Origin of the sequence: Paraprevotella xylaniphila YIT 11841, assembly GCF_000205165.1 — a bacterium.
GTDB classification, from domain to species: Bacteria; Bacteroidota; Bacteroidia; order Bacteroidales; family Bacteroidaceae; genus Paraprevotella; species Paraprevotella xylaniphila.
The window spans coordinates 1-57,671 of sequence record NZ_GL883805.1 but is presented as its reverse complement, the minus strand read 5'-3'; the positions used below and the strand labels follow the sequence as shown (position 1 = coordinate 57,671).

Genomic DNA, 57,671 nt, shown 5'->3' with positions numbered 1-57,671 from the left:
TTTTGCATTCGGGTTGCCCCATGCTGTGGTGGATGGGAATGTATATCGTGTGCTTTCCCGTTATTATGGGATTGAAGAACCGATAGATACGGGGCATGGGAAAAAGTGTTTTGCAGCTTTGGCGCAGGAGTTGTTGCCCGAGGGCAAGGCGGCTGATTACAACCAGGCCGTGATGGATTTCGGTGCCCTGCAATGTGTGCCTAAGAATCCTAAATGTGGAGAGTGCCCTTTGGTTGGCGGTTGCATTGCTTTTCGGGACAAGAGGGTGCAGGGCTTTCCGGTGAAGTCACGGGCTTTGACCGTGACGGAACGCTATTTGCATTATATGTACATAGAGGTGGGGGAAGAAATTGCAGTGTTTCGGCGAGAGGCTAATGATATTTGGAAGGGTTTGTATGAACCTTTTTTGGTAGAAACCCCTACGGTATGTGCTCCGGAAGACTTGCTTGTGGATAAAAAAGTTCCATCGTTCATCCGGTCTGATAAGGCCGTGAAGACTTATTTGTGCGGGGGTGTTCGCCATCAGCTGACCCACCGTACGTTGATTTGTGATTTTTATAAGGTGGAACTGGAAGATAAACCCGATGATTTCGGACGTAGTGCTTGTTGGGTAAAAAAGGGGGAACTGCCAAACTATGCGTTTCCCCGCTTAGTTGTAATGCTGTTTGAGAAGTTTGGTTTGTGGTAAGAAAATGAAAGAGTTGCAGAAAAAGTGACGTTATAGTTGGTGGGATATGGTTTATTTATTAATTTTGGAGAAATTTTAAAATGAAAGGCGTATGTCTTTAAATAAAGTGATGTTGATTGGAAATGTCGGGAAAGAACCCGATGTTCGTTATTTGGATAACGGAGTGGCTGTGGCTTCGTTGACTTTAGCCACAACGGAAAGGGGGTATCGTCTGCAGAATGGTACGGACGTGCCGGAACGTACGGAATGGCATAATATAGTATTGTGGAGAGGCCTGGCTGAGACAGTAGAGAAATACGTTCACAAAGGTGACAAGCTGTTTGTCGAAGGAAAAATTCGTTCTCGCTCGTATGACGACCAGAATGGAGTGAAACGATACATTACGGAAATATTTGCAGACAATATGGAGATGCTGTCTTCCCGGAGTCAGGCTAACCAAGCTTCTTCTCTTTCTGCTTCTTCTTCTCCTTCTGCTTCCGCACAGGTACAGGGCGGAAAAGAAGACTTACCCTTTTGATGTGTAACTAAATTTGTGAATTTTGGACCCTGATACATATTTATCCCAGTTTATAGCGTTATTTGACCATATAGAGGTTTATCCTCCGGATTTGGGAGCTACGATTGCTCTTGTCTTGTCTGTGTTGTTGTTAGGTTGTTCTGGTTTTGTTTCAGCTTCAGAGATTGCTTTTTTTTCCTTGTCCCCTACGGATGTGGGTAAGATAGAAGAGAATAGGCACGCGGCAGACAGTAAGATTCTCGAGTTAAAGGAAGATTCGGAGCGTTTGCTTGCTACGATTTTGATATCCAACAATTTCGTGAATGTGGCTATCATCATGTTGCTGAATTTCTTTTTCAGTAAAACTTTGATTTTCGGAGATAGCCGTTTGTTGGAATTCCTTTTTATGACCGTCTTGCTCACCTTCTTGCTTTTGTTGTTTGGTGAGATTATGCCGAAAATTTACTCGTCCCAACATACGTTGAGCTTTTGCCGCATGGTGGCTCCTTCTTTTGTTTGGATGGAAAAGTTGTTTTGGCCCCTTTCGTCATTGCTCGTGCGGTCGAGGAAATTGGCTACGAAAGTAGTGCATAAGGAAAAACGGGCCATATCGGTCGACGAGTTGGAACAAGCCTTGGAACTGACGGATAAAAAGTATATTGCAGAAGAGCAGAATATGTTGGAGGGGATTATCCGTTTTGGAGGAGAGATGGCCAAAGAAATAATGACTCCTCGTATGGATATTGTGGACTTGGACATGAAAGCTCCTTATCCGGATGTGCTTCGATGTATCGTAGAGAGTAACTATTCCCGTATTCCGGTATATGCGGATTCGCGTGACAACATAAAAGGTGTGCTTTACATTAAGGACTTGTTGCCCCATCTGAACAAACCTGCAAATTTCCGTTGGCAGTCTTTAATCAGGCCGCCTTATTTCGTTCCGGAAACAAAGATGATTGATGATTTGTTGGGAGATTTTCAGAAGAACAAAGTGCATATCGCCATTGTGGTGGATGAGTTCGGAGGTACGTCGGGTATCGTGACGATGGAGGATATTATCGAAGAAATTGTAGGTGAAATAAACGATGAATACGATGAAGATGAACGCCAGTACGTGCGGTTGAACGCGAATACGTATGTTTTCGAGGCAAAAGTCCTGCTTACGGATTTCTTTAGAATCATGAAACTGGACGATGATTTTTTCGAGGAGGTAGAAGGAGAGGCCGATACTTTGGCCGGGCTTCTGTTGGAAATTAAAGGTGAGTTTCCGGAACTTCATGAGATAATCAAATATAAAAACTATTGTTTTGAAGTGTTGGAAATGGATGACCGGAGGATTTTGAAGATAAAAGTGACGGTGGAAAATCCGGAAACATCCGATGGGGTGTAAATCATATAGAGGAACGAATGCCGCTGTTTCGGGAAATAAATTGTGGGCAAGGTTGGGGAGGTATATGGAAAATTACCGAGACCTTCGACGAGTTGTGTGACATGTTGCCTCACAGCGCGTATTATCGGGAGCATGCTTCCCGTTTTGCGGCTGAGCGGAGGCGCTTGGAATATGTGGCAGTGCGTTTGCTTATTTTCACTCTGACAGGAGAAGAGCTACAGGTGGAATATTTGCCGTCCGGCCGTCCTTTTTTCCGTGGCAGAAAGCTTCAGCTTTCCATTTCCCATACATTCGGATATGCAGCCGTGTTGTTTTCGGAAGAATATGAAGCCGGACTTGACATAGAAGTATTTTCTGAAAGAATTGTAAAGTTGAAAGAACGTTTGATCGGTCCGGAAGAAGCTGCAGAAACAACATACGAGATTCTTTTGCATTGGTCTGCCAAAGAGGCTGTTTTTAAGATATTGGATGAAGAGGGTATTGACTTCAGGGAGAATCTGACGGTACAAAATTTAAGTTGTCCCGCGATGCCCGACCATACGGAAGCGAAAGGAGATTTTTCTTTATATTATCATTTGTCGGACGGGAAGACGGGAACCTTTCCGGTGCATTATGAAACTACGGCCGATTTCGTCCTGACTTATGCGTTTCGGGAACTGTAAAGTGAGGAAAGCAGTAGTTGCTTGCCGTTTGTGATATAAAGACGATTGCCGTGTCCGGATAGGCCGTGAACGACGCTAATTTCCTATCGAATGGTGATTTAACCGATATTTTTTTGTACTTTTGTTTCCGCAAAGCGAAGTTGAAAGCCCCCTGTTTAATTTTATTTATGTCCTTGCGAAATGATGAATACGATACTGATTATAGATGACGAACCCATCATACGGAAATTGTTGGCACGTATGATGGAATTGGAAGGTTATGAGGTGTTTCAGGCGGCCGACCGGGCCTCGGGCATGAAGCAACTCACGGCCAAAATGCCGCAACTGGTATTGTGCGATGTGTTTCTGCCCGATGGCAACGGGGTGGAGATGGTAAAGGAGATAAAAGAACTGCAACCCGAGGCCGAGGTCATCCTCCTGACGGCGCACGGGAATATCCCGGACGGGGTGCAGGCTATCAAAAACGGTGCATTCGACTACATTACCAAAGGGGATGACAACAATAAGATCATACCGATAATCAGCCGTGCCATGGAGAAAATCAACAGACGGCCGGTGCAGCCTTCGGGAAGTGCTGTCGTGCCGGTCCGTGAATCGGCCTTCGATACCGTCTTGGGACATTCGCGAGGTTTACAGCAAGTGATACGGTTGGCTCGTAAAGTGGCCGTGACGGATGTGCCGGTGTTGCTTACGGGCGAAACGGGGACGGGTAAAGAGGTGTTCGCGCAGGCCATTCATCACGGGAGCGCGCGTGCCAAGCAGCCGTTCGTGGCCATCAACTGTTCCGCTTTCAGCAAAGAATTGTTGGAAAGCGAGATATTCGGTCACAAGGCCGGGGCTTTCACCGGGGCTTTGAAGGACAAGAAAGGACTGTTTGAAGAGGCCAACCACGGCACGATATTTCTGGACGAGATTGGGGAGATGGCGTACGGTTTGCAAGCCAAACTCTTGCGCGTGCTCGAAACAGGGGAATATATAAAGGTGGGGGATACGAAACCCACGAAAATAGACGTGCGTATCGTGTCGGCCACCAACCGCAACCTGAAAGAAGAAATAGAAAATAGCAATTTCCGGGAAGATTTGTATTTCCGTTTGTCCGTTTTCCATCTCCATTTGCCGCCCTTGCGCGAGCGTAGGGAGGATATACCGGAGTTGGCCACAGCTTTCCTAAAACTATTTTCTGCCAAGATGGGGAAACAAGTCAAGGGCTTTGATGCAGCCTGTCAGGATTGGATGCAGTCGTATGCCTGGCCGGGAAACGTGCGTGAGTTGCGTAACGTGATAGAGCGTGCGTTGATTATCTGCGACGACTATATCACGTTGGATGACATGCCTCTTGATTTCCGGTCGTCCACTTTATCCGGATCGGCTGCCGACGGTGACGATTTTGAACTGGCAGAGGCGGAGCATCGCCATATCCAACGTGTATTGCAGTACACGAAAGGAAATAAGGCTGAGGCGGCCCGTCTCCTGAAAATAGGATTGACCACTCTCTATCGGAAGATAGAAGAGTACGGTATTAATATCTAAGAGGCTTCACGCCTCTTTTTTTGTCTTATTTCTTTATTGTTGATGTAACGGCACTTCGTACCTGTCGGAATATTCGTTTTCATGACATGCGGCATAGAACGTAAGGTGTTTTATATCAGTTTGTTAAATTCTTCTCTGCGAACGTAAGATTTCGGATGGAAATCTTGTGGAATCAATTACCGCAGAACTGAAAATCATTCTCAGGAGAACGAAAAATCAATCTCTTGAGAATGATTTTCAGTTCTGCGCAAGGTGATTTACGAATCAAAAGACGGTGCCAAACTATAAGAACTTTTTATCATTCCTTGGGTCTGGCAGCCGTCTTTGGGCTTAGTTCTACAGATTATATTGAGATGAGTCAGATGCTCATGGCACTATAAGCTTCGCGGAAGCGCGGAGCGACGTTTCTTTTCATGAAATCTTGTCCGGCGAAATTGTCCATCAAGATGGCCTGTGCTTTTTCGCCCATGTCTTTGCTCACGACAACAGACACGCTGTTGTTGTCGCTTCCGTATGAAATCATCAGGATGGGGATGTCTTTAAGCAGGTCGATGACTTTGACTTCCACGTTTTCCTTTTCCTGGTCGAACTGGCCGATGATATGGATGACGGAAATGTCTTTTTCCACACTGACGGAAGCGAATTGGGACAGTTGGTTTTCCATTTGGTGGAAAGTCTCGGAACTCAGTTCCACGGCCATGGAGATATTGACACTGGAAGAGGAAATGAGGTGTATAGGAGTCTTGAAGTCCCCACAGACGGCCATCACTTTGGTCAGGAATTGGAACGGCATGAGGTTTCCTGATGAATGGATCTGTAAATAATCTGCATTTTTCCGTGTAACAACTGCTTTAATCTGGTTCATGGTTGATGTTTTTGTAATAGTGATTGTTTGTTTATTGGGATTATAATAATTGGATATACGTAGGTTGATTCCGTGTTGTCCGGCTAAATCCAGACAAGCTTTCGGAACGAGGTTGAAACCGGCATTGATGATGCTTTTGGCTTCGTTATATGTGATGGTATAGTCTTTGAACTGACTGCATACGTCTTCGTCGGGTGAAGCCGAAGACATTTGTTTCGTGGTATAAAATGTAAGTTCCTCGGCATGGAACAAGGTCGCGATGTGGGTCGCATAAAGCGTACGGAGCTTTGCGGGCATCAATATCGTCTCTTCGAGGCCGTTCTTGCAGATACGAGCCGGGAGAATGCTGACGGTTGCGTCTTGGTCCTGTATGAGTGTCCGGAGGCATTCGGCACTTTTTTCGGTGTCTATCTTTGAATTGCTACCGATACAAACGAAAAGTGAAGGGTCTAAGAGGGACACATTCACTTTCAGGTGTTTAAAGTAAGAATAGATGATGAGACCTGAAAGACGTTCGGTGAAAGAGAGAAGCTCTTTGTCCTTAATTTGGTTTAACGGACGGTTGACGAACGAATGGAGGGTTTGGAAAAGGTTTTCTATGACTGAGCTTGTGGCAGGGCAGCCTTCGGGGGCATCTGCAAGCCGCGAAATAAACTCGGCTGTTTTTGTTTTCAGCCCGTCAATCAGGGACGGGATTTTTCCCAAGTCGAAATTATACAGGGAAATGGCGATGTCTTGCATCTGGTCTTTAATCCATGGGAAAGACGGAGGGATGAGAACCACTTGCTCCCCTAAAGGGACGTACGACGGTATTTGCCGGACATCTTCAATGGATGTGATAGTTTCAAAACTATAAATTTTCATATTTTTCTGTTTATTAAATTCCTCTTTAGTCTTTATTCTTCTTTTTCTTTCTCAAATTGGAAGTGGTTTTTCCAAAATGAAAGGGTGGGCGCATTCGCGGAATGTATTCAACCTTTTGTAAATCAGTTCTTTTTTATTTTTTCATGCTCTTTCGTTTGATAACCTTTATTTCATATACATATATGATACCACCGTGCCGGAACGGAGTGAGGTGGCAAGTGGGGGCGGACGATGGTATCGGGGGGGGAGCGGTAGGGGAGGGGAAAGCATGCTGTTTGGGGGCAACTCCATATATATAATAAGGTATAGGAAAATAAGGCTTTCACGTGTTTTTTTCAAATCGGGGGTGCTCTTTTTCAAAATGGAAGTCGTTTTACCTCTTGCGGAAAGCCTTGGCGGGATGCTATATGGTTGTAAAACAGTAGGGTAAAGCATAAAACATGTTTTTTGGCATGGTTTTGGTCTAATAGGAATGCGATAAGTTAAAGTATTAATTAAAAAACAAAAGGATTATGGAATTATTTTCATTTGGGTTTCTGGCCTGCTTGGTAAGCGGCTTCCTCTGTTTCTGGTTGTTCTGGAAATGTGTGGATTGGTTTGAGAAGATTTAATTTTTAAAAAGTAGGTATTATGTACACAGCGTTATTTATTGTCAGTGTAGTGATGTTCGGCTATTTGATGTATGTGCTCGTCAAGCCGGAAAAGTTCTAAAAAACATTTTTTTTGATTTAGCAGTATTATGAATACAGAAATTTTAGGTGTAGTTGCACAGATTGTATTGTTGGTGGTATTGAGCTATCCGCTCGGAAAGTATATCGCTAACGTATATAAAGGTAAAAAGACGTGCTTGGATTTCATGAAGCCGATTGAAACGGCTATTTATCGTTTCTCCGGTATCAATCCCGAAGAGGAAATGAATTGGAAACAATTCTTGCGTGCATTGTTAATCGTGAACCTGTTCTGGTTTATTTGGGGTATGCTTTTATTGGTACTTCAGGGGTATCTCCCGTTAAACCCGGATGGAAATGCCGGGCAGACAGCCCATCAGGCATTCAATACTTGTATTTCGTTCATGGTGAACTGTAACGAGCAGCATTATAGCGGTGAGACTGGTTTGACTTATTTGACTCAGTTGTTCGTCATCATGTTGTTCCAGTTCGTGACCGCAGGTACGGGTATGGCTGCCATGGCCGGTATCATGAAGGCATTGGGAGAAAAGACCACGAAGACTATCGGTAACTTCTGGAAATACTTGGTATTGAGCTGTACTCGTATCTTGTTCCCTCTTTCCTTGATCGTAGGTTTTATTCTGATTACCCAAGGTACCCCGATGGGCTTCGACGGAAAGATGGAAATTACCACAATGGAAGGTAATACACAGAATGTTTCACAAGGTCCTACGGCAGCTATCGTGCCTATCAAACAATTGGGTACGAACGGTGGTGGTTACTTCGGTTGTAACTCTTCTCATCCATTGGAAAACCCGACTTATTTGTCCAACATGACGGAATGTTGGTCCATCCTGATTCTTCCGATGGCTATGGCTTTTGCGTTCGGTTTCTATATCAAGCGTAAAAAACTGGGTTATTCCATTTATGGCGTAATGTTGTTCGCTTTCTTGGTAGGCGTATGTATCAACGTATATCAGGAGATGAACGGTAACCCGCGTATCGATGCCATGGGTATCGCTCAGGACAATGGTGCCATGGAAGGTAAGGAAGTGCGTCTGGGTGCAGGTGCCACGGCTTTGTGGAGCATCGTTACCACGGTAACTTCTAACGGGTCTGTAAACGGTATGCATGACTCAACCATGCCTATTTCCGGTTTGATGGAGATGTTGAACATGCAGATTAATACATGGTTCGGCGGTGTCGGTGTAGGATGGATGAACTACTTCACCTTTATCATTATCGCAGTGTTCATCAGCGGTCTGATGGTCGGCCGTACACCGGAATTCCTTTGCCATAAGGTCGAGGCACGTGAAATGAAGGTGGCTTCCATCGTGGCATTGCTTCATCCTTTCGTTATCCTTGTGGGTACGGCGTTAGCAGCTTACTTGTATGTACATGCTCCGGCTTTCGTGGAGAATGAAGGAGGATGGTTGAACAACCCGGGCTTCCACGGCTTGAGTGAGATGTTGTATGAGTTCACCTCAGTGGCTGCAAACAACGGTTCCGGTTTTGAAGGATTGGGTGATAACACTTGGTTTTGGAACTATTCTTGCGGTATCGTTTTGATTCTGAGCCGTTTCATTCCTATTGTAGGACAGGTGGCCATTGCCGGTCTGTTGGCAAGCAAGAAATACATTCCTGAAAGCGCAGGTACGTTGAAGACTGATACCGTTACATTCAGCGTGATGACTTTCGCTGTAATCTTCATCGTGGCAGCCTTGTCATTCTTCCCGGTTCACGCATTGAGTACGATTGCAGAACATTTCAGTTTATAAAAGATTATTTAAGGATAAGATAAAGTATGAAAACTAACAATAATACTTCCCTCTTCCAAAGGGATCAGGTAATGGAAAGCTTGAAACAGTCTTTTGTCAAGCTGAATCCCAAGATAATGGTGAAGAACCCGGTCATGTTCACCGTAGAGATTTCTACTCTGATCATGTTCATCGTGACCATCTTCTCGGCTACGAACGATTCACAGGGTTCCTTTGCATACAACCTTTTGGTCTTCATCATCCTGTTGGTGACTTTGCTGTTCGCCAATTTCGCAGAGGCAATTGCTGAAGCCCGCGGTAAGGCTCAGGCCGACAGCTTGCGCAAGACCCGCGAAGAGACTCCGGCCAAGTTGAACGTGAACGGACAGATCAAGACCGTGAGCAGTTCACAGTTGAAGAAAGGCGACGTGTTTGAATGCGAGGCAGGCGACGTGATTCCGGCCGACGGTGAAATCATCGAAGGTTTGGCTTCTATCGACGAGAGTGCCATCACCGGTGAATCTGCTCCGGTAATCCGTGAGGCAGGTGGCGACAAGAGTTCCGTTACCGGTGGTACGAAAGTACTTTCCGACCATATCAAAGTCGTTGTGACCAGTCAGCCGGGCGAGAGCTTCTTGGACAAGATGATTGCTTTGGTGGAAGGTGCAAGCCGCCAGAAGACTCCGAATGAAATCGCCCTGACGATATTATTGGCCGTGTTCACTCTGGTATTCTTGATTGTCTGCATTACCTTGAAACCCTTTGCCGACTATTCCAATACGGTGATTACCATTGCAGCTTTCTGTTCTTTGTTCGTTTGCCTGATTCCTACGACCATCGGCGGTCTGCTTTCTGCTATCGGTATTGCCGGAATGGACCGTGCTTTGCGTGCCAATGTGATTACCAAATCCGGTAAGGCTGTGGAAACGGCCGGTGACATCGACACTTTGCTGTTGGACAAGACCGGTACGATTACAATCGGTAACCGTAAGGCTACGGAATTCTATCCGGTTGCCGGCATGGATAAGCATGCGTTTATCGAAGCTTGTTTGATGTCTTCCGTATCGGATGATACGCCGGAAGGTAAGTCAATCATTGAATTGGGACGTGAAATGGGCGTACGTATGCGTACCCTGAACACCGAAGGCGCACACATGATTAAGTTTACGGCCGAGACGAAGTGCTCCGGTATCAACTTGAAAGACGGTACAGAAATCCGCAAAGGTGCTTTCGACGCTATCCGTCGTATCGCCATGGAAGCCGGTAACAAGTTCCCGAAGGATACGGAAGATGTTATCCAGGCAATTTCTGCAAACGGTGGTACTCCGTTGGTGGTTTGCATCGACAAGAAGGTTGCCGGTGTCATCGAATTGCAAGACGTCATCAAACCGGGTATCGAAGAACGTTTCGAGCGTTTGCGCAAGATGGGTGTGAAGACGGTAATGGTAACTGGTGACAACCCGTTGACCGCTAAATATATAGCTGAGAAAGCCGGTGTGGACGACTTCATTGCTGAAGCCAAACCGGAAGACAAGATGAATTACATCAAGAAAGAACAGGCAGCCGGTAAGTTGGTGGCTATGATGGGTGACGGTACGAACGATGCTCCGGCATTGGCACAAGCCAACGTGGGTGTGGCCATGAACAGCGGTACTCAGGCTGCCAAGGAAGCCGGTAACATGGTCGACTTGGACAACGATCCGACCAAATTGATTGAAATCGTGGAAATCGGTAAGCAGCTGTTGATGACTCGTGGTACGTTGACGACATTCTCTATTGCCAACGACGTGGCCAAGTACTTTGCCATCATCCCGGCATTGTTCATGTTGACGATTCCTCAATTGGCTCCGTTGAACATCATGGGCTTGCACAGTCCTGAAAGTGCAATCCTTTCGGCTATCATCTTCAACGCCATCATCATTCCTATCCTGATTCCGTTGGCTTTGCGTGGTGTGGCTTACAAACCTATAGGTGCCAGTGCGCTGTTGCGTCGCAACTTGTTGATTTACGGTGTAGGCGGTCTTATCGCTCCGTTTGTCGGCATTAAGTTGATAGATTTATTCGTAGGATTATTCTTTTAATCAATAAACAGACAAAACAATGAAGAACTTTATAAAATCATTTCGTATAACGATAGCGTTCTGCATCTTCTTTTCGGTATTTTACATACTGGTATTGTGGATATTCGCACAGTTTGCAGGCCGCGGCGAGAATGGCAATGCAGAGACTGTGACCTTGAACGGTAAAGTCGTAGGTGCTGCGAATGTAGGACAGATGTTTACGTCAGACGTTTACTTCTGGGGACGTCCTTCAAGTGCTGGTGACGGTTACGATGCTACAAGTTCTGCCGGTTCCAACAAAGGTCCTACCAATGAGGAATATTTGGCAGAGGTGGAGGCCCGTGTGGATTCCTTCCTTGTACACCATCCTTATTTGAGCCGTGACGAAGTGCCGGCTGAAATGGTAACGGCCAGCGGTTCCGGTCTGGATCCCAATATCACTCCGGCTTGTGCATACGTACAGGTGAAACGTGTAGCCGAAGCTCGTGGCATGAGTGAAGACGAAGTGAAAGCCATAGTAGACCAAGCTGTGGAGAAGCCTCTGTTAGGTATGTTCGGAACAGCAAAGGTAAATGTACTGAAACTGAATGTGGCTTTAGACGAAGCAAATAAATAATAACAGTAGACAAGAAATGCCGTCATTGATGAAGTTCGGATATGGAAAAATACATTCGGGTAGCTTTGTCGGCGGAAGGAATAAACTGCTTCTCTCGTACTACCTTTGCCATGGCGACAGAGTCTGGAGGTTTTGGAGATATTCCCGTGCTTCATGGATGATGGCATTCTTTAAAAAAACAAGTGAAAAGTAAAACGACACAACACAACACTTTAATTAATTTATGAATATGAAAAGTTTTAAAAAAGTAGGATTGGTTTTAGGTGCAGCACTGTTAGTACCCGGCATGGCAAACGCAGGTGATTTTGTTGTCAGCGGAAAGGCTGATTTCGTAAGCGATTATATCTGGCGTGGTTTGGATCAAAACTCAGGATTCTCTATCCAACCCTCTTTGACGTTAAGCTACAAAGGCTTGAGCCTTAACGCATGGGGAAGCCAGACGCTTTCTAAATGGGGCGTGAATGACAATGGTGGCGGTGCAAAAGAATTTGATATCAACTTGTCATACGCCATCAAAGGTTTTTCCGTAACCGTATCGGATTACTGGTGGAGCGGAACCGACATGCCTTATGGTTACTATGAGGATGCCCATTATTTTGAAGGAACCTTGGCTTATAACTTCGGTGAGGCTTTCGATAAATTTGCATTGAACATTTCATGGAGTACGATGTTTGCCGGTGGAGATAAGTTCGTGTTGGGTGAAGATCCTACGGACAACAATAAGTTCTCTACTTATGTCAACCTTTCTTATCCAGTTTCATTACCGGCCGACATAACATTAACCCCGGCCTTAGGATTCACTCCTTGGAAGGGTATGTACAACGACAAAGCCGGTGTGACGGATGTTTCCATCAAAGCAAGTAAAGATATCCAAGTAACGGATAAATTTGCAATACCTGTCTTCGTACAGGCTCTTGTTGCCCCGGTCCATGACAGAACCTACCTTTTGGCTGGTTTTAGCTTGGGCTTCTGATTCTATTCGTAGTTTTCTCAGGGTTCCTCACGGAGCCCTGAGTTTTCTCTCTTATATATAAAGGCAAGTATGGACATTGACCTTTTTCTTTGTTTGGATATTACCTGACGCGTTATTGCCAGGTTTTATGGTGAATAGTCGTATTTAGGAATTTATTTGAAGATGAAATTATATATCGTTGCAAACAGATTGCCCGTAAAGGCTGTGCCTCGGCAAGACAGCTATACTTTCGTACGTAGTGAAGGAGGTTTGGCAACGGGGCTCGACTCCTTGCAGATTTCCATGGAGAAACATTGGATCGGCTGGCCGGGAGTTTGTGTCGATAATGTCCGTCAGCAGATAGAAATCCGACAGCATCTGGAGACGATGGATTTTCATCCGATATTTTTGTCGGAAGAACAGTATCATGATTACTACGAAGGATACAGCAATAGTACCATTTGGCCTTTGTGCCATTATTTCTTTTCCCATACTACGGTACGGAAAGAGTATTGGGAGTCTTACCAGAGAGTGAATGCTCTGTTTTGCGAAGAGATTTGCAAGCAAGTGGGTTCCGGCGATTGGGTTTGGATACAGGATTATCAGCTTATGCTTCTTCCAGGCATGTTACGGAAGCGGATGCCCAATCTTCACATCGGATATTTCCATCACATTCCGTTTCCCTCATACGAATTATTCCGTATATTGCCCGAACGGGCGGAATTGTTGAACGGTCTGATGGGAGCGGATTTTATAGGTTTTCATACACACGACTATATGCGCTATTTCATCAATGCTGTAGAGCGTGTATTACATATTAAGTTCGATTTGGACGAAGCCCAGACGGACAGCCGCATCGTGCGTGTAAACGCACTACCGATGGGCATAAACTATGAATTGTACAATCATTCGTCTGCCACGCCGAAAGTGTGGAGCGAGATAGAGAAAAAACGTATTCTTTTCCGCAACCACAAGTTGTTGCTGTCCGTAGACCGTTTGGATTATAGCAAAGGCATCCTGCATCGTTTGCAAGGGTTTGAGGCTTTTCTTGAACGTCATCCGGAGTACCAAGGAAAGGTGACGTTGGCCATGGTCATTGTGCCTTCGCGTGACCATGTGGAAAGCTATGCTGGGCTGAAAACAAAGATAGACGAGACCATAGGGCGGATTAACGGGCGTTATTCAGACATGAACTGGACGCCAGTCTGTTATTTCTATCATGGTTTTTCTTTTGAAGAACTTACGGCCATGTATTTCGTGGCAGACGTGGCCTTGGTAACCCCGTTGCGGGACGGAATGAACCTTGTGGCTAAGGAATATGTCGCTACAAAAGTCAACAATCCGGGGGTATTGGTATTGAGCGAGATGGCGGGTGCTGCCGTGGAGTTGGCCGATGCCATTCAGATAAACCCTAACGATACGGACCAGATAGCGGATGCTATTTTTACGGCATTGCAGATGCCTTATGAGGAGCAGGCAAAACGTATCAGTAAGATGCAGGCCATCCTTTCCGTCCAGACCGTCAACAAATGGGCGGCTGACTTTCTGGAAGAATGGAAAAACGTGGTGGACAAAAACCAATACTTGTCGGGGAAGTTACTTTCCACGAATTTGTTGAAACAGATAAAGGCTTTGTATACTCAGGCTCGGAGCCGTCTCATTTTGTTGGATTATGACGGGACGTTGGTGGGGTTCCAAAAGCGTCCGGAAGATGCCGTACCGACACCTGAGGTAATACGAGTACTTAAGGACTTGACCTCCGATCCGGCCAATCATGTGGTTATCAACAGCGGTCGCGACCACCAGACATTAGAGAAGTGGTTAGGCGTTCTGCCGGTTTCTTTTGCTGCGGAACACGGGGCCTATTATAAAGAGAACGGAGAATGGCATCAGACCAGTTACAAACCGGAATGGAGCCAAAGTATCCTGTCTATTCTGAACATGTTTGTGCATAAGACCCCGAAATCGCGTTTGGAAATAAAGGAGACGGCTTTGGCTTGGCATTACCGGGCGGTAGATTCCTGGTTGGGTGAACTGAGGGCACGCCAGTTGGTTCGGGCATTGGTATCCATTTGTTTGCAACATCGCCTGCAAATCTTGCAGGGGAACAAGGTGGTAGAAATCAAGCAGTCTAACTGTACGAAGGGTTCCGAAGTAAAACGATTGTTGCGTAAGGCGCATTATGATTTCATATTGGCTATGGGAGATGACACGACGGACAATGACATGTTTCGTGCCTTGCCGGATAGTGCCGTTACGGTGAAAATCGGAACGGTGTCGGAAGATGCCCGTTATAACCTGAAATCCCAAACGGATGCTTTGCCGATGTTGCAGGCTTTGGCCACGGGGGCACCTCTTCGTATCTCCTCGAATGGGAAACAAGGCCGTCGGGATTTAGGTGTGGTTTTACATTGGATGAAAAAACTGATTAAACGAAAATAGACATATCATGCAAAATTTGAACTACGGCGTAATCGGGAATTGCTCGACCGCCGCCCTCATATCGGAAAAAGGGGCTATTGAATGGCTGTGTTTTCCGGAATTTGATTCTCCTTCCGTATTTGCGGCCATATTGGACAGGCAAAAAGGGGGGCATTTTGGTTTTAAGGTGACTTCGGATTATAAGGTTACACAATCGTACGTGCCTCATACCAACATCCTGTCTACACATTTTGAGTCGGAAGAAGGAGCCTTCGACGTGGTGGATTTCATGCCTTGCTATCCTACCTCCGATGGAAAGGATTTCTACCGTCCGGCAGAGATTTACAGGTACATCCGTTGGGCGAAAGGCCGTCCCCGTATGAAGGTGGATTATCGTCCGGCTCCCAACTATGCGAGGGGAAAGACCATTTATAACGTGACCTCTCAATACGTCGAAACTTATTCGTCGTTGGAGAATAAGGATCGGCAATATTTATATTCGTCGTTGGACTTGAAGAAAGTCGTGAACCATGATGAAATCACCTTGGAAAAGGATGAGTTTTTTCTGTTTTCTTTCAATGAGAAGGTCATTCCGGTGGATATAGAACGGGAGAAACTGGAATATTGCCGCACTTTGGTGTATTGGCTGGATTGGACAGACCATGCCAAACGTTACACAAGGTATAACGAGGTAATCGAACGAAGCATGCTTGTATTGAAGCTCATGACCTACCGCAATGGGGCGGTGATGGCTGCCGTGACCACCAGCCTGCCGGAGACTGTAGGGGAGGTGAGAAATTGGGATTACCGTTTCTGTTGGCTGCGTGATGCTTCCATGGCCATCGAGACCTTGTTCAATATCGGCCATGTCAATTCAGCCCGTCGTTTCATGAAGTTCATCCAGTCTACTTTTATCACGACGCATAACTACCAAATCATGTATGGCATTCGTGGCGAAAGGGAACTGACGGAACTGACACTCGACCATTTGGCCGGTTACAAAGATTCGAAACCAGTGCGCATAGGCAACGATGCTTATCATCAGCGGCAGAATGACTCTTTCGGTTATCTGATGGACTTGATTTACCAGTACTATTGTCTGATGCCCGGGACCTTGGATGAAGTGGAAGACATGTGGGAGATGGTGAAGTGTATCGCCTTGACGGTTTGTGAGAATTGGCGCAAGCCGGATAAAGGTATTTGGGAAATCCGGGGCGAAGCGCAGCAGTTCGTGTCTTCCAAAGTCATGTGTTGGGTGGCATTGGACCGTGCAGCCAAGATTGCCGTGTTGCTGAACAAACATGGTTATGGAGAGCAGTGGGATGCCGAAGCTGCGTTGGTCAAGGAGGAAGTCTTCACATACGGGTGGAAAGAGGAACTGCAAAGCTTCTCCCAATGTTATGAAAACCAGGCATTGGATTCTTCCTTGTTGTTGATGGAACCATACGGTTTCATCAGTGCGGACGATGTACGTTACCATAAGACGGTACGGGCCGTGAAAGAAGCATTGATGCACAAGGGATTAATGTATCGTTATAACAGTAAAGACGATTTCGGTTTGCCGTCTTCTGCCTTTACGATTTGCACTTTCTGGTTGATTCGGGCTTTGTATGTCATCGGGCAGCGTGAGGAAGCCCGGTGTTTGTTCGAAGAAGTGTTAACCTATGGTAATCATTTGGGATTGTTCAGTGAAGATATTAACTTTGACACGAAAGAACTGTTAGGAAACTTCCCGCAGGCATATTCCCATTTGGCTTTGGTGAATACGGCCATTTTACTTTCACGAGAGAGTAAACAGTTGAAGCTTAAATAATAAAAGTATATGGAAGAAAACGAAAACGGTAACGCACAGCGCTTTCTGGAATTGATTCGTCGTTCCCGGCGGGGTAAGTTCAAGATTTACATCGGAATGATAGCCGGTGTGGGCAAGACTTACAGGATGTTGTCGGAGGCGCATGACTTGTTGAAGAACGGAATAGATGTGCAAATCGGTTACGTGGAGACCCATGGTCGTCCCGGAACGGTGGCCATGCTCGAAGGTTTGCCCGTGATTCCCCGCAAGAAAGTCTTTTATAAAGGAAAGGAAATCGAGGAGATGGATTTGGAGACCATCCTGCAAGCCCATCCCGAATTGGTCATCGTTGATGAGTTGGCGCATACGAATGTGGAGGGTTCCCGTAACACGAAGCGTTGGGAAGACGTGATGGAACTGTTGGATGCCGGCATCAATGTGGTTTCGGCTCTGAACATCCAGCATATCGAAAGTTTGAGCGAGGACGTGAAGAGCATTACGGGAATCAATGTGGCGGAGAGGGTGCCCGACAAAGTATTGCAGGAGGCCGATGAGGTGGTGAACATCGACCTGACGGCCGAAGACTTGATAACGCGCCTGAAAGCCGGGAATATTTATAAAAAGGAGAAAATACAGACCGCCCTCAATAATTTCTTTAAGACAGAGAATATCCTTCAGTTGCGTGAGTTGGCTTTGAAAGAAGTGGCTTTCAGGGTGGAACGCAAGGTCGAAAGCGAGGTGACACCTTTGGCACCGGCCCAGACGCGGCGTGAGAAAATCTTAGCTTGCGTGAGCAGCAATGAGCATACGCCGAGGCATATCATACGGAAAGCATACCGGCTGTCCACGCGTTACAGCACTTCCTTTATCGCTTTGCACGTGCAGACTCCCAAGGAAAGCCCGGACCGTATCAAGCTTTCTTCCCAACGTTATTTGCTGAATTATTTCCAGTTGGTGACCGAGTTGGGCGGAAAGGTAGAACAGATGTCCTCACCGAATGTGACCGACGCTATCGTGCAGTTTTGCAAAGAGAATCAGGTGACGACCGTATGTATGGGGCGTCCTGCGTTTGAGATGCCGGAAATGTTTTTTAAAATCGGACGGTACAAGCGTTTCTTGCAACAGTTGTCCGAGATGCGGATTGACTTAATTATTGTAGCATAATAAATCTCATTTAAAGATATGAAATTCGATATGAACATTAAGACCAAACTCACCGTGTCGATCGGTGTCTTGGTGGCCATGATTGTTTTGTTGGTGTCTTTGTCGGTGACGAATCTGCAAATACTGACAGCAACCGAACCGGACAGCCCAGCAGCCGAGCCGGGAATGAACCGTGCATTGACATGGATTATGATTATCGGTGGCATTTGCATTTGCATCGGTTTGTGGATTCTGTTTAAAATTCCCAACTCCATCAATTCTCCCTTTAAAAGTTTAGTGAAAGGTATCCTTGAGATAGCCAATCATAATTATGATGCCAAGTTGGACCTGAGAGGCGACAAGGAACTGGAAGAGGTGTCGAAGAATTTCAATAGGATGGCCAAACGGCTGAAAGATTATCACAACAGTACGATTTCGGACCTCATGGCTTCCAAACGTTATCTGGAAACCATCATCAATTCCATCAATGAACCCATCGTCGGTCTGGACAATGAGCAAATCATACTCTTTATCAACAATGAAGCGTTGAACATACTGAATTTGAAACGTGAGGACGTCATCCGGAAGTCGGCTCAGGAAATAGCCATGCGCAACGACCTGTTGCGTCGTCTGATTTGCGGAATGTGGGAAGATAAGAAGAAGGAACAGGAGGCACCGAAGTCCAAACGCGAGTCGTTGAAGATTTACGCCGACAACAAGGAGAGCTATTTCCAGGTGAAATATATGGAGATTACGATGCGCGGCAACGACGGAGTGACGATGGAGAAGAGGGGAGATGTAATCATGTTGAAAAACGTGACGGAATTTCAAGAGCTGGACACGGCCAAGACGACTTTCATATCCACCGTATCGCATGAGCTGAAAACCCCGATTTCAGCCATTATGATGAGCCTGCAACTTCTGGAAGACAAGCGTGTGGGAGGACTGAACCCCGAACAGGAGGAACTTTCGAGAAGCATTAAAGAGAATAGTGAACGGTTGCTCAGCATCACGGGCGAGTTGCTCAACATGACGCAGGTGGAGAGTGGAAAACTGCAACTGAAACCGAAGATTACCAAGCCTATCGAATTGATTGACTATGCTATCAAGGCCAATCGCGTGCAGGCTGAGAAATTCGGAATACAAGTGGAGGTGGACTATCCGGAGAAAATCGGGAAGCTCTTTGTCGACAGCGAGAAAATAGCTTGGGTGTTGACCAACCTGTTGAGCAATGCCGTCCGTTATTCGTCCGAGGCCGGTCGCGTGGTCATCGGGGCACGCCAACAGGACGACAACCATATTGCCATGTTTGTACAAGATTTCGGAAAGGGCATAGACCCGCGTTACCACGAAAGTATTTTCGAGCATTATTTCCGTGTGCCGGGAACGAAAGTGCAGGGAACCGGATTGGGTTTGTCCATTTCCCGGGACTTTGTGGAAGCCCACGGAGGAACACTTACGGTAGACAGCGAATTGGGAAAGGGCAGTGTCTTTACTATGGTTTTGCCTTGCTGAGGAAAGAATAATAGGAGTCGCATCCTTCTTTCAAAAAGCCGTATGATTTTGCAGCTTTTTGAAGGAAGGATGTTTTTTATTTATAAAGACAAAATGATTTTTTTGTCCGAAAGACATAAGAATCAGGCTTTTTTTGTAAGTTTGCAATATACAAAACAAGGAGGGACAGTTTATGACTACAATGGAATTGAATGCGGAACTTTTCCGCCAACTCAGTATTATAGCGGAGGACGAATCGTTGATGCGGAAGGCCGTGAAAGCCGTTACGCGCCTCGCCAAACAGAAAGAGACGGAAGAAACAGAGTATATCGGCAAAGAGGAAATCCTGAAAGGGATTGATGCGGGACTGAAAGAAGTGAAATTGACTCGAGAAGGTAAGTTGGCTCCGAAATTGGCAAGAGATTTTCTCAATGAATTATAAGATTATAGTAAAGCCATCATTTGAGCGGGAAGCCAAATGGTTGGCGAAACATTATGCTTCGTTTAAGAAAGATTATGCTGCTTTGCTTGATGAGTTGGAACGAAATCCTACCACCGGTACCGACTTGGGAGGAGGTTTGCGTAAAATCCGTATGCGTATCGCTTCTAAAGGAAAGGGGAAGAGCGGTGGGGCAAGGGTCATCACTTTCACGGTGGTAGTGGCCGTCGAAGAAACGGAAATCAACTTGCTTTATATTTACGACAAGGCGGAACGCGAATCAGTACCGGCCCATGAAATCGAGGCACTGCTTCGCAAAAACGGCTTGTAAGCCGTTTTTTTATAAGAACAACATCAGTACCACCTGACTGATTACCACACGCATGAACATACCCAACGGATAAACCGTGGCGTAACTGACGGAAGCGTCGTTGCCGGGAAAACTGTCGTTCACGTAATTCAAAGCCATGGGGTTGGCCATGCTGCCGCACAACATGCCGCAAGTGGAACCGAAATTCATCCCGCACATCCGCATGGCTACCACTGCCATCAGCAGCACCGGTACCACGGTGATAAGAAATCCGGAACCAATCCATATCGCTCCTTCCGGACGGACGACGGTCTCGAAGAAATGGGCACCCGCATCAATGCCAATACCGGCCAGATAGAGGGACAGCCCTATGCCGCGCAACATCAGGTTGGCACTGCGGGTCGTATAAATGCGCATGTGCAGGCGCGGGCCGAAACAGCCTACCAATATTCCCACGATAATAGGGCCGCCTGCCAACCCCATCTTTACCGGACTGCTGATGCCCGGCATGCTGAGCGGCACGGAACCCAACATCAATCCCAGCACGATGCCGATGAAAATGGCGGCCAGATTGGGTTCGCGCAGTGTGGTGACGGAGTTGCCCAATATGCCGGCCACGCGCTTGATGGCCGTTTTTTCGCCCACCACCGTCAGCCGGTCGCCTAATTGCAGGATGAGGTCGGGAGTGGCCAGAATTTGTACGCCGCTACGCAACACGCGGCTGATGTTGATGTCGTAAGTGTTGCGCAGGTGCAATGAACCCAAACGCTTGCCGTTGATTTCAGCTTGGGTCACTACGATGTGTTCCGACACTAAGTTACGGTCTATGCTGTTCCAGTCTATATCTTCCTGATTCCAATCCCGGTTTTCCTGTTCGCCGAACAACAGGGTTAGGGTCGGCATGTCTTTTTCCGTCGTTACGACCAGAATACGGTCGTTCTCCAAAAGCTCCGTGCTGCCGGTCGGGATAGTTACTTTTCCGTCTCTCCACAGGCGGGAGATGACGAATTTCGTATGGCTGTGTAGGGCCAAATCCTTGATGGTCTTATGGTAAATGCCCGGATTATGCAACTGGAACGCGGCAATGTACGGATGGTTGTGGTCTTCCGTCTCTTTTTCTTCCATGTCCGCCGGACGGGCAAGTATTTTCCGGATGACCAGAATGGCAAGGATGACTCCCACGACACCGAGCGGATAAGCCACGGCCGCCCCTAAGGCTGCGCTGCTGGATGGCTCTCCCATCTGCTTCAAGGTCTGTTGGGCCGCCCCGAGTGCCGGTGTATTCGTGGTGGCTCCGCACAGGACGCCCACCATGTCCGGCAAGGGAATAGACAGGCCATAGCTTAGAAGTACGGTCATGGCCGTTCCGATGAAGATTACTCCGAGGCTCAATAGGTTCAGTTTGATTCCTCCGTGCAACAAGGAACTGAAGAAACCGGGACCTACCTGCAATCCTAAGGCATAGACGAAAAGCACGAGCCCGAAACTTTCGGCATAGTTGAGCATGTCGGCATCCAGTGAAATGCCGAGGTGCCCGGCCAGAATGCCAACGAAGAATACAAAAGTGACTCCCAAGGATATTCCCCACACGTGCATCTTGCCCAACCACAACCCGGCGGCCGTAACCAATGACAACACCACAATGGCCTGTATGGCGCTATGCTCGAAAAACAAACTGTCAATCCATTCCATGCTGCAAAGGTATCACTTTTTGGCCATATAAAGTGTAAGTAGATGGAAAATCAGGATTATTTACCATGAAAAAGTGCCGGAGAAACCGGCAAAATCAATCTGCGCCAAACGGAAAATCAATCTCAGGCAACTGATTTTCCGTTTGGCGCAGATTGATTGGTTACATTGATGAATGGTGTATAATATTGTTTAACAGTAAGTTATGAAAATATAACCGGCAAAATGGAGACCAAACCATATTGTCTTTATTTTTTTAGTTCTTCACGTAGACGGTCCAGGGCTTCCGTGGCCGAGCCGTATTGGTCGAGCAGGGTGACGAACCGGCTGCCGATGATGGCACCGGCGGCATGCTTTTGGGCAGATTCCAAAGTTTGCCGGTTGCTGATGCCGAAGCCGATCATGCGCGGATGGGTCAGTCCCATTTGGTTTACACGGTCGAAGTAGGCCTGTTTGGTGCGGTCGAACTCTTTTTGTGCACCGGTAGTGGCAGCCGACGATACCATGTAGATAAAACCGTCCGTGTGCCGGTCGATGAGACGGATACGCTCTTCGCTGGTTTCCGGCGTGATGAGCATGATGATTTTCAGCCCGTGGCGGTCGGCTATGGGTTTGAATGTTTCCATATAGTCCCGGAAGGGGAGGTCGGGGATGATGACCCCGTCTATCCCGCAGTCTGCACAGCTTTGGCAAAAGGCTTCGAAACCATAATGGAAGATGGGGTTGAGGTATCCCATCAGTATCAAGGGGATTTCCACGTCTTGCCGGATGTCTTTCAGCTCTTCGAAGAGGCGGTGCAGGCTCATGCCGTTTCGCAAGGCTTTCGTGGCAGCGTCTTGGATGACGGGGCCGTCGGCCATCGGGTCGCTGAAAGGGATGCCGATTTCCAGCATGTCTATGCCTCGTGCGGCCAATGTGCGGATGATGTTTGCCGTAGTTCCTGCCGTCGGGTGTCCGGCACAGAAATACAGGGAAAGGATGTTCTGTTTCTTCTCGTTGAATAGTTTGTTGATTCTGTTCATGATATATTGTATTTTAGTTCTCTGATATATTTTGTCCACGTAAATCTTTGATGAAATCGGAAAGGCGGCCTACGTCTTTCTGGGCCGTGGCCGTTTCAAAACGTGAGTTTAAGTCCACGCCCGCCCATGCGGGGTGTGAAAAGCTGCGAAGACGGTCCGTACTGTCCGGGCCGATGCCCCCGCTCAGGAAGAAGGGCGTATGTCCGTGGTAGTTTTGCAGGACATTCCAGTCGAACGTCCGGCCGCTGCCGCCGGCCGTGGGGCAACGCGTGTCGAAAAGGAAAAAGTCGCAATCCGCTTCGTAATCTTCGGTACGCGGGAACGGTTCGTCGGGAGCCACGCCGAAGGCTTTGATGATTTGCAGGGAATGGCCGGATTTCAGCCCCTCTTCTTTTATGCTTCGGCAGAACTCCGGTGTCTCATGCCCGTGCAGTTGCACGAGGTCGAGGCGGAAGGTTTTTATCCGTTCCTGTATATACCCGATTTCAGGGTTGACGAAAACGCCTACGCGACGGCAAGTCTCCGGCAGATAATCGGGGAGGCGGCTTACGTGGCGGCGGGAGCCCTCCCAGCAGATGAACCCCATCATGTCCGGCGTGAGGGCTTCCACTTGGCGGATGTTGTCCGCGTCGCGCATGCCGCATACTTTAATTAGGAATGGTTTCATCGTTCTACGCTTTGAATGAATGTTTTCAAGGCCGCCCCGGGGACAGGTTGCCGCATGAAGGTTTCGCCCACCAGGAAACCGCGAAAACCGGCATCCCGCAACCGGCGGACTGTGTCCGGTTCTGAAATTCCGCTTTCCGACACCCAAAGGAGGTCGTCCGGCAAGAGAGAGGCGATACGGAAGGAATTTTCCACGTCTGTGTGGAACGTCCCGAGATGGCGGTTGTTCACGCCCAACATGTCCGGACGTTCGGCAAGGTAGTCCAATTCCTTTTCCGTATGTATCTCCAACAGCACTTCCAGTCCTAAGTCATGGGCTTTCCGGGCCAAGCGTTCATAATTGGGTCGCGTCAGGGCAGCGGCAATCAGCAGCACGGCATCCGCTCCGGCTTGGCAGGCCTGGTAGAGTTGGTATTCATCAATGATGAACTCTTTGCGCAGGATGGGGGTGTCCGTCATCGGACGTGCTTGCCGTATGTAGTCCAGACAGCCGCCGAAATACTTCCCGTCGGTCAGTATGGAGAGGGCTGCGGCTCCGGCTGCGGTATATGCGGCCGGAATGACATCCGCCCGTCCTTCTTCTTTAATCCACCCTTTGGAAGGGGATTTTCGTTTGAATTCCGCGATGATGCCGGAACGCGAGGCTGCCAGGCTTTCGCGCATGGAGCGGTGCTTCCGTGCGTTGGTCATGCAGGCCGGTGCTTGGCCATGGCAGGCCGTTCCGTTGCGGGCGTTTCCCAATCTGTCTTCTACGAGGGCGAAGAGCTGTTCGGGAGGCAACTCTGCTTTCTCCCGTTCCACTTCCTTGCGTTTGTATGCCAATATTTCTTCTAATATGTCTTTCATAAGTTTTTACTGTTAAGTTCCACGTATGTTTTCAGGCAAGTCAGGGCGCGCCCGCTTTCCAATGATTCGCGGGCTATGGCGAGGCATTCGTTGATGTCCTTGTCCCGTTCGATGACTTTGATGGCAAAGGCCGCATTGGCCAATACCACGTTTTTCCGGTTTTCCGTGCAGCGGTTTTCGAGTACGCTGTTGAAAATTTCCGCAGCCTCGTCCGGGGTTGCACCACCGTAGAGTTCTTCCGGGCGGACGGTCGGCAGGCCGAGGTCGGCAGGCCGGAAGATTTTCTCCATGGTGTTGGTTTTGACTTTGAAATTACCCGTCAGCGAGATTTCGTCATATCCGTCTATGCTGTTCACGATACCGTAACCGATACCCAACTTCTCATACACGCTGCTGTACAGCCGCATTTGGTTCAGGTTGGCCACACCTAATAATTGATAGGCCGGGCGGCAAGGATTGACCAACGGACCGAGAAGGTTGAAACAGGTCGGTATCTGAAGCATTTTGCGTACGGGAGCCACGGCTTTCATCCCGTGGGCGAACAGCGGGGCATGCAGGTAGGCAAAGTTGCAAGCCTCCATGCTGCGACGTAGTCGGTTGCTGTCGGCTGTGAACTGCACGCCATGATGCTCCATGACATTGCTCGCTCCCGAAGTCGAGGTGGCGGCGTAGTTGCCGTGTTTGGCTACTTTGTAACCGGCTCCTGCCACTACGAAACAGGCGCAGGTGGAGATGTTGAACGTGTTTTTATTGTCACCGCCTGTCCCCACGATGTCAATGACCCGGTAAGGGGAGAAATCCACGGGTTGGCCGGTTTCTATAAGCCCGTCGCGCAGGCCGAGCACTTCGTCCACCTTGATGCCCCGCATAATCAGCCCGGTGAGCAAGGCGCTGATTTGCACGTCGTTGTATTCTCCGTCTGCAATATGACGGACAATCTGGCAGGTCTGTTCCCGGGTTAGAACCTCGCCGTTTGTAATTTTTGTGAGTATTTGTTTCATGTTTGTGATGTATTTAAGTTTTATTGGTATGTGGTTTGCAGGGGAATGGGTATAAAAAAGGAGGCCTGCCGTAAGTACGACAGGCCTCCATGTTTTCACATTGGTATGTGGTTGCTGATACATATAAGGCTATCTCCTCACGACTTTTCGGGTCTTGAGTTGCGCCACCACCAATATGTATTTTTGTTTAAGAACATTGTCTGTTTGGTTTCTTGTTTTGTTTTATGGTTGCAAATATAAAGAGAATTTCTTTGTATGCAAACAAAATCACAGTTTTTTCGGATGAAAAGCTGAATTTTATGCGTGTGGAGCATTAGTCATTGGCTTTTTCTTTTTGTCCAGTTCCTAACTTTTCCTTCACGGTTCTCCAGAACATCCGGTCTATTTTCTCATTTTCCAAAGGGTTTCTTACTACCAACACCTCGTTGTTTTCGTCCAAAAGGAAAGTGTGCAACATGGGATTGGAGGGCAGTTGGGGGTTGGTCCGGCGGAAGACGCCTGCGGTGTCCATGTAAATAGGCATCTTAGGCTTATAGTTCTTAACCATTACTTTGAGCAAATGTTGCTCGTTTGATGGAGGGGAAAAGATGAAATACAATTCCAAATTACCTTTGTGTGCTTTCGCTTTTTCTATAAAATCATCCCATTTGTGTAATTTCTGGAAGACACACGAAGTGCACACCGTGGAATCATGATATACGACTAATTTTAAAATAGGGGCAAAACTATCGTTCATATGGTTATGCAAACCTGTGCATAGAAGCTCCAAACTATCCGTGTTAAAAGAAACGGGAGCAGACATCAACCGTGTGACATCCTCTTGCATGCTTTGATCCTTTTTGGGATGGTGGGTGCATGATGCGTATAAGAGCGAGAGAATTATTACCGGAATAAATACTTTCATACAGCATTCGATGATGAATAAAATCTTTGTTTACGGGTACACGCACAAGATAGGGTTGGAGTCTTTAGAATAAGTCTCCTTGTCCAAGATTCCTTGTTCCACGAGTGTTTCTATATCCTTATAATATAAAATGGAAAAGACGTTCTCATTTAGATTATTATATTTCGGCAACGGAAATTTTATATTGAGCCGTTTGTTTTTCATTTTGGCATAATCGTATGTTTTGACATCTTTTGTTTCCTTGTCGTAAATTCCAATATGGGGACGGTTTTCATCATAGAACAAAATCATGGCATAATCTTTCCCGTCTATGAAGTATTTTACATCACATACGCTTTCAGCCTCAATCTTTTTTAATTGTGAGGGTGACCATTCTTTGATGTCTTTGAAGTCTATGGCTTTTCGTCCAAAGTCGAATTCATATAAGACAGAGACCTCTCCTTGGGTATTGACATTGTAAATATGGTTGTCAAGATGGCGTCGGTACAACACACCGTTTTCTGTTTTTTGAAAAGGGGATAATAAAGTGACATAGTTCTCGCCATAATCCTCGTTTGGGAAATGTTCGGCTATGATGTTGAAGTCCATGTCCGTCACATATAAATTATTCTCTTTCGGATAATCATTAACGAAATAAAAACGGTCATGGGAATATTCCATATTGGTGACTAAAAACGGAAGAGGCAATTCTTTCTGGTATTCTCCGGAGAAAGAGTATTGTTGAATCCTGTTTCTTTCGCATAAGACATAGATGCATTTATGTTTTTCGTCTATACTGAAGTCATGTAACTCCCGATATTCGCCATGTCCATTGCCTATATCACCAATTCGTTTGATGAAAGTTCCGTCCTTGGCGTTGAATGCGAACAAGCCTGTTGCCGTACGACAGTCCAAAACGAAGACGATTGAATCCGAAAAGGCCACTTTGTCAATCATTCCCACAGTGGAAGAATTGGTCAACTGTAATGGAATCAAGGCATAGTCTTGATGTAATGAAGCTATATCGAATGAATCGGGGCTTATTTCCGTGCAATTCCATACAAAGGAGGCTTCTCCTTGTCCTTTTTCTTTTGTGCAAGAATTAAGGAACAACATGTTGGCGAAAGAGCAAAAGAGTAATATTTTTCTAATATCCATGGCATCGAATTTAATAAGGTGTGAATTATACAATAAAGGTGAACTGTTTGCAGATTTCATGCAGACAGTTCTCTCGTCTTATGATTAATATTGTAAAACATAGTTTGTTCGTTATTATTTTGTCGGAAGAAGCTTGGCAAGCCATTTCTGTCTCAATCGTGTTATTTCAAATGGAAAACGAACAATGCGGCATCGCACGAGTCCTTTTGTGGCTTCCACTTGTCATAGTCGGTAGTGAGTATGTAGCCAATCAGCCCTTTGGCAGACTGCCATTGGGGAGCGAAAGGGATGAACTCCGAAGTGTCAGGGGTGATTATATGCTGTGTCCCTTTCTCCATGTCATAGAGCGAGTAGTAGTTTTTTCCCGCATGGAAGAACCTGTTGACGAGGTGGTTGTCCACGATGAAGAAGCCGGTGTTGAACGCTTTGCCTGATTCCGTGATGTCATAACTTGACTTTACGTCTTCTTCGGCTGCATTCTTGCCGAAATCTGTCCGGAACACCGGTTTCGGCCCTTCGGAAGTCCAACGGTAGATTGCGTTGGAGAACGGTGGAAAGATGTAGACCTCCCCGTTTTTATCCCGGACGAAGGAGATTTCATTATAAATCATGTCCAAACTCATTTCGGATGGCAGATAGCTTTGCTGTACTTCGCCCCGGTCGTTGGTATGCACGACGCGGTGCAAGTTGTCGGTGGCTGACAGGTTCAGGAAGAGGAAGCCGTCTTTGGCTTTTATGAAGTCCAGAGCCGGGAATCCATAACGGAATGACGACTTGTAGTTGAGTGTGGCATCATAGGCCAATATGCTTCTCGATTCAAAGTCCATTACGTACAGGAGGCTGTCGCCCAAAGCCAAAGTCCAAGCCGAGGCATACTCCCCGTTTCCGTGCCCCACGTTCCGGATGCGTCTGACGAAGTCGCCCGACGGGTATTTGAAGGCCCATACGGTGTTGGCTCTGTCTGCCACATAAGCCATGGTGTCCGAAATACATACGGTTTTGATGTCGCTCATGAAATAACCGTGGGTGTCCAACTCAATGGTATCGATATTTGATATGACGGCAGGACGCGGAATGGTTTTATTCTCGTAATCCTTGATGTGGATGGTAAGCAAGTCCCTTTCATTCGCGTCTTGATGGTTCTTGCATCCCAATAAGCTTAACAGGTATGGGGCGCAAAGTGTTATTGCTATGAGATAATGCTTTAAGTTCATGGTGCTTTGTATCTTTGTGCCAAATATATGTAGTAATAACTAAACTACAAATATTTGGCACATGATATAAATGGAAACATGTTGTAAAACATCATTTATGGACACAAGGTGTGATTGAGGAAATTTTCCACAATGGCTTGCCCATCCGGTGTGAGTACCGATTCCGGATGGAATTGTATGCCGTGGATGTCATGCTCGCGGTGGCGCAGTGCCATGATTTGTCCTTCTGGGCTGACCGCCGTCACTTCGAGGCAGGAAGGCAGATTGTCGCCCGACACCACCCAAGAGTGGTATCGTCCTACCGGGAATTGCTCGGGGATGCCTTGGAAAATATAGTCTTCTTCCGTCCGGAAACAAGGAGTCTGTACGCCGTGGAAGACATCGGACAGGTTGACGAGCCGTGCGCCAAAAGCCTGGCCGATGGCTTGATGGCCGAGGCATACGCCAAGTATCGGCTTTCGTCCGGCATAAGTACGGATAACATCCAATAACTGTCCTGCTTCTTCCGGTATGCCGGGGCCCGGACTTAAAACAATCTTGTCGTATGCCTCAATATCTTTCAAGTCGAATGCGTTGTTGCGCAACACCGTGGTTTCTGTGCCGGTTTCACGTATCAGATGATATAAATTGTAGGTAAAAGAATCGTAATTATCAATGATGACTGTTTTCATGATTTTGAATGTATGAGGAGGGGGTTACAAGCGTTCAGCCATTTGGATGGCATGGCGCAAAGCTCCCAGTTTGTTATTGACTTCCTGTAACTCGTAATCTTCGTCGCTCTTGGCCACAATGCCGCCTCCGGCTTGAAACCATAACTCGTTGTTACGGCTTACAAACGTACGAATGGTGATGGCTTGGTTCAGGGAACCGTCCAGTCCGAAGAACCCGATACAACCACCGTATGCTCCTCGGTTGTGCGGTTCCAGTTCGCTGATAAGTTGCATGGCGCGGACCTTGGGTGCACCGGAGAGCGTACCGGCCGGGAAGGTGTCGATGAACGTTTTGACGGAGTTTGTTTCGTTGTCCAACGTACCGCTTACACGGCTCACTAGATGGATGACATGGCTGTAATATTGCATGTCTTTGTAGAAATCCACTTTCACATCGTGGCAGTTCCGGCTCAGGTCATTCCGTGCCAAGTCTACCAACATGACGTGTTCGGCGTTTTCTTTCGGGTCGTTTTTCAGGTAGTTTGCATTTTGTGCATCCGTATCGGCGTTGCCGGTGCGTTTTGTCGTGCCTGCAATCGGGTCGATATAAGCGCGGCGGCCCTCTATGCGGCAATGTGTTTCAGGTGAGGAACCAAAAATGCGGAATCCCCCGAAGTCGAAATAAAACAGGTAGGGGCTGGGGTTGATGCTGCGCAGGGCGCGATAGAGCTTGAAGTCGTCGCCTTCATACCGTTGTACGAAACGGCGGCTCAATACGATTTGGAACACGTCGCCCCGCAAGCAGTGGGCGATGCCCTGGCGGATGTTGGCTTTATGCTCATCGTCCGTGAGCGTGCTGAAGGTTTCACCAACAGGATGGAAATCGTAGGTGGCGAAGTTGTGGTTCCGGATGACGCGTTCCAGTTCGTCGAGAGTATCCGGTTCATGGTTTTCCACCAGTTCGATTAGCGTCATGGTGTTGTTGAAATGGTCGAAAGCAATGACATACTTATATAAGATGTAAAGGATGTCCGGCGCGTCGTTCTTTTCCTGCATGCAATCTTTTATTTCTATGTGTTCGAAATACCGGACCGCATTGAAGGACGTGTAACCATAGAGGCCACAAAACTCTTTATTTTCGCCTGTCACGGTGAAGTGCGATAAAAAGTAGTTGAAAGCTTGTTCGACCGGATAGTTCCCGTTGATTTCACGGGTTTCCTGCGTGCCGTCCGGATATTGGGCGGTCACGGTGCCATGGCTGATGTCGATGCTAGCTATCGGGTTCAGGGCGATGAACGAACGGCTGTTGTCATGGCTATGGTAATCGGAACTCTCCATCAGGGCGCTTTGTGGATAAAGGTCGCGCACTTTCAGATAGGTGCTGACCGGTGTATGGAGGTCGCCGAGGATTTGTCGGCAAGCCGTGCTGTAATGAAATGTATTCATAGAGTTTCTTATGGATTTGTATGGGACATCTTATTCTTCTCAGTTATCGTCGCAGCGGTGGGCCAGATAGGTGTCTAAGTCTTTGTCGCCCCGTCCGCTGACCGTCAGCACGACCACATCCTCTTTCCTGAATTTCATTCGTGGGAGCATGCCGAGTGCGTGTGCTGATTCCAAGGCCGGAATGATACCCTCCAGGCGGGTGAGTTCGTATGCGGCCCGTAAAGCTTCTTCGTCGTTGACAGCCATGACTGTGGCCCGGTGTTCTTGTGCCAAGTTGGCATGTAACGGGCCGATACCCGGATAATCCAAACCGGCAGAGATGGAATAGGGCTCGATGATTTGCCCGTCTTCATCCTGCATGACCAACGTGCGGCTTCCATGGATGATGCCTAATGAACCGCAATGTATCGTGGCTGCGGTCTCTCCGCTGTCGATACCGTGGCCTCCGGCCTCGCCGAGGTATATTTTAACCCGTTCGTCGTCGATGTAGTGGTAGATGGTACCGGCGGCGTTCGACCCCCCACCGACGCAAGCCATCAGGTAATCCGGATAATCGCGTCCTTCTTTTTCCAAGAGCTGTTCCTTGATTTCACGGCTGATGACGCTTTGCAAGCGGGCCACCATGTCGGGATAGGGATGTGGTCCTACGGTGGAACCGATGATGTAGAAGGTGTCTTGCGGATGGCAGCACCAGTCGCGGATGGCCTCGTTCGTGGCATCTTTCAATGTCTTGTTACCACTTTCTACCGGATAAACCTCGGCGCCCAACATCTTCATACGTTCTACGTTGACGTGTTGCCTTGCCACGTCCGTCGCTCCCATGTAAACGCGGCAAGGCATGTTCATCAGGGCACAAACCGTAGCGGTGGCCACGCCGTGTTGGCCGGCACCGGTCTCGGCAATGATACGCGTTTTGCCCATTTTCCGTGCCAAAAGGATTTGTCCGATGGCATTATTGATTTTGTGAGCGCCGGTGTGGTTGAGGTCTTCCCGTTTCAAGTAGAGTCTGCAACCGTATTTTTCGCTCAGTCTCCGTGCATGGTAGAGAGGTGAGGGACGACCAACATAGTCTTTCAGCAGCGCATGGTATTCTTTGCGGAATGCTTCGCTCTCAAGGATGGGAAGATATGCCTTACGCAAATCTTCTACGGTTTTATGCAGAATCTCGGGGACGTATGCGCCGCCGAAATTACCGTAATAGCCTTCTTCATTTACATGATAAGTTTTCATTTTCATTTGTATTTTGGTCCGTTTGTTTGTTCTTGGGAAAAAGGGGATAAAAAAAGAGACCTGCCGTAAGTACGACAGGCCTCCATGTTTCTTTTAGGGTAAATGTGGGTAATACATATAAGGCTTGTTCCTCACGACTTTTCCGGTCTTGAGTTGCGCCACCACCAATATGTATTTTTATTTGAGAACATTGTTTTTACTTCTTTTATTTCTTCGTTTTCGTTTGCAAATATATATAGAATTCCTGAAACTGCAAATAAAATCTCGCTTTTTTAAAATAATTGTTATTCTTCTACCGTGAAATCGTACGCCTTGACATCCCCGTATTGGTTGACTGGCTTCTGTGACAGGTCTACCAAAATATATTCCCCAGGGAAGAGCGGGGTGAGCGGTGTAACGGCAAAGCCTAATCCCGGAAGGTTCTCAATGTTGAAAAGTCCTAATTCCACACGGGTATAATCGCAATCCTTGAATTCGGATGCAGGCAAATAGCGGAATCCTCGTCTTTCTTTCAGGCGGATTAAGGCATAATCGTTCAGGTCTTGTGTCTTTGGATATATGGCGAATTTGGGTTGGCGGCCGGTGGTTTGGCGGGCTTGTGCACCAGAGAAATACCTTTTTATCTTTCGTCCCACGTTAATACCCTGTATGTCCCAACCTTTTTTAAGTTCAGTTTGGCTGGTTATGACGTTCATAGGGAAGATAGAGTCTCCTACGAAAATGAATACCGTAGGGTCGGGTTGTTTCATTTGTGCCTGTACTTGTACGAGCAATCCGAATAACAGGAAAAGGGTTATTACTTTCTTCTTCATTTTTATGTCCTTATTAGTTTGAATGTGCAAAGGTAGGGATATAATAAAAGAAAATATAAGAAAGTCGCTTATTTTCTTTGAATGTGTTTGAAAAAGTATTAATTTTGTTTTTGACTCAGCCGGTTCATGAGGGACTGGCGGGCGTTTTATGGGAAAAGGGCGTTTACGGACGTAATCTTTAGGTCTCAAATCTCGCAAATTTGAATCCATCCTGAAAGATTAGGCAACGGGAAACGTCCACGTTGGATGTATTGTATTTACTTGGAGGATATTGCTCCGAGTCTATATGATATATTATGGCGTGGGCTGGCTGCGTTGCCTATCCTGAGGGATGGAGGCAATGCGAGAGCCTGAGACCATGGGATAGGCGAAAGTACCTCCCTACGCCTTTTTCATGTCCAACCTTTTAAAAGAGAAAGAGTATATCCATTTGGGGAGGACGGAAATCTAAGTGGTATGAAAACAAAAAGACAAAGAATTGGGCTTGGGACGTACTTAACGGCCTGTATGGTTGTGCTACTCTGTGCAGCGTGCGGATACGTTTTTATAGGGGAGGCAGGGCAGTCGTGGTACGAACGAACTTTTGGCATGGTAGATTCATGAGTAAAGACTTTAATACTTATATCTAATGAAAAAGATGTTTTTGATGGCGGCTTTGTGTTCTGCCGCCGCGCTTCAGGCGCAAGATTACTATGTAGTGACCGGTGATAATGTCAATGTACGCAGCCAGCCGGTCACAGGAAAGGTTGTGGGCAAGGTAAGTTCTGTAAACAGCTTTACGGGGTGGGATGCGGGCAACGGTTGGGTGAATTTCCGTATCCCGTCCGTGTCGGGTGCCATATCTGACAAGTTTGTCCGCAAAGTGGCGCTTCGTGATTTTTCCCGTTCGATGTTGGGGGAATATATGGGGAAAGCGCCAAAGCCTGTATCATATAGCATGGGTACGCTTTCCGCACGGGAAGGGTATGTGGTGTTGCAGGTTACCGATTACACCGAACCCGATGGAGGGAACGGTCAGAGGGGACACATGAGCCATGTTTATGCAGGCATACCCAATAAGGATGGTATCAGCTTTACGCATTATCTCTATCCTTATTCCGAGGATAAATCCCTGACGGAACAAATGGCCGAAGCCGGGGCTTTGGAACAACCTTATGACTTTGTGGTGACGGAAGAAGGCAAGTTGCGTGCTTGCGACCGGGTGTTGGAGTTGCAAAAGAGCGCGGGAAGCCAAGGGGCTAAAATGACGGAACGCGACATCTACATGTTGAAAGGGAATGTCAAGCAGGCAAGGCTGATCCGGGTCTATCCCGAGAATATGATGAAGTCGCTGCAGGAAGAGGAGAATGGCAACCATCCGCTTTGCAATTTCAGCAACGTCATGCGCTTTTCGCCGGACGGGAGGATAACCTACTACGAGGGGAAGAAATCCACTGTGGGAAAATTGGAACAGGTGGATTCGTTCACTTATACTTATAATGGCAAAAAGGTATCTGTGGACGGAAAACGTTACGGCCAACCCTTTCAAGCCGCTTACACTCGTGAGGCAGGCGAATTCGGTATCCGTTACGAGGGGAATTTCAGGGCCGGAGAATTATCTGCAGGACTTATAGACTGCCAATACGCAGTAAATATGGATGGTGTGCCGTTCCATGTCATGTATGGCAGCACGATGCCGCCGTTTGTAGCATACGGGAATGGAGAGGGCTACGAGGCGACTTTCCGTTACGGGGAAAATTCCACGTTGCCGGAATCCATGGATTTCTCGTTTGATTATGGGGGTGACAGTTGGAACTACGACGGTTGTGAAATCCGTGCGGTGAAGACAGATGAGCATGGAAACTGGACCGAACGTATGGTGTATGTGGACGGCCAACCTATATTTAAGGAGGTACAGACGATAGTTTATTACTAAGTCCTTTTGGTGCCGGTAACTTCAATGGGGCAAACCGCGATACTTTTGTGTTTCCGGTTTGCCCCATTGGAGTTTTGGTCACTCGAAAAGTCGTATTTTTCCCCCGTCCGAACCGGCATATTTCTTTAACAACCCCTGCATGTACTCCGCACAGGCTAGCACTTGTTCGCGGTTGCCGTCGTATCCGTTGACCAATGCCAATAGATGGGTGGTGGACAAGGTGAGTTTGGTGCGTTCATGGTCGCTTGTGGGGGTACCGATTCCGCCTTGGCTGTCGCGGTAAACCGGCAGTCCGGCGATGTTCAACGGGCCTTTCCCGATGCCTTCGTAAGCTTCCCCTTCGCGCCCGATGCCCAAAACGAGCGTGTCGCCGACTATTTTTCCGGCATCGAATCCGCCGATGGAGTAACCGTATGCAATGGAAGCCAGATTGATTAAATCCACAGCCGTGTCTATTTGGTATAAGTCCAATCCCCGCAGCATGCGGCGCACCAAAGCTTCCGACGAAGGGCGGTAACGGCTCGGGTCTTTTCCACGGCGTTTATACACGGAGCGGGTGGCTTGTATGGGAGGCATTTCCTTGATGGATTCCGTGGTGTGTTTCCTGCAATAATCGGTTTGGAACGCCTTGATTTCCTCCCATAGCGGAGCGGAGTAGGGCGTATTGATGATGTGTGCTTCCAAGGCAACACCTACAAACTTCGGACATACCGTCCGGATGTCTTCCGAAACTAAAATATTCATCATCTTTCTGTCTTTTTGATATACAGGATTTTATTCGGGCAAGATGGCTGCCGGGCTTCTTTTGCTGAGGATGGAAGAATAACCGGATGCCGGTTTGCGGGGTAGGCGGAGGGAAGCCGGACTCTCCGGAGTTTCCGGTTCTTCGGGCTGGTCGACGTTTTCCGCATCCGGCGGTACGCCGCCTGCCATCCATTGCAGTGCATTTTTCAGGAGAAGCTCATTCGGGTCACCCAGTTCATACCATGGGTAATAATTGAGTTCGGATATGATATACTCAGGAGTGAAGCCGCTTGCGTAGTCCGACTGGCCTTCTTTGTTGAGTACGGTGGACGTTACCGGATACATGACGAAACCGTATGGACTGTCGATACGCGTCATCGCCACGTTTTTACCCAAGGTTTTTGTTCCTAAAAGGTTGACTGTCATGTAAGGGCGCAGGCAGTTCACCATCATTTCCGATGCCGAAGCGGTGTACAATCCCGAAATGATGAAAAGCCGGTCCAGATTCAGATTACAGCTTGCATATTCTGTGAGAAAGTTCAGGCTGTAGTTCGAGTCTTGCCGTTTGTCGTTGAATTCAAAACGGGCGAACTCCTGTCCCAAACAGCCGGCCGGAGCCAACAAAGAGGCCAAAAGCTGTACACAAGTCACCTGTCCGCCTTGGTTGTACCGCAAGTCCAGGATAAAATCAGTCACTCCTTGTTCTTTGAACCATTGGAATATTTGCAGCATTTGTTCCAGATAGGACGCATCGCTGTCGTCTATGCCTGCCTTGAATTCATTATATACCAGATAACCGGTTTTCCTTCCGTCCCGTTCGATGACCTTGTAAAGGAAGAGGGGATTGTTCTCCATGGGGACGGCAGCCGGGAGTGTAAGTTCTGTCGCCTCTTCGTCCCAAACCAATTCACCGGTCTCCTCGTCGGTCGAAAGGGTGGAAACCGTGAGTACCGTTCCATTCCCGTTTTCCAGAAGGCCGGTATTTTTACTGCTGACATTGTTTCCGTTGACTTCTGTGATGAAGTCGCCCCGTTGCAGTCCGATTGCGGCAGCCGGGGATTGGGGCAGCACTTGCAACACACGTGCCACTTGCCTGGAAGTTCCCGTCGGGTCGTCGGTCAATACGAAATCGAAACCGTAAGTTACGGTTTGAATGGCGTTACGGAGTTTTACCCCCGTGGCTGCATCCGTCTCCGCAGGCACTTCGATATAGGAATATTTGTCCTGCGAAGCTAAAAGCTTCGGGAAGAACTCTTCAGGGGGAGAGAAGTAATCTTCCATTTCCAGTTGGGGGATTTCCTGATAATAAAGGTATATCTCCCGCATTTGCGCTTCAATCCAGTTGTCCACTTCCGTCTTGGCCAAAAATTCATACGTACGGTCTTCGCCACACGAAAGGAATGCGAAAGCCATGACAGCCCATACGGGGATAAAATAAAAACTCCTTTTCATATTATGGGTCGATTTGGTTGCAAAAATAGGAGATTCCCGGCATATAACCATCAGGAAAACCGTTTTATTTCTGTTTTGCTTCCGTTCGTGGCGGTTAGAAACGCCAGTACAACTGGATTTCTCCGGTGTTGTAATGTCGGTCTCCGGCGTATGCCTTGTCTTCTACGAAACCGTACAGAGCCTGTATCTTCAGGTTTTTATAGAAATAGTAGTTCACGGCCACGTTGTAGATGCTTTTCCGGCTTGCATTGTCCTTCTGGTCACGATAGACATCCCATTTGCCGTATATTTTGCACCTTGAGGTGACGGGGGCGCCCACTGTGGCATACCAACCGTCCGCCTTGTCCTTTCCGCTGACGCCCGTCGTCCCTTCGTCAGCCACGTGGTAATCCGAAATCTTGTGTCCTTGGCTGGTTACGTATTCTCCGCGAACGGTCCAACGCGATTCGTATTTCACGCCGAAAGCCATACGGTTGCGGTCCACGGTGATTTTCTTGCCGTTGATGTCTTTGCTGTATTCCCCAGTCCATCCGAAAGCGCCGATGCACAAGTCTTTTACGGGTGAGAGCCAAAGCCCGCCGATGAGGTCTTTGTTGTCATTGCGGTCGGCGTGGTTGATACCTTGGCCGTTGTATGCGCCTATTTGGTAGTGTAACCAAGCATGTCCGTCTTTTTGTGATTTGAACAAATCGCCTTGCACTTGAAGCCCCAAGTCGCGTCCGTTACTGGAATGTTCCCCTACACGGTCGTTCATCCCGGCCAACTTGTCGGTTGCTTGTGAATATGCCCCGAAACCTATATCCCAAGGGTTCATGGGATTCTCGAAAGTGAAGCCACGCTTGAACTGTCCGAACTTTACTTTGATGAAAGAATATTTTTCCCATTCCGCCCAGGCATCCACCACGCGGGGGCCTTTTTCCGCACTGCTTCCGGATACGCCGTTCATTTCCATCTGAAGCCCGTATTTGAAGTCCCAGACTTTGCCGTTGACGTATGCCCGGATGAGGCGGATGTCGAACGTGGAGTGCGATTCGTTCTTATTGTCCAATTCCTGGTCGTTGAATGCGGCCTTTCCGATGACGTAACCGCCGAATGTCGTGTTTTGTTTGATTTCCTGCCACCATTTGCCTTTGTTCCCTTCGGCATGGCATGCCCATGCCATCCAGGCACCGGCCATAAAGAGAAATGCCTTTTTCATCTTGCGTTTTTATTTTCCGGCTACAAAGTTAACTCAAAAATACTTATAATATTCCGGGACAACAGCTTTTTTCGTCTCCCTCCTGAAATGTGCCGGATTTTGTGCGCCAAACGAAAAATCAATCTCAGCCGAATGAAAAATCGTTTGGCTGAGATTGATTTTCGTTTGTGCTGAGATTTTTTTATGAGATTCAAATATCTCTTTTTCAATACTATAAATAAATGCAAAGTGATTCCTGCCAGATTGTAACACAATCTTAACACGAATGACACACTCCTTACATTTCACGTCCGTAATTTTGCACCCAAAGAATTATCAACACATATTTTTAACTTATGGAAATTGTTTATTTCAGTTTTATCCTGTTTCTGTTCATGTTGGCCATTTTCGACTTGGTGGTCGGAGTGAGTAATGATGCCGTGAACTTCCTGAACTCGGCCATCGGGGCGAAGGTCGCACGCTTTCGCACCATCTTGATTATCGCGTCGATCGGTGTGTTTGTGGGTGCCACGTTGAGTAACGGCATGATGGACATTGCGCGGCATGGGATTTTCCAACCGCAGATGTTCAGTTTCAACGACTTGCTTTGTATTTTCTTGGCGGTCATGGTGACGGATGTGGTATTGTTGGATGTTTTCAACACGTTGGGCATGCCTACGTCTACTACCGTCTCTATGGTCTTTGAGTTGTTGGGCGGTACGTTCATCCTTTCGTTGTTGAAAATCGCCACGGACGAGACCGGGCTTTTGGGCTTTGACGATTTGTTGAATACGGACAAGGCGCTTTCTGTCATTTTGGGCATATTCCTTTCCGTGGCTGTAGCTTTTATCTTCGGAACGTTAGTGCAATGGTTGTCCCGTCTGATATTTACGTTTAACTATACTTCCAAGTTGAAATGGAAAATAGGGATTTTCGGGGGGATTGCCACCACGTGTATCCTTTATTTTGCGTTGCTGAAAGGATTGAAGGACAGTTCGTTCATGACTCCGGAATATAACGCATGGATAAAAGAAAACACAATGTATCTGGTGGGCGGGTGTTTCGTGGTAAGCACCATCTTGATGCAGGTGTTCCACTGGTGCAAAATCAATGTGTTCAAGATTGTTATTTTCATGGGTACTTTTGCCTTGGCTTTGGCTTTTGCCGGAAACGACTTGGTGAATTTCGTCGGTGTGCCGTTGGCTGCTTATTCGGCTTACCAGGATTTTGCCGCAAACGGTGCCGGGCAGGCCGATACCTTTATGATGGGTTCACTGAACGAAAGTGCCAAAACACCGTTTATTTTCCTGTTCCTTTCCGGTGTGGTGATGGTCTATGCTTTGGCCACGTCGAAGAAGGCACATAATGTGGTGAAGACCTCCGTGGATTTGTCGCGTCAGGACGAAGGTGAAGAGATGTTCGGTTCTTCACGCGTGGCACGCAGCATCGTGAGAGGGGCGAATAATGTGAACGACTTCTTTTCCAAATATACCCCAAAGCCTTTGGTGCGGTGGATTGATGCCCGCTTCAACAAAGATGAGGCGATTTTGGCCCAGGGGGCGGCATTCGACTTGGTACGTGCTTCTATCAACCTCGTGCTTTCCGGCCTGCTGATAGCGTTGGGAACATCGTTGAAACTTCCTCTTTCTACCACCTACGTGACTTTCATCGTGGCCATGGGGTCCTCTTTGGCGGACCGCGCATGGTCGCGCGAAAGCGCGGTGTTCCGCATCACGGGAGTGCTGAACGTCATCGGAGGATGGTTCCTCACGGCCGGTATCGCTTTCTCAGCCTGTGCATTGGTCACGATTGCCATGTATTATGGAGGTGCAGTGGTGATGGCCCTGTTTGTCTTCGTTGCCGTATTTATCCTGATTAAAAGCAACTTCTCAACCAAGCGGAAGGAAGAGGCCGATTACGAGGAGCAGCTCTTTAAGGGCATCATGAATGCAAAAGATAAGGCGGAATGTTGGGGCTTGTTGAAAAAGCACGTTTGTGCCACCCAACAGGAAATGTTGGATTTCGTTTGGAAGACATATGAAGATGTGGTCAACGGGTTCGTGGACGAGGACCTGAAGACGTTGCGCCGTGCCGTGAAACGAATAGACGCGGAGAAATCACGTCGTAAAAAACTGCGCCAAAGGGAATTGGTAGGCATGCGCCGTATAGACAAGCGGATTTCTTTGGAAAAGAACACATGGTTCCACCTGGCTTCCAACAGCGGAGAGCAAATGCTTTATTGCCTGAAACGTATGTCCGAGCCTTGCAAGGAGCATGTGGACAATAATTTCAATCCGCTTTCGAGAGAGTGTGTAGAGGAGATTCTGCCAGTCAAGAAAAAGATAGTGGATTACCTGATGCGGAGCGAACGTATCGTGGAAGACCAGGACTATGAGCATATCGACGCATTGTTGGCCGAGGAAGAAGCTTACAAGCAAAAGCTTTCCGAGATGCGCCGGGCACAGGAAGACCGCATACAGATGGATTTGTCGCAAGGCCTGAAAGTGTCTTTGGTTTACCTGAACCTGTTGCAGGAGACGCAGGAATTGCTCAGTGACTTGAGGCATTATTTGCGCGCATTCAAACGTTTCCAACAATAACCTGTTCTTACAAGTTTCCTGACCGGATTTTTATTTATAAAATTCCGGTCAGAAGCTTTTCTTATTTATCATATTTATTCTATATTTGTCGTATCGCATTTTTAATGAATCGCGTATGGAACCCAAAAAGTCAATAGACGTCATTCCGCGTGACGTGAGTTGGATGTATTTTAACTACAGAATCCTTCAAGAAGCCCGGAACACATCGGTTCCCTTATTGGAACGCTTGGGGTTTATGGGGATATATAGCAACAATCTGGATGAGTTTTTCCGTGTCCGGATGGCTACGCTGACGCGCATAGCCGAAAGTGACATGAAACAAATGAAGGCCCAGATTGAAGATGCCCGTCGCACTATCAAGGTCATCAATAAGTTGAATAACCGGTATAACAAAGAGTTTGAATACGTTGTCGGGCAGTTGACAAAGGAACTGGAAAAGAAGAAGATTCGTCTTGTCAATGAAAAACAGTTGAACGAGGCGCAGCAGTCTTTTATCCGCCAGTATTTCCGGAACAGTCTGGCCGGATTTACCAATCCGATATGGCTGTCGCAGGCGGAGCGGTTGGCTAATGAATCCGACGATACGATTTATTTGGCCGTGAAACTGACCCGTTGGTATGACGAAGCTAAAAAGCCTAAGAAAGAATATGCGCTTATCAGGGTTCCGGTGGAGAAGTTCGGGCGTTTCCTTGAGCTTCCGGTGGAAGACGATACGCATTATATCATGTATCTTGACGATGTGATACGGTATTGCCTGCCCATGATATTCTCCAGTGTGGACTATGACCACTTCGAGGCTTATTCTTTCAAGTTCACGAAGGATGCGGAGATGGAATTGGATAATGAGTCGGATGCCGGGACATTGCAGCGGGTGCAGCGTGCGGTGAAGAGCCGTAAGAACGGTCAGCCCCTGAGGATTGTTTTCGATGCTTCCATGCCGAAGGATTTATACCGCAAGATTATGCTGAACCTGTCGCTCGACAAATTCGATACGACCTTGTCCGGCGGACGTTACCAGAACCATAAAGACCTGATGAAGTTTCCGGATTGCGGCCGTGGCGATTTGAAATATCCGGCATGGAAACCGTTGCTTCTGCCGGAGTTTGCCGGTGCACGAAGCATGTTGGACTTGATTCGTGAAGAAGACCGTTTCCTGCACGTGCCTTATCATTCTTTCGACCATTATATCCAGTTGCTGTGCGAGGCCGCAATTTCCCCACGTGTCAAGTCTATCAAAACCACTCTTTACCGTTTGGCTAAAGACAGCAAGGTGGTGGAAGCCCTGATTGCTGCGGCCAAGAACGGGAAAAAAGTGACGGTGGTAATTGAGTTGTTGGCGCGTTTCGACGAATCCAGCAATATAAAGTGGAGCAAACGTATGAAAGATGCGGGCATCAACGTCGTTTTTGGTGTAGAGGGGCTGAAGGTACATTCTAAACTGTTATGGGTGGAGATGAGCGGTGGCCGCGACATAGCTTGTGTAGGGACCGGGAACTTTCACGAAGGAAACGCCCGGATTTATACGGATTGCATGTTGATGACGGCCGCTCCTGCCATTGTAAAGGATGTGGCAAATGTGTTCCGTTTCATAGAAAAGCCTTTCCTTCCTGTGAAATTCAAAGAACTGTTGGTTTCGCCGAATACCATGAAAAAGAATATTCTGGCTATGATACAGACGGAAATCAAAAATAAAAAGCAAGGAAAGGAAGCTTATATAAAGGTTAAAATCAACCATATCACGGATGAAGATGTCGTGAGGAAACTGTATGATGCGTCTACAGCCGGAGTGGAGGTCGATTTGCTCGTGAGAGGGAATTGTGCGTTAGTGACAGGAATACAAGGGAAAAGCGATCATATCCGTATTCACGGAATCATAGACCGTTATCTGGAACATAGCCGGATTCTCATTTTCTGCAACGGAGGGGACGAACGGTATTTTATAGGGAGTGCCGACTGGATGCCCCGTAATCTGGACCATCGGATAGAAGTGATGGCTCCGGTTTACAATCCGGTCGTTCGTGCCGAATTGAAACGGATTGTGGAATGGGGCATGATGGACAACCGGAAAGGGCGTATCGTAGACGGGACGGGGCATAATATGTTTTACGAGGGAACAGAGGGGGCGGAAGCATTCCGCTCACAGGAACGGTTATATGATTATTACGCCAAGCAAGTGGCGGAAAAGCAAAACGATAAAAGTAACGAATGACTATGATGGAAGGAATGAATTTTGCGGCTATCGACATCGGTACGAATGCCGCCCGGTTATTGATTAAGAATATCGATCATAATCCTTTGGGAGAAACAAAGTTCAGGAAAGTGTTGTTCATCCGTTATCCCTTGCGTCTGGGAATGGATGTGTTCTCGAAGGGTAAGATCGGGAAAGAGCGTGCCGAAATGATGATGCGCATGATCAAGGGGTTCAAGCAGATGATGCGTATGTACGATGTGGTGGATTACCGGGCGTGCGCCACGAGCGCCATGCGCGACGCTAAGAACGGCATGACCTTGATCAAGAAGATAGAAAAGAAGACGGGGATACGCATTGATTTAATCGAAGGAAAAGAAGAAGCCGGCATTCTGTATGGCAACCATATAGAGAAACTTCCCAATAAGGAAGGAACCTTCATGTACGTAGATGTGGGGGGAGGAAGTACGGAAATCACTTTGATACACCAAGGCCGGTTGGTGGGTTCCATGAGCTATAACATCGGTACGATCCGGTTGTTGAACCGTGCGGTAAAAGATGGGATTGTAGACGGGCTTAAAGCGGATATGGCGGGTATGTATGCCAATTACGGACCTATTAATATTATAGGTAGCGGGGGCAACATCAATAAATTGTTCCGTTTGGCGGATGAAAAGAGCAAGAAAGAACTTAAATTGCCGATTACGTCCTTACGTAGTTTGCATAACGACCTGCAACCGCTGTCGGTAGAAGAGCGTATGGATCGTTTCGGGCTGAAACCGGACCGGGCGGACGTGATTGTCCCGGCGGCAGAAATATTCCTGATTATTGCCGATTGCATTCATTCGGACTACGTGTATGTACCTACCATAGGTTTGGCAGACGGTATCATCGGAGAACTTTATGCTAAGGCCACGCAGGACGAGAAAGAGCGTTTGAGTCGGAATCGTCTTTATCTGGATGCTGAGGCTCAAGGACTCCTCAATGCAGAAACGGTGGAGTCCGATGAATGAAGTTTTCTTGTGGGGTTTGTGAATTTCTGTGAAAGAAAAAACGCCTATGACGAAAGAATCATAAAAAAGTTTTGTACTTTTGCCCTACAAATGAAGATTTTATGAGATTACTGCATATTTTGGGGCTTTTGACGCTGTCTGCACAGATTTATGCTGTCCCCGCCCGTTTTCATGTATTCCGTGCTCAAATGAGTGACGGTACGTTTCAGAATATCCGTTTTTGCGGTGACGAATATCGAAGTTATTATGTGAATGAGGAGGGCTTTTTGGTAGAAAAGGAGGAAACCGGATGTTTCCGTGTAACTTCATTGCGGCCACAGGATAAGGTGGAAGTGAAAGCGGTACGGGGCATGGGGCTTGGTATTCCCGGTGCAGCAGCGATAAAGCCATTGGGAAGTCCTCGGATACCAGTTATACTGGTAAACTTCAGCGATGAAAAGCTCACGGTGGCGGAAACGGCAAAAGGAATAGCCGATTATTATGAAAAGTATTGCAACGGGACGAGAGACGGCATCTTGTACACGGGGGCTGGCAGCAGAGGGGCAGTACGCGATTATTTTGCCCAACAAAGCGACAGTTTGTTTCTTCCGGAGTTTGAAGTGATTGGCCCGGTGGCATTGGACAAGCCGATGGCTTATTATGGAGAAAACTCGCCATCGGGTGCCAAAGACATTCGTTTTTCGGAGTTTTGCAGTGAAGCTTTGGAACAAGCCATGGCTTTGGTTCCTGGTTTTAAAACGCGATTTGATAATGATGGAAACGGCACTGTGGATTTAGCCTTTTTCATATATGCCGGTTTACCGGAATCGGATCCCGGAGTGACGGAAGATGCCATTTGGCCGAAAGAGATGATTCGTCCGATGACAATCAATGGGGTTACGGTGTCCGTGACAGCTTGTTGCAGTGAACTTTCAAAAGGTAGTTCGGGCAATCTGCCTTCGGGTATAGGTACGATGTGCCATGAAGTGTCTCATGCTTTAGGCTTGCCGGACGAATATGATACGAACTATACCGCATTGGGCATGTCATATTGGTCGTTGATGGATTCTGGCAATTATTGCGACAATGGTAAGACGCCTTGTGGGTTGACTGCGTACGAACGCGACTTGTTGGGTTGGCGTCCGCTGACGGTATTGGAACGTAGTACTACGGTCAGATTACGTCCGTTGGAAGCGGGTGGGGCAGGCTATAAAGTCGTCAATGAGGCAAATCCGGATGAGTATTACGTCTTGGAGAACCGTCAGCACGTGGGTTGGGACAATGGATTGATGAAGTTGGGACATGGAATGTTGGTGGTGCATGTCGACTATGATGAGACGGCATGGAAGAACAATATGCTGAATACGAATGCCACACACCAACGTATGAGTTTCATTCCGGCCAATAACCGCTATGTAGGTCCGTACAATGCAGAAAGTTCGGCTGATTTGCTGAACGCATTGGGAGGACAACCTTATCCCGGAACGGAGGAAAATACAGCCCTGACAAATGGGACTACGCCGGCATCGCTTGTTTTCACAGGAACTCGGATGAACAAACCTATTACCCAAATCCGGGAGTTGGAGAACGGGGATATCGTATTGAAATACATGCCTAAGGGGCGGTTGGAGGCTCCGGTCGTGGAAACGGCTGTGGAGGTGGCTTCAAATAGCTTTAAATTCAGTTGGAGTCCTTCGGAGAACGCTACGTTTTATACGGTGAAAGTGTACGGAATTTCCGGTGATGGGCAGTGGACCGAGCATCCGGTATTCATTGCCGATTCGCTAAGTGGCACCAGTTGCACGGTTCTGTTGGATGATACCTCTCACCAGTCGTATGCCTATGGCGTTTCGGCATTGGACGATGAATACGAAGATTCGGAGTTTTCCGATTACGGGTATGTCCGGTTGACTGCAGATGCCGTACGGCAAGTGGGTACGGAAGAAGATGCCAACGTAGAGGTCTATTCCCTGCATGGAGTGTTGCTTGCCCGTTCACGGGAGGAAATGCTTAACCTTAATCCGGGCATATACATCCTGCGTACGGAGGGTAAGGCCGTCAAGATCGTTGTTAAATGAAAACCGATAAAATAAAGCAAAATGAAAAAATTGAGTTTGAAATGGATTGTAGTTTGTTGCGGTCTGTTGTTTACTACGACTGCATCTGCGCAGTTGGGTAACTTGTTGAAGAATGTGTTGGGGGGTAATAAGGGGACGGAAACCCAACAAACCGAAACAGAAGAGAAGGGTAATGTCTTGGGATCTATATTCCAGAATCTGATTGGGACAGCCAAAGTGGAAAATTCGAGTTTGAAAGGAGACTGGACGTATGAAAGCCCGGCTGTGGTGTTCGAATCCTCCAACCTCTTGAAGAAAGCCGGGGGAAGCCTGATGACGAATACTGCGGAGAAAACGTTGCAGAAGTATCTCGCTAAAATCGGTTTCGAGGAAGGCAAAGTTGATATTTCGTTCGACGGAGATAGTACATATACCATGACGATCGGCTCACGGAATTCAACGGGAACTTATACTGTCCAGGACAATGAGATAACCTTGAAGCGCAAAGGACTGCTGAGCCGTCCGGTCACAGCAAACCTTGCGTTGAAGAGCAACGAGATGCAAATCACTTTCAAGGCGGATAAATTGCTCGACTTCTTGACGAATATAACGACAATGACCGGTAATAGTACACTGAACATGATCGGTAATATTGCCAGCGGATACGATGGCATGCAATTAGGATTCCAATTCAAGAAGAAGTAATCTGGTTTATTACAGAAAAACAGGAAGAGACTTTAAATAAGGCTTTTCCTGTTTTTTTGTAGATTCTATCGTTGGAGGTTGAATGTCAAGTTGCGTGGTATTTTGACCAGTTTCTTGTTTACGACCTTTTTGATAACCGTCCCCCCTTGCTGTTCCAACAAGTATGTGGAATCGTTTTCTACCGTCAGTTTGACTTCTTGTGTTTCCGAACCCAAATCATTGGACAGTCTGAATGTGGCGGTTTTCTCATTTTCAATCTTGGAAGAAATAATCATCCATATACCGTACACGTTTCCGTTCATATATCCGTTCATGGGACCGAACATTTCCATTCCAGGTACATTGACACTTTCTTCATACAAGTCTAAATGAAGATAAATTTTGTTTTCACGGTCGTAAAGCGTGCATTTAAATGGTGAACGGGCTGTAGTGTGACCCACACACAAACCAACGAGACAAGTAACGATATATTTCTTCATCATACGTGTAACTTTTATTTAAAGGTAAGCCATGTTCGTCAGTATGCCAAACGGTTTAATGTTTTTTTTGAATATACTCTTTCTTTCCCTTGTGTTTGCAAACAACTCTCTATGATTATAAAATATTTTTAATGAAATGTGTTTAATAACAGGTCATTTCCTTTTGGGATTACTGTAAATTTCGTACCTTTGCCTTTGTTTTATAAAAGGTTAGAAATGAGTAGAGAAGTGTATGTTCCTAATTTTATTTTTGAGTCGAGTTGGGAGGTTTGTAATAAGGTAGGCGGTATTTATACGGTATTATCCACTCGGGCAAAGACATTACAAGATAAATTAAGGGATCACATCATGTTTATCGGTCCGGATGTGTGGAGAGGAAAGGAAAATCCGCTTTTCGAAGAAGATGCAAGTTTGTTGAAATCTTGGAAAGATACGGCTGCAAGTGAAAATTTGCATGTACGTATTGGAAGATGGAATGTTCCGGGGCGCCCTGTTGCGGTTTTGGTGGATTTCCAACCTTATTTTGCTATGAAAAACGATATATATACCCGCTTATGGGAAGACTACGGAGTAGATTCGCTTCATGCTTATGGTGATTATGATGAAGCTTCGATGTTTTCCTATGCAGCCGGACTGGTGGTCGAAAGCTATTATAACCATGTTTTAAAGGGACAATGCGAACATGTCGTTTATCAGGCTCACGAGTGGATGACAGGCTTGGGTGCTTTGTATATTCAGAAGCATGTTCCAGAGGTTGCTACGATATTTACGACGCACGCTACGACTATCGGACGTTCCATAGCAGGAAACCATAAACCGCTTTATGAATATTTGTTCGCGTACAATGGAAATCAGATGGCACAGGAACTGAATGTGCAGTCTAAACATTCCATTGAGCGTGAAACAGCTCACCATGTGGACTGTTTTACCACTGTGAGCGAGGTGACGAATCGGGAGTGTGCGGAATTATTGGACAAACCGGCCGATGTGGTCTTGATGAATGGTTTTGAAAAGGATTTTGTCCCGTCGAAAGCTCTGTTTGCCCGTAAGCGCAGGGAGGCTCGTCGCAAGTTACGTGAAGTGGCAGGCGCACTGTTAGGTACGGAATTTGACGATGATGTGATGATTATTTCTACTAGCGGTCGGTATGAGTTCCGTAATAAAGGCATAGACCTGTATATGGAGGCCATGAATCGTTCTTTGCGGAATAAGGATTTAACCCGTAAAATACTGGCTTTTGTACAGGTTCCCGGGTGGGTGTGTTGCCCTCGTGAGGATTTGAAGGAAAGGCTTGATTCCGGAAAAGCCTGTGACACGCCGTTGCAATGGCCTTTACTGACTCATTGGCTACATGAGATGTCTCATGATCAGGTCATTGATTATATGAAACGATACAACATGTGGAATCAGCCGGAGGACAAGGTGAAGGTGATATTCGTTCCTTGTTATTTGGATGGGGCCGATGGCATCTTCAATATGCATTATTATGACCTGTTGATTGGAATGGATCTTACAGTCTATGCCTCTTATTATGAACCATGGGGATATACTCCGTTGGAAAGCGTGGCTTTCCATGTCCCTTGTGTCACGACGAACTTGTCCGGTTTCGGCTTGTGGGTGAACCAGTTGTTGGGAAAAGAAGGGGAGTTGGCTGATGGGGTACAAGTGGTTCGACGGACGGACTACAATTCGTCGGAAGTGGCGGATGCCATTAAGGATGCCATAACAGCTTACTCCGCTTTTACGCCTCATGAAGTGGAAAATATACGCCATAAAGCTGCCGACATATCGGAACATGCTTTATGGAAGCATTTTATCCAATATTATTATCAAGCTTATGATTTAGCCTTGCATAAGGCGAAGCAGCGTAGGGGAAGATAAACATGAACGTTGTAATATATAATTTAAATTTGAGAGTCTATGAAAATTAAAGCAAGTTGTTCTAATGGAGCAAATTGGAAACAAGTAGATGTCAAGTCGAGGATTCCAAAAGAGTTGGATAAACTGGAAGAACTGGCTCGTAATATGTGGTGGGCGTGGAATCATGACGCCCGTGTGCTGTTCCGCAGTTTGGATGAAGACTTGTTTGACGAAGTAGGACAAAACCCGGTATTGCTACTGGAACGTCTCAGTTATGAGAAGATGGAGGAATTGTCGAAAGACAGTTCTGTGGTACGTAAAATGAACGACGTATATGCCGCTTTCCGTGAATACATGGACGTGGAGCCGGACAAGACACGTCCGTCTGTAGCCTATTTCTGTATGGAGTACGGTCTGAACCACGTGTTGAAGATATATTCCGGTGGCTTGGGGGTATTGGCCGGCGACTATCTGAAAGAGGCTTCCGATAGCAACGTAGACATGTGTGCGGTCGGTTTCCTTTATCGTTATGGTTATTTTACGCAGACTTTGTCCATGGATGGGCAGCAGATTGCAAATTACGAGGCACAGAATTTCGGCAGCCTGCCGATTGAGCGTCAACTGGATGCCGATGGCAATCCAATGATTGTTGAAGTACCTTATTTGAATTATAAGGTATATGCTTCCGTATGGAGAGTCAATGTGGGACGTATCAAATTGTATCTTTTGGATACCGACAACAACATGAATTCCGAGTTTGACCGTCCTATAACCCACGCTCTTTACGGTGGTGATTGGGAGAATCGTCTGAAACAGGAGATACTGTTGGGTATTGGTGGCGTGCTTACGTTGAAGAAGTTGGGTATTCATAAGGATATATACCATTGTAACGAAGGCCATGCTGCTTTGTGTAACATCCAACGTTTATTGGATTATGTACAGGAAGGACTTTCTTTCAATCAGGCACTGGAATTGGTTCGGGCCTCTTCTCTTTATACGGTGCACACTCCGGTTCCGGCCGGTCATGACTATTTCGACGAGGGATTGTTCAGCAAGTACATGAGCGGTTATGCACCGGTTTTGGGCATTTCGTGGGATGAACTGATTGGAATGGGACGCCAGAATCCCGATGACCATTCGGAACGTTTCTGCATGTCTACTTTTGCATGCAACACTTGTCAGGAAGTGAACGGCGTAAGTTGGCTCCATGGAAAAGTGTCTCAACAGATGTTTGCTAATATATGGAAAGGCTATTTCCCGGAAGAAAGCCATGTAGGTTACGTAACTAACGGTGTGCACTTCCCCACGTGGGCTTCGACATCGTGGCAAAGACTTTACCGGAAGCATTTCGACAAAGACTTCATGAAGGACCAAAGTAACGAAAGCATTTGGGAAGCCATTTATGATGTCTCGGATGAGGAGATTTGGAAAACCCGTATGGAACTGAAGACGAAACTTATCCACTATATCCGTGAAAAGTTCCGTGACAGTTGGTTGAAGAATCAGGGAGATCCCTCACGTGTGATTTCTTTGATGGACAAAATCAATCCGAATGCATTGCTTATAGGTTTCGGACGTCGTTTTGCCACTTACAAGAGAGCGCATTTACTTTTCACTGACCTCGATCGTCTGGCTAAGATTGTGAATAATCCGCACTATCCTGTTCAATTCCTCTATACCGGTAAGGCTCATCCTGCCGATGGGGCGGGACAGGGATTGATTAAAAAGATTTATGAAATCTCGCAGCGGCCTGAATTCTTGGGTAAAATCATATTCTTGGAGAACTATGACATGCAGTTGGCGCGTCGTTTGGTAAGTGGTGTCGATATCTGGATGAACACTCCGACGCGTCCGTTGGAGGCCAGTGGAACATCGGGCGAAAAAGCTTTGATGAACGGTGTGCTGAATTTGTCTGTGCTCGACGGATGGTGGCTCGAAGGCTATCGTGAGGGTGCCGGATGGGCTTTGACAGAGAAACGTACGTATGACAATCAAGCCTATCAGGACCAGTTGGATGCGGCAACTATCTATAGCTTGTTGGAAAACGAGATTCTGCCATTGTACTATGCACGCAACAGCAAGGGATATTCTGCAGGATGGGTTAAGACCATCAAGAACTCGATAGCCCATATTGCTCCCCATTATACGATGAAACGGCAGTTGGACGATTATTATTCGAAGTTCTACAATAAAGAAGCTGCCCGCTTTAAGGCTTTGGCTGCCGACAACTATGCCAAGGCAAAGGAAATTGCTGCATGGAAAGAAACCGTGGCCTCTAAGTGGGATCAGATAGAAGTCGTATCGGCAGACAAGTGTGACGAATTGATAAACGGAACGATTGAAAGCGGGAAGGATTATACGATTCGTATCGTGATAGACGAAAAAGGACTGGATGATGCTATTGGAGTTGAACTGGTTACTTTGCATACGGATGCAGAAGGTAAAGATCATATCTATTCGGTAGAACCATTGGAAGTGGTGAAAAGAGAAGGAGACTTATATACCTTTGAAGTTGTTCATTCCATTAACAATGCCGGAAGCTTTAAGGTGGCTTATCGTATGTTCCCGAAAAATAAGGACCTGCCTCACCGTCAGGACTTCTGCTATGTGAAATGGTTTAATTGATAGGTATTTGTAAGAATTGAGAATCTTTATAAAGAAGAACTCCGAATGCAACATCGCATTCGGAGTTCTTCTTTATAAAGATGTATGTGAATTTAATTACTCCAAATACTGTTTGACTGTGTTTTCAAGTTCTTCACCTCTGAGTTGTTGGCCTATGATAGTACCGTTGCTATCTATCAGAATCGTGTAGGGGATAGACGTTACGCCATACTTTTGTGTCATGATATTGTCCCAGGAACGGAGTTCCGAAGCTTGGGGCCAAGTCATGTGCATTGTCTTTACAGCATTTTTCCATGCGGTTTCATCCTCATCGAATGAGATACCTACGATTTCGAGTCCCTTCTTGTGGTATTTCTCATACAGCGACACTACGTTCGGCATTTCTGCACGACAGGGGCCGCACCAACTGGCCCAACAATCTACCAAGGTCAGTTTGTTGTTCCGGATGATGTCTGAGAGTTTGAGCTTGCCTCCGTCCATGGACGGTATGGTGATGTCTATAAAGGATTGTCCGTTTGACGTCATATTATTTCTTTCAGCATCTTCTTCAATATATTTCAGTGCATTACTGTTTTTATAGTGTGGTGACACTTTCTGCGAAAGTTCAAGCACCTCTTGAGGGGTGAACATATTATAACAGGAAAGGAAGAGAAAATATCCGACCGGTTTATCTATGTATTTCTTCACGCTTTCAGTCACGAACCGGTTGGATTGCTGCTCCAAAGCCACGAGTTCCTGTTCCGTTTTCTCATCCGGACTGTATTCTACCGTATCCGACGGAGCCTGTCGTGCATAAATATTGCTCATCCGCTCGTGAAGGGCATAAATGGAATCTGTAATTTCTTGGTAGATGTCGTTGTTTTCTGTTCCCGATACTCTGCCTTCCGGACCGATATTCAACTGAATATTTCCCTTTTCCATAAAGAAAATATTGCTGTATACTTCATTGCTTTCTTGGTCATAAAAGAAGAAACTGGCAATGATAGTGGAATCGCATTTTTCCTGGAGGGTGAATTTCCCCTGATGCAATATAATCGTATCGGTCGGGGCGAAGTTGCCGTCGGACATTCGTGCCAGATACAGCGTATCGCCGTCCTTGGCGTTTTCCACTGTTCCCTCTATTTTACAGTTCTGCGACGAGCAAGAGGCGAAAAGACCTATGAGGCCTGATATGAACAGATTTTTTGTTTTCATAAGTTTGGGAGTGTTAGAAAAAGGCCGCACGGAATTCCTGGTTTTGAAATTTGTGACGGCCTTCTTGTGAAATATTGTATTTATTAACAAATACGAGTTAAATCAGATATTGCGAACTGATGGATTCGTTATTCTCCACCCGTCTGATGGTTTCAGCCAGAATGTCAGCAATGCTGATTTGCTTGACTTTGGCACATCGGCTAGAATAAGGGATACTGTCGGTGAAGACCAGTTCCTCAAGGGCAGAGTCTTGTACACGTTCCGAAGCCGGTCCCGACATGATACAGTGGGTGGCTACGGCACGCACGGAGGCAGCTCCCTTTTCTTTCATCAGATTAGCAGCTTTGGTAATGGTTCCGGCTGTGTCTACCATGTCGTCCACCAAAATAACGTCAGCACCCTTTATTTCGCCGATGATTTGAATGTCGGCCACTTCATTGGGTTTGCTTCTTGTTTTGTTGCACAGCACCAACGGGCATTCAAGGTATTTGGAATAGGTGCTCGCACGTTTCGAACCGCCTACATCAGGAGCCGCAATGACGATGTTCTTGAGGTTTAAGGATTTGATGTAAGGCAACAATACACTCGAAGCATACAGGTGGTCTACAGGCACATCGAAGAATCCCTGTTCCTGATCGGCATGCAAGTCCATCGTAATCAGCCGGTTTATTCCGGCCACACTCAGCATGTCCGCCACGAGCTTCGCGCCGATGGACACACGGGGTTTGTCCTTACGGTCCTGCCGTGCCCAACCGAAGTAGGGGATGACGGCAATGATGCTTTTAGCCGAAGCACGTTTGGCCGCATCGATCATCAGCAGGAGTTCCATTAAATTGTCTGAGTTCGGAAACGTAGACTGTACCAGGAATACGTCGCGTCCACGGATAGACTCTTCGTATGACACGGAAAACTCTCCGTCGGCAAAGTGGGTAATCACCAATTTGCCGAGCGGGCATCCTAAACTGGAACAGATCTTTTCCGCCAGATACTTGGATTTGGTTCCCGAAAAAACCATAAATGAATTATTTGCACTCATCTCTCTATAACGTATTAATTTTAGAAGTAGCTTGTCTTGTCAGTCGGCTGCTTTGCGCAGCTTACGGAAATGGTTGATTAATTCTTTGTAATCCAGTGTAGAATGGATATTGAAACGATTCCACAAATCGCCTAATACTACAACTCCCCCGAATCCGAAATCCTTTGCCACTGCCATGTTTTCCGTCGTGATTCCTCCTAATGCCATTACTCTCTTGTCTATGATACCGTGGGCAGAAGCCTGTTTCAGCACTTCCATGTCAAAAGCCGATGTGTAATTGGATTTGGATATACTGTCGAAAATGGGGCTGAGAAACACATAATTGAAGTTTTTCTTTTCCGCTTTCAACTCGTCTATATGATGGAAAGATTTGCTGATATGTCCTTTGTAGCCTACCGGAGGCTCCGGATTCCTTCCGTTCAGGTGTATGCCTCGTAAGTTGAATTCTTCTTTCAGATAAAAATGGTCGTGTACGACAATTTGATTATGATGACTTTCCGGCAATAATGTGAGCAGGCGTTCCGAATAAACCGGCTCCGTGTCCGGTTTCCGTAAATGAAGGAGGTCCAAACCTTCTTCAAACAGGGCTGTGAGTATTTTATCTTCCTCCACAAAAAAGTCCGGAGGCGTCAATAATATCAATTTCATTGGTACAATGTCGCTATTTGTATTGCAAAGTTAACAAAAAAACAATAGCCATACGTATGCCTGGCCTTTATTTCTTTTATTTTTCATTCAAAAACCATTCGTTTTACAAAAGCGAATCCATAAGTCCGAAAAAAGGCCGTTTGCCAGTGTTTTCACTTGACAAACGGTCCGTCTTTTATTCTTCTCCTTTCAGGTTTTGTTATTCTTCATGCAAGCGTGCCTCTTCTTCCGGATCGAACTCGCAGCTTTTCAAGTTTTGGCTGATACGCATGGCACAGAAATTGGGACCACACATCGTACAGTATTTCCCGTTCAAATGGTTTCCGGCCTTGTAGTATTCCAAAGCCCGCTCGGGGTCGAGTCCCAGGTTGAACTGGTCTTTCCAACGGAATTCGTAACGGGCTTTGCTCAAGGCATTGTCCCGAACCGTGGCACCCGGATGGCCTTTGGCGATATCGGCGGCGTGTGCGGCAATCTTATAGGTGACCACGCCCGTACGCACGTCTTCTTTATTAGGAAGGCCGAGATGTTCTTTCGGAGTGACGTAGCACAACATGGCCGTACCGTACCATCCGATTTGTGCCGCCCCTATGGCACTGGTGATATGGTCGTAGCCCGGAGCTATATCGGTCACTAGCGGGCCGAGCGTATAGAAAGGTGCTTCGTGGCATTTTTCAATTTGCCGGTCCATGTTTTCGCGGATTTTATGCATCGGCACGTGTCCTGGCCCTTCGATGAAGGCTTGTACGTTTTTCGCCCATGCCCGTTGTACCAGTTCGCCCATGGTATCCAGTTCGGCAAACTGTGCCCGGTCGTTGGCATCGAATATCGCTCCGGGGCGCAATCCGTCTCCCAATGATACGGCCACGTCATATTGTGCCAGGATGTCGCAGATGTCATCGAAGTGTTCATATAGGAAACTCTCTTTTTGGTGATAAGAGCACCATTGAGAAATGATGCTTCCGCCCCGGCTCACCATACCGCATAGCCGTTCATGGGCATAGTGCACGTTTTTCAGCCGGATGCCGCAATGTATGGTGAAGTAGTCCACGCCTTGTTCGCATTGTTCGATAAGCGTGTCGCGGAACAGCTCCCAGGTCAGGTTCTCGGCCTTTCCCTTCACTTTTTCCATAGCCTGGTACATCGGCACGGTGCCGACCGGCACAGGGCAGTTACGCACAATCCATTCGCGCGTCTCATGGATATTGTCGCCTGTAGAGAGGTCCATCAACGTGTCGCCTCCCCATTTGCAGCTCCATAGGCATTTGTCCACTTCCTCTTCAATGCCGGAGGTCGTGGCCGAATTGCCGATATTCGTATTGATTTTCACCAAGAAGTTACGTCCGATGATCATCGGTTCTGCTTCCGGGTGGTTGATATTGGCCGGCAATACGGCACGTCCGGCTGCAATTTCGTCGCGTACGAATTCGGGTGTGATATAAGTGTCTATCCCCAGTTCTTCGCAGTTCATGTTTTCCCGGATGGCTACATATTCCATTTCCGGAGTGATGATGCCCTGTTTGGCATAATACATTTGAGATACCTGCCGTCCGGCCTTGGCGCGATAAGGCCGTTGGATGTGCGAGAAACGCAAGTGGTCCAGACTTTTGTCTTCTTGACGCATCCGTCCGTATTCTGATGTCAGTCCGTCCAACTGTTCCACGTCGTCCCGCTGCAAAATCCATGATTCCCGCATGCGGGGTAATCCTTGTTTGAGGTCTATCTTCACGTTCGGGTCGCTATATGGGCCACTGGTATCATATACATATATCGGAGCGTTTTCCTTGACTATCCGTTTCCCGTCTTCCATGGTGACGGTCGGGGTCAACAACACCTTGCGCATCCCCACCTTGATTTCCGGATGCAGTTTGCCCGTCATATAAACTTTCTCCGAACCCGGATAAGTGATTTTGATTTTATCGTCCATATACTTTTTGTTTTATGATTGTTGTATGTTCAATATTCTCAGGATGTTCTGGGTTTCTTCGGTGGGATTTCCGGCTCTCAGAATCGTGCCGCTCAGGGCAATGCCGTCCACGCCCGTTTCCATCAATGCCGGGATGTCCTCTTTTGTGATACCACCGATGGCAATCAGTGGCAGCGAAATGCTTTTCTTTTTCATGCCGTCCAAGATTCGGCGATACCCTTCCAAACCGAGAGTCGGGGCGAGCTTTTCTTTCGTTGTGGTAAAACGGAACGGGCCGCAACCGATGTAATCCGCTCCCCGTGCGGCATGCAACATCACGTCTTCCAATGTGTTGGCCGTTCCGCCGATGATGCGGTCTTGTCCCAAAAGCCTACGGGCTTCGTCGATGGGCATGTCGCTTTTCCCGAGATGGATGCCGTCGGCATGCAAGACATCCACCCATTCCACATGGTCGTCTAAGATGAAGGTGGCACCATACCGGCGGCACAGAGCTTCCACTTCCGCGCCCGTCCGCATCCATTCCTCGGGCGATGCGTCCTTCATCCGGAGTTGAATCCAACGGCAACCGCCTTCCAGTGCCAGGCGTGCGGCATCGGCGTAACCGTACTGTTCCGTGTAATGTGTGATAAATTGTAAGTTCTGCATATATACCCTTTCTCTTAAATAAAGGTTACGACAAAAAGGGAGAGAAGAATATGCTGTGATATATGTCTCTTGTCAGGCACAATCCCTTCGGCAGCATTACCTGCATCAGGTTCACAGGGTATAATCTCAGCCGCCCAACCAGGCAAGCACCCCTTTGTAATAGCAAAGATACGCATAATAATTAATATGAGAAGATGAAAAAAGATTTTTATTGGGAATATGAGATAAATCGAGATTTTCCGTGTCTGGCATTTTTCAGCACAAGTTGGTTGACTGAAATGTCCCATGCGAACTATTTTCCTGTTTTCATTGAATAAAGTAGGGTGCAGACGAAAAAGCGGTTGTCCTCACAATCATAGGACAACCGCTTGAGGTTGACAAACGTTTGCAGTCGAACAAAAAGTTTAGCGCAAAATATTCAGTATATCCTCTATTGTAAGTCCGGTGGCTCGTGAGATGTCTTCTGTTGGGAAGCCCATGGATTTTAGATTACGTGCAGTTGCCAGAATAGCTTCGGCTCTACCTTCGGCCAATCCTTTGGCACGTCCTTCTGCTATCCCTTCAGCTCTTCCTTCAGCTCTACCTTCAGCTCTACCTTCGGCTCTACCTTCGGCTCTACCTTCGGCTCTTCCCTCGGTCAGTCCTTCCAGTTTGGCTGTGCTC

The 57,671-nt window shown here is 47.1% G+C and carries 47 protein-coding genes, 1 pseudogene and 1 riboswitch (1 of these 49 running past the window's edge); of the genes and pseudogenes, 24 read left to right on the top strand and 24 right to left on the bottom strand.

Annotated features, from left to right (window positions below; genetic code table 11):
* From mutY to HMPREF9442_RS00225, 5 genes are all read left to right on the top strand, one after another.
* On the top strand, positions 1-688 hold the 3' portion of the coding sequence (gene mutY / locus HMPREF9442_RS00245) for an A/G-specific adenine glycosylase (RefSeq protein WP_008623987.1). Its footprint begins 371 nt before the window's first position; only the last 688 of its 1,059 coding nucleotides appear in the window; its start codon lies off the left edge, out of view; it ends in the stop codon at positions 686-688.
* 91 nt (positions 689-779) lie between these two features.
* Complete coding sequence (locus HMPREF9442_RS00240; protein ID WP_008623985.1) at positions 780-1,205, top strand: single-stranded DNA-binding protein; 426 nt, start codon at positions 780-782, stop codon at positions 1,203-1,205.
* 22 nt (positions 1,206-1,227) lie between these two features.
* The gene (gene gldE, locus HMPREF9442_RS00235) at positions 1,228-2,574 is read left to right on the top strand and encodes a gliding motility-associated protein GldE (protein WP_008623983.1); all 1,347 of its coding nucleotides are present in this window, start codon (positions 1,228-1,230) and stop codon (positions 2,572-2,574) included.
* Positions 2,575-2,591: 17 nt separating this feature from the next.
* Complete coding sequence (locus tag HMPREF9442_RS00230) at positions 2,592-3,236, top strand: 4'-phosphopantetheinyl transferase family protein (RefSeq protein WP_008623980.1); 645 nt, start codon at positions 2,592-2,594, stop codon at positions 3,234-3,236.
* Between the two features lie 183 nt (positions 3,237-3,419).
* On the top strand, positions 3,420-4,766 hold the full coding sequence (locus tag HMPREF9442_RS00225) for a sigma-54-dependent transcriptional regulator (RefSeq protein ID WP_040602411.1): 1,347 nt from the start codon (positions 3,420-3,422) through the stop codon (positions 4,764-4,766).
* A gap of 358 nt (positions 4,767-5,124) precedes the next feature.
* On the opposite strand, the gene HMPREF9442_RS00220 is transcribed toward HMPREF9442_RS00225, so the two are convergent.
* Positions 5,125-6,495 (bottom strand): ACT domain-containing protein, encoded by a 1,371-nt coding sequence (locus HMPREF9442_RS00220; protein WP_008623977.1) that lies wholly within the window; start codon positions 6,493-6,495, stop codon positions 5,125-5,127.
* A gap of 630 nt (positions 6,496-7,125) precedes the next feature.
* Between HMPREF9442_RS00220 and HMPREF9442_RS16890 the strand changes: the two genes are divergently transcribed.
* From HMPREF9442_RS16890 to HMPREF9442_RS00165, 11 genes are all read left to right on the top strand, one after another.
* Complete coding sequence (locus HMPREF9442_RS16890; RefSeq protein ID WP_040602402.1) at positions 7,126-7,206, top strand: potassium-transporting ATPase subunit F; 81 nt, start codon at positions 7,126-7,128, stop codon at positions 7,204-7,206.
* A gap of 28 nt (positions 7,207-7,234) precedes the next feature.
* Complete coding sequence (gene kdpA, locus HMPREF9442_RS00210) at positions 7,235-8,941, top strand: potassium-transporting ATPase subunit KdpA (protein ID WP_008623975.1); 1,707 nt, start codon at positions 7,235-7,237, stop codon at positions 8,939-8,941.
* Positions 8,942-8,967: 26 nt separating this feature from the next.
* The gene (gene kdpB, locus HMPREF9442_RS00205; RefSeq protein WP_008623973.1) at positions 8,968-11,001 is read left to right on the top strand and encodes a potassium-transporting ATPase subunit KdpB; all 2,034 of its coding nucleotides are present in this window, start codon (positions 8,968-8,970) and stop codon (positions 10,999-11,001) included.
* 19 nt (positions 11,002-11,020) lie between these two features.
* Entirely contained in the window at positions 11,021-11,596 is a 576-nt protein-coding gene (locus HMPREF9442_RS00200) for a K(+)-transporting ATPase subunit C (RefSeq protein WP_008621595.1), read from the top strand.
* A 223-nt stretch (positions 11,597-11,819) separates the two neighbouring features.
* On the top strand, positions 11,820-12,569 hold the full coding sequence (locus tag HMPREF9442_RS00195; RefSeq protein ID WP_008623969.1) for a TorF family putative porin: 750 nt from the start codon (positions 11,820-11,822) through the stop codon (positions 12,567-12,569).
* 162 nt (positions 12,570-12,731) lie between these two features.
* A complete protein-coding gene (locus HMPREF9442_RS00190; protein WP_008623967.1) occupies positions 12,732-14,990 on the top strand; it encodes a bifunctional alpha,alpha-trehalose-phosphate synthase (UDP-forming)/trehalose-phosphatase in 2,259 nt (752 codons plus the stop codon).
* Between the two features lie 7 nt (positions 14,991-14,997).
* Positions 14,998-16,782, top strand: coding sequence for a glycoside hydrolase family 15 protein (locus HMPREF9442_RS00185; RefSeq protein ID WP_008623965.1), 1,785 nt, complete (start codon positions 14,998-15,000; stop codon positions 16,780-16,782).
* Positions 16,783-16,791: 9 nt separating this feature from the next.
* On the top strand, positions 16,792-17,925 hold the full coding sequence (locus tag HMPREF9442_RS00180) for a sensor protein KdpD (RefSeq protein ID WP_008623963.1): 1,134 nt from the start codon (positions 16,792-16,794) through the stop codon (positions 17,923-17,925).
* Between the two features lie 30 nt (positions 17,926-17,955).
* Positions 17,956-19,419 carry an ATP-binding protein gene (locus HMPREF9442_RS00175; protein ID WP_172604747.1) on the top strand — a complete coding sequence of 488 codons (1,464 nt, stop codon included), beginning with the start codon at positions 17,956-17,958 and terminating at the stop codon, positions 19,417-19,419.
* A gap of 172 nt (positions 19,420-19,591) precedes the next feature.
* On the top strand, positions 19,592-19,840 hold the full coding sequence (locus tag HMPREF9442_RS00170; RefSeq protein WP_008623962.1) for a hypothetical protein: 249 nt from the start codon (positions 19,592-19,594) through the stop codon (positions 19,838-19,840).
* The gene (locus HMPREF9442_RS00165; RefSeq protein WP_008623961.1) at positions 19,830-20,168 is read left to right on the top strand and encodes a type II toxin-antitoxin system RelE/ParE family toxin; all 339 of its coding nucleotides are present in this window, start codon (positions 19,830-19,832) and stop codon (positions 20,166-20,168) included. The genes HMPREF9442_RS00170 and HMPREF9442_RS00165 overlap by 11 nt, the downstream gene beginning before the upstream one ends.
* Before the next feature lie 9 nt (positions 20,169-20,177).
* Here the strand turns inward: HMPREF9442_RS00165 and HMPREF9442_RS00160 are convergent, their stop codons facing one another.
* The 12 genes from HMPREF9442_RS00160 to HMPREF9442_RS00105 form a co-directional block, all read right to left on the bottom strand.
* Positions 20,178-21,839 (bottom strand): putative transporter, encoded by a 1,662-nt coding sequence (locus HMPREF9442_RS00160; protein ID WP_008623960.1) that lies wholly within the window; start codon positions 21,837-21,839, stop codon positions 20,178-20,180.
* Between the two features lie 245 nt (positions 21,840-22,084).
* Positions 22,085-22,858 carry a tryptophan synthase subunit alpha gene (trpA, locus tag HMPREF9442_RS00155; protein ID WP_172634367.1) on the bottom strand — a complete coding sequence of 258 codons (774 nt, stop codon included), beginning with the start codon at positions 22,856-22,858 and terminating at the stop codon, positions 22,085-22,087.
* 13 nt (positions 22,859-22,871) lie between these two features.
* Positions 22,872-23,525 (bottom strand): phosphoribosylanthranilate isomerase, encoded by a 654-nt coding sequence (locus HMPREF9442_RS00150; protein ID WP_040602399.1) that lies wholly within the window; start codon positions 23,523-23,525, stop codon positions 22,872-22,874.
* Positions 23,522-24,370, bottom strand: coding sequence for an indole-3-glycerol phosphate synthase TrpC (gene trpC / locus HMPREF9442_RS00145; protein ID WP_008623957.1), 849 nt, complete (start codon positions 24,368-24,370; stop codon positions 23,522-23,524). The genes HMPREF9442_RS00150 and trpC overlap by 4 nt, the downstream gene beginning before the upstream one ends.
* Positions 24,367-25,371: an anthranilate phosphoribosyltransferase gene (trpD, locus tag HMPREF9442_RS00140; protein ID WP_172634366.1), complete on the bottom strand. Its 1,005-nt coding sequence runs from the start codon at positions 25,369-25,371 to the stop codon at positions 24,367-24,369. The genes trpC and trpD overlap by 4 nt, the downstream gene beginning before the upstream one ends.
* Before the next feature lie 313 nt (positions 25,372-25,684).
* Positions 25,685-25,918, bottom strand: coding sequence for a hypothetical protein (locus HMPREF9442_RS00135; RefSeq protein WP_253270966.1), 234 nt, complete (start codon positions 25,916-25,918; stop codon positions 25,685-25,687).
* Between the two features lie 387 nt (positions 25,919-26,305).
* Positions 26,306-27,412 (bottom strand): DUF4934 domain-containing protein, encoded by a 1,107-nt coding sequence (locus HMPREF9442_RS00130; RefSeq protein WP_157183514.1) that lies wholly within the window; start codon positions 27,410-27,412, stop codon positions 26,306-26,308.
* A gap of 161 nt (positions 27,413-27,573) precedes the next feature.
* The gene (locus HMPREF9442_RS00125; protein ID WP_008623953.1) at positions 27,574-28,626 is read right to left on the bottom strand and encodes a DUF4934 domain-containing protein; all 1,053 of its coding nucleotides are present in this window, start codon (positions 28,624-28,626) and stop codon (positions 27,574-27,576) included.
* Positions 28,627-28,721: 95 nt separating this feature from the next.
* A complete protein-coding gene (locus tag HMPREF9442_RS00120; protein ID WP_008623951.1) occupies positions 28,722-29,297 on the bottom strand; it encodes an anthranilate synthase component II in 576 nt (191 codons plus the stop codon).
* Positions 29,298-29,321: 24 nt separating this feature from the next.
* Complete coding sequence (locus HMPREF9442_RS00115) at positions 29,322-30,722, bottom strand: anthranilate synthase component I family protein (RefSeq protein ID WP_008623949.1); 1,401 nt, start codon at positions 30,720-30,722, stop codon at positions 29,322-29,324.
* Between the two features lie 39 nt (positions 30,723-30,761).
* Positions 30,762-31,952, bottom strand: coding sequence for a tryptophan synthase subunit beta (gene trpB, locus HMPREF9442_RS00110; RefSeq protein WP_172604637.1), 1,191 nt, complete (start codon positions 31,950-31,952; stop codon positions 30,762-30,764).
* 284 nt (positions 31,953-32,236) lie between these two features.
* Positions 32,237-32,764, bottom strand: coding sequence for a hypothetical protein (locus HMPREF9442_RS00105; RefSeq protein ID WP_040602394.1), 528 nt, complete (start codon positions 32,762-32,764; stop codon positions 32,237-32,239).
* Positions 32,765-33,392: 628 nt separating this feature from the next.
* On the opposite strand from HMPREF9442_RS00105, the gene HMPREF9442_RS00100 reads away from it, so the two are divergent.
* Positions 33,393-34,679 (top strand): SH3 domain-containing protein, encoded by a 1,287-nt coding sequence (locus HMPREF9442_RS00100; protein WP_008623931.1) that lies wholly within the window; start codon positions 33,393-33,395, stop codon positions 34,677-34,679.
* 78 nt (positions 34,680-34,757) lie between these two features.
* On the opposite strand, the gene HMPREF9442_RS00095 is transcribed toward HMPREF9442_RS00100, so the two are convergent.
* The 4 genes from HMPREF9442_RS00095 to HMPREF9442_RS16500 form a co-directional block, all read right to left on the bottom strand.
* Complete coding sequence (locus HMPREF9442_RS00095) at positions 34,758-35,426, bottom strand: B3/B4 domain-containing protein (RefSeq protein WP_008623930.1); 669 nt, start codon at positions 35,424-35,426, stop codon at positions 34,758-34,760.
* A gap of 27 nt (positions 35,427-35,453) precedes the next feature.
* Positions 35,454-36,875 carry a S41 family peptidase gene (locus tag HMPREF9442_RS00090; RefSeq protein ID WP_008623929.1) on the bottom strand — a complete coding sequence of 474 codons (1,422 nt, stop codon included), beginning with the start codon at positions 36,873-36,875 and terminating at the stop codon, positions 35,454-35,456.
* A 94-nt stretch (positions 36,876-36,969) separates the two neighbouring features.
* The gene (locus tag HMPREF9442_RS00085) at positions 36,970-38,073 is read right to left on the bottom strand and encodes a porin (RefSeq protein WP_008623928.1); all 1,104 of its coding nucleotides are present in this window, start codon (positions 38,071-38,073) and stop codon (positions 36,970-36,972) included.
* Positions 38,074-38,106: 33 nt separating this feature from the next.
* Positions 38,107-38,361, bottom strand: coding sequence for a hypothetical protein (locus HMPREF9442_RS16500; protein ID WP_008623927.1), 255 nt, complete (start codon positions 38,359-38,361; stop codon positions 38,107-38,109).
* A gap of 47 nt (positions 38,362-38,408) precedes the next feature.
* Here HMPREF9442_RS16500 and HMPREF9442_RS00075 point away from each other — a divergent pair, with 47 nt between their 5' ends.
* The 5 genes from HMPREF9442_RS00075 (at position 38,409) to HMPREF9442_RS00055 (ending at position 46,594) form a co-directional block, all read left to right on the top strand.
* Complete coding sequence (locus HMPREF9442_RS00075) at positions 38,409-40,652, top strand: inorganic phosphate transporter (protein ID WP_008623926.1); 2,244 nt, start codon at positions 38,409-38,411, stop codon at positions 40,650-40,652.
* 115 nt (positions 40,653-40,767) lie between these two features.
* Entirely contained in the window at positions 40,768-42,861 is a 2,094-nt protein-coding gene (locus HMPREF9442_RS00070; RefSeq protein WP_008623925.1) for an RNA degradosome polyphosphate kinase, read from the top strand.
* The gene (locus tag HMPREF9442_RS00065; protein ID WP_008623924.1) at positions 42,858-43,853 is read left to right on the top strand and encodes a Ppx/GppA phosphatase family protein; all 996 of its coding nucleotides are present in this window, start codon (positions 42,858-42,860) and stop codon (positions 43,851-43,853) included. The genes HMPREF9442_RS00070 and HMPREF9442_RS00065 overlap by 4 nt, the downstream gene beginning before the upstream one ends.
* 101 nt (positions 43,854-43,954) lie before the next feature.
* Positions 43,955-45,910, top strand: coding sequence for a M6 family metalloprotease domain-containing protein (locus HMPREF9442_RS00060; RefSeq protein WP_008623923.1), 1,956 nt, complete (start codon positions 43,955-43,957; stop codon positions 45,908-45,910).
* A gap of 21 nt (positions 45,911-45,931) precedes the next feature.
* Entirely contained in the window at positions 45,932-46,594 is a 663-nt protein-coding gene (locus HMPREF9442_RS00055) for a DUF4923 family protein (protein ID WP_008623922.1), read from the top strand.
* A gap of 65 nt (positions 46,595-46,659) precedes the next feature.
* On the opposite strand, the gene HMPREF9442_RS00050 is transcribed toward HMPREF9442_RS00055, so the two are convergent.
* The gene (locus HMPREF9442_RS00050) at positions 46,660-47,076 is read right to left on the bottom strand and encodes a hypothetical protein (protein ID WP_008623920.1); all 417 of its coding nucleotides are present in this window, start codon (positions 47,074-47,076) and stop codon (positions 46,660-46,662) included.
* Positions 47,077-47,289: 213 nt separating this feature from the next.
* On the opposite strand from HMPREF9442_RS00050, the gene HMPREF9442_RS00045 reads away from it, so the two are divergent.
* Both HMPREF9442_RS00045 and glgP read left to right on the top strand, forming a co-directional pair.
* Positions 47,290-48,954 (top strand): glycogen/starch synthase, encoded by a 1,665-nt coding sequence (locus tag HMPREF9442_RS00045; RefSeq protein ID WP_008623919.1) that lies wholly within the window; start codon positions 47,290-47,292, stop codon positions 48,952-48,954.
* A gap of 39 nt (positions 48,955-48,993) precedes the next feature.
* Entirely contained in the window at positions 48,994-51,558 is a 2,565-nt protein-coding gene (gene glgP, locus HMPREF9442_RS00040; protein ID WP_008623918.1) for an alpha-glucan family phosphorylase, read from the top strand.
* Positions 51,559-51,654: 96 nt separating this feature from the next.
* Here glgP and HMPREF9442_RS00035 read toward each other — a convergent pair whose 3' ends face one another.
* From HMPREF9442_RS00035 to HMPREF9442_RS16495, 6 genes and pseudogenes are all read right to left on the bottom strand, one after another.
* Positions 51,655-52,752 (bottom strand): TlpA disulfide reductase family protein, encoded by a 1,098-nt coding sequence (locus tag HMPREF9442_RS00035; RefSeq protein WP_008623917.1) that lies wholly within the window; start codon positions 52,750-52,752, stop codon positions 51,655-51,657.
* A gap of 97 nt (positions 52,753-52,849) precedes the next feature.
* Positions 52,850-53,788 (bottom strand): ribose-phosphate pyrophosphokinase, encoded by a 939-nt coding sequence (locus HMPREF9442_RS00030; RefSeq protein ID WP_009390657.1) that lies wholly within the window; start codon positions 53,786-53,788, stop codon positions 52,850-52,852.
* 39 nt (positions 53,789-53,827) lie between these two features.
* The gene (locus HMPREF9442_RS00025) at positions 53,828-54,436 is read right to left on the bottom strand and encodes a thiamine phosphate synthase (RefSeq protein ID WP_008623916.1); all 609 of its coding nucleotides are present in this window, start codon (positions 54,434-54,436) and stop codon (positions 53,828-53,830) included.
* A gap of 199 nt (positions 54,437-54,635) precedes the next feature.
* A complete protein-coding gene (gene thiC, locus HMPREF9442_RS00020) occupies positions 54,636-56,363 on the bottom strand; it encodes a phosphomethylpyrimidine synthase ThiC (protein WP_008623904.1) in 1,728 nt (575 codons plus the stop codon).
* Positions 56,364-56,375: 12 nt separating this feature from the next.
* Positions 56,376-57,008 (bottom strand): thiamine phosphate synthase, encoded by a 633-nt coding sequence (locus HMPREF9442_RS00015; RefSeq protein WP_008623903.1) that lies wholly within the window; start codon positions 57,006-57,008, stop codon positions 56,376-56,378.
* A 65-nt stretch (positions 57,009-57,073) separates the two neighbouring features.
* A riboswitch (TPP riboswitch) is annotated at positions 57,074-57,172 on the bottom strand.
* A 240-nt stretch (positions 57,173-57,412) separates the two neighbouring features.
* A pseudogene (locus tag HMPREF9442_RS16495) lies at positions 57,413-57,671 on the bottom strand (hypothetical protein); the annotation flags it as partial.

Excerpts from the sequence above, each read along its gene's own strand:
- HMPREF9442_RS00240 (WP_008623985.1), top strand. The coding sequence starts at position 780 with ATGTCTTTAAATAAAGTGATGTTGATTGGAAATGTCGGGAAAGAACCC.
- HMPREF9442_RS00230 (WP_008623980.1), top strand. The coding sequence starts at position 2,592 with ATGCCGCTGTTTCGGGAAATAAATTGTGGGCAAGGTTGGGGAGGTATA.
- HMPREF9442_RS00225 (WP_040602411.1), top strand. The coding sequence starts at position 3,420 with ATGAATACGATACTGATTATAGATGACGAACCCATCATACGGAAATTG.
- HMPREF9442_RS00220 (WP_008623977.1), bottom strand. The coding sequence starts at position 6,495 with ATGAAAATTTATAGTTTTGAAACTATCACATCCATTGAAGATGTCCGG.
- HMPREF9442_RS16890 (WP_040602402.1), top strand. The coding sequence starts at position 7,126 with ATGTACACAGCGTTATTTATTGTCAGTGTAGTGATGTTCGGCTATTTG.
- kdpA (WP_008623975.1), top strand. The coding sequence starts at position 7,235 with ATGAATACAGAAATTTTAGGTGTAGTTGCACAGATTGTATTGTTGGTG.
- kdpB (WP_008623973.1), top strand. The coding sequence starts at position 8,968 with ATGAAAACTAACAATAATACTTCCCTCTTCCAAAGGGATCAGGTAATG.
- HMPREF9442_RS00200 (WP_008621595.1), top strand. The coding sequence starts at position 11,021 with ATGAAGAACTTTATAAAATCATTTCGTATAACGATAGCGTTCTGCATC.
- HMPREF9442_RS00195 (WP_008623969.1), top strand. The coding sequence starts at position 11,820 with ATGAATATGAAAAGTTTTAAAAAAGTAGGATTGGTTTTAGGTGCAGCA.
- HMPREF9442_RS00190 (WP_008623967.1), top strand. The coding sequence starts at position 12,732 with ATGAAATTATATATCGTTGCAAACAGATTGCCCGTAAAGGCTGTGCCT.
- HMPREF9442_RS00185 (WP_008623965.1), top strand. The coding sequence starts at position 14,998 with ATGCAAAATTTGAACTACGGCGTAATCGGGAATTGCTCGACCGCCGCC.
- HMPREF9442_RS00180 (WP_008623963.1), top strand. The coding sequence starts at position 16,792 with ATGGAAGAAAACGAAAACGGTAACGCACAGCGCTTTCTGGAATTGATT.
- HMPREF9442_RS00175 (WP_172604747.1), top strand. The coding sequence starts at position 17,956 with ATGAACATTAAGACCAAACTCACCGTGTCGATCGGTGTCTTGGTGGCC.
- HMPREF9442_RS00170 (WP_008623962.1), top strand. The coding sequence starts at position 19,592 with ATGACTACAATGGAATTGAATGCGGAACTTTTCCGCCAACTCAGTATT.
- HMPREF9442_RS00165 (WP_008623961.1), top strand. The coding sequence starts at position 19,830 with ATGAATTATAAGATTATAGTAAAGCCATCATTTGAGCGGGAAGCCAAA.
- HMPREF9442_RS00160 (WP_008623960.1), bottom strand. The coding sequence starts at position 21,839 with ATGGAATGGATTGACAGTTTGTTTTTCGAGCATAGCGCCATACAGGCC.
- trpA (WP_172634367.1), bottom strand. The coding sequence starts at position 22,858 with ATGAACAGAATCAACAAACTATTCAACGAGAAGAAACAGAACATCCTT.
- HMPREF9442_RS00150 (WP_040602399.1), bottom strand. The coding sequence starts at position 23,525 with ATGAAACCATTCCTAATTAAAGTATGCGGCATGCGCGACGCGGACAAC.
- trpC (WP_008623957.1), bottom strand. The coding sequence starts at position 24,370 with ATGAAAGACATATTAGAAGAAATATTGGCATACAAACGCAAGGAAGTG.
- trpD (WP_172634366.1), bottom strand. The coding sequence starts at position 25,371 with ATGAAACAAATACTCACAAAAATTACAAACGGCGAGGTTCTAACCCGG.
- HMPREF9442_RS00135 (WP_253270966.1), bottom strand. The coding sequence starts at position 25,918 with ATGGTTAAGAACTATAAGCCTAAGATGCCTATTTACATGGACACCGCA.
- HMPREF9442_RS00130 (WP_157183514.1), bottom strand. The coding sequence starts at position 27,412 with ATGGATATTAGAAAAATATTACTCTTTTGCTCTTTCGCCAACATGTTG.
- HMPREF9442_RS00125 (WP_008623953.1), bottom strand. The coding sequence starts at position 28,626 with ATGAACTTAAAGCATTATCTCATAGCAATAACACTTTGCGCCCCATAC.
- HMPREF9442_RS00120 (WP_008623951.1), bottom strand. The coding sequence starts at position 29,297 with ATGAAAACAGTCATCATTGATAATTACGATTCTTTTACCTACAATTTA.
- HMPREF9442_RS00115 (WP_008623949.1), bottom strand. The coding sequence starts at position 30,722 with ATGAATACATTTCATTACAGCACGGCTTGCCGACAAATCCTCGGCGAC.
- trpB (WP_172604637.1), bottom strand. The coding sequence starts at position 31,952 with ATGAAAACTTATCATGTAAATGAAGAAGGCTATTACGGTAATTTCGGC.
- HMPREF9442_RS00105 (WP_040602394.1), bottom strand. The coding sequence starts at position 32,764 with ATGAAGAAGAAAGTAATAACCCTTTTCCTGTTATTCGGATTGCTCGTA.
- HMPREF9442_RS00100 (WP_008623931.1), top strand. The coding sequence starts at position 33,393 with ATGAAAAAGATGTTTTTGATGGCGGCTTTGTGTTCTGCCGCCGCGCTT.
- HMPREF9442_RS00095 (WP_008623930.1), bottom strand. The coding sequence starts at position 35,426 with ATGATGAATATTTTAGTTTCGGAAGACATCCGGACGGTATGTCCGAAG.
- HMPREF9442_RS00090 (WP_008623929.1), bottom strand. The coding sequence starts at position 36,875 with ATGAAAAGGAGTTTTTATTTTATCCCCGTATGGGCTGTCATGGCTTTC.
- HMPREF9442_RS00085 (WP_008623928.1), bottom strand. The coding sequence starts at position 38,073 with ATGAAAAAGGCATTTCTCTTTATGGCCGGTGCCTGGATGGCATGGGCA.
- HMPREF9442_RS00075 (WP_008623926.1), top strand. The coding sequence starts at position 38,409 with ATGGAAATTGTTTATTTCAGTTTTATCCTGTTTCTGTTCATGTTGGCC.
- HMPREF9442_RS00070 (WP_008623925.1), top strand. The coding sequence starts at position 40,768 with ATGGAACCCAAAAAGTCAATAGACGTCATTCCGCGTGACGTGAGTTGG.
- HMPREF9442_RS00065 (WP_008623924.1), top strand. The coding sequence starts at position 42,858 with ATGACTATGATGGAAGGAATGAATTTTGCGGCTATCGACATCGGTACG.
- HMPREF9442_RS00060 (WP_008623923.1), top strand. The coding sequence starts at position 43,955 with ATGAGATTACTGCATATTTTGGGGCTTTTGACGCTGTCTGCACAGATT.
- HMPREF9442_RS00055 (WP_008623922.1), top strand. The coding sequence starts at position 45,932 with ATGAAAAAATTGAGTTTGAAATGGATTGTAGTTTGTTGCGGTCTGTTG.
- HMPREF9442_RS00050 (WP_008623920.1), bottom strand. The coding sequence starts at position 47,076 with ATGATGAAGAAATATATCGTTACTTGTCTCGTTGGTTTGTGTGTGGGT.
- HMPREF9442_RS00045 (WP_008623919.1), top strand. The coding sequence starts at position 47,290 with ATGAGTAGAGAAGTGTATGTTCCTAATTTTATTTTTGAGTCGAGTTGG.
- glgP (WP_008623918.1), top strand. The coding sequence starts at position 48,994 with ATGAAAATTAAAGCAAGTTGTTCTAATGGAGCAAATTGGAAACAAGTA.
- HMPREF9442_RS00035 (WP_008623917.1), bottom strand. The coding sequence starts at position 52,752 with ATGAAAACAAAAAATCTGTTCATATCAGGCCTCATAGGTCTTTTCGCC.
- HMPREF9442_RS00030 (WP_009390657.1), bottom strand. The coding sequence starts at position 53,788 with ATGAGTGCAAATAATTCATTTATGGTTTTTTCGGGAACCAAATCCAAG.
- HMPREF9442_RS00025 (WP_008623916.1), bottom strand. The coding sequence starts at position 54,436 with ATGAAATTGATATTATTGACGCCTCCGGACTTTTTTGTGGAGGAAGAT.
- thiC (WP_008623904.1), bottom strand. The coding sequence starts at position 56,363 with ATGGACGATAAAATCAAAATCACTTATCCGGGTTCGGAGAAAGTTTAT.
- HMPREF9442_RS00015 (WP_008623903.1), bottom strand. The coding sequence starts at position 57,008 with ATGCAGAACTTACAATTTATCACACATTACACGGAACAGTACGGTTAC.